At 72.2% G+C, this 56,897-nt stretch carries 51 protein-coding genes (2 of these 51 only partly in view); 21 read left to right on the top strand and 30 right to left on the bottom strand.

What is annotated here, in order from left to right; genetic code table 11:
- Both ACFYT4_RS09360 and zapE read right to left on the bottom strand, forming a co-directional pair.
- Positions 1 to 398, bottom strand: the 5' portion of a protein-coding gene (locus tag ACFYT4_RS09360; RefSeq protein WP_389266905.1) for an OsmC family protein. The gene continues 28 nt to the left of window position 1, outside the view; the window shows 398 of its 426 coding nt (coding positions 1-398); the start codon lies at positions 396 to 398; its stop codon lies off the left edge, out of view.
- A 42-nt stretch (positions 399 to 440) separates the two neighbouring features.
- Positions 441 to 1,559 (bottom strand): cell division protein ZapE, encoded by a 1,119-nt coding sequence (gene zapE, locus ACFYT4_RS09365; RefSeq protein WP_389266907.1) that lies wholly within the window; start codon positions 1,557 to 1,559, stop codon positions 441 to 443.
- On the opposite strand from zapE, the gene ACFYT4_RS09370 reads away from it, so the two are divergent.
- The 7 genes from ACFYT4_RS09370 to ACFYT4_RS09400 all read left to right on the top strand — a co-directional run bounded on the left by ACFYT4_RS09370 (position 1,558) and on the right by ACFYT4_RS09400 (position 8,446).
- Entirely contained in the window at positions 1,558 to 2,442 is an 885-nt protein-coding gene (locus ACFYT4_RS09370; protein WP_389266909.1) for a pyrimidine reductase family protein, read from the top strand. The two genes, zapE and ACFYT4_RS09370, sit on opposite strands and share 2 nt — an antisense overlap.
- Positions 2,443 to 2,548: 106 nt before the next feature.
- Positions 2,549 to 3,019, top strand: coding sequence for an indole-3-glycerol phosphate synthase (locus ACFYT4_RS09375; RefSeq protein WP_389266911.1), 471 nt, complete (start codon positions 2,549 to 2,551; stop codon positions 3,017 to 3,019).
- Positions 3,020 to 3,161: 142 nt separating this feature from the next.
- Entirely contained in the window at positions 3,162 to 4,649 is a 1,488-nt protein-coding gene (murC, locus tag ACFYT4_RS09380; protein ID WP_389266913.1) for a UDP-N-acetylmuramate--L-alanine ligase, read from the top strand.
- 13 nt (positions 4,650 to 4,662) lie between these two features.
- Positions 4,663 to 5,070, top strand: a complete 408-nt coding sequence (gene msrB / locus ACFYT4_RS09385) for a peptide-methionine (R)-S-oxide reductase MsrB (RefSeq protein ID WP_389266915.1) — start codon at positions 4,663 to 4,665, stop codon at positions 5,068 to 5,070.
- 458 nt (positions 5,071 to 5,528) lie between these two features.
- Positions 5,529 to 6,170: a nucleoside/nucleotide kinase family protein gene (locus ACFYT4_RS09390; protein ID WP_389266917.1), complete on the top strand. Its 642-nt coding sequence runs from the start codon at positions 5,529 to 5,531 to the stop codon at positions 6,168 to 6,170.
- An 80-nt stretch (positions 6,171 to 6,250) separates the two neighbouring features.
- Positions 6,251 to 7,222, top strand: a complete 972-nt coding sequence (locus ACFYT4_RS09395; RefSeq protein WP_389266919.1) for a hypothetical protein — start codon at positions 6,251 to 6,253, stop codon at positions 7,220 to 7,222.
- A 99-nt stretch (positions 7,223 to 7,321) separates the two neighbouring features.
- Entirely contained in the window at positions 7,322 to 8,446 is a 1,125-nt protein-coding gene (locus ACFYT4_RS09400) for an aminopeptidase P family protein (RefSeq protein WP_389266921.1), read from the top strand.
- A 139-nt stretch (positions 8,447 to 8,585) separates the two neighbouring features.
- Here ACFYT4_RS09400 and ACFYT4_RS09405 read toward each other — a convergent pair whose 3' ends face one another.
- The 3 genes from ACFYT4_RS09405 to ACFYT4_RS09415 form a co-directional block, all read right to left on the bottom strand.
- On the bottom strand, positions 8,586 to 9,578 hold the full coding sequence (locus tag ACFYT4_RS09405) for an aldo/keto reductase (protein WP_389266923.1): 993 nt from the start codon (positions 9,576 to 9,578) through the stop codon (positions 8,586 to 8,588).
- Positions 9,579 to 9,633: 55 nt separating this feature from the next.
- Positions 9,634 to 11,394, bottom strand: coding sequence for a malto-oligosyltrehalose trehalohydrolase (gene treZ, locus ACFYT4_RS09410; RefSeq protein ID WP_389266925.1), 1,761 nt, complete (start codon positions 11,392 to 11,394; stop codon positions 9,634 to 9,636).
- 471 nt (positions 11,395 to 11,865) lie between these two features.
- On the bottom strand, positions 11,866 to 13,320 hold the full coding sequence (locus ACFYT4_RS09415) for a serine hydrolase domain-containing protein (RefSeq protein WP_389266927.1): 1,455 nt from the start codon (positions 13,318 to 13,320) through the stop codon (positions 11,866 to 11,868).
- A 138-nt stretch (positions 13,321 to 13,458) separates the two neighbouring features.
- On the opposite strand from ACFYT4_RS09415, the gene ACFYT4_RS09420 reads away from it, so the two are divergent.
- Positions 13,459 to 14,184 carry a TetR/AcrR family transcriptional regulator gene (locus ACFYT4_RS09420; protein WP_389266928.1) on the top strand — a complete coding sequence of 242 codons (726 nt, stop codon included), beginning with the start codon at positions 13,459 to 13,461 and terminating at the stop codon, positions 14,182 to 14,184.
- Between the two features lie 187 nt (positions 14,185 to 14,371).
- On the opposite strand, the gene ACFYT4_RS09425 is transcribed toward ACFYT4_RS09420, so the two are convergent.
- From ACFYT4_RS09425 to ACFYT4_RS09435, 3 genes are all read right to left on the bottom strand, one after another.
- A complete protein-coding gene (locus tag ACFYT4_RS09425) occupies positions 14,372 to 15,664 on the bottom strand; it encodes a GNAT family N-acetyltransferase (protein WP_389266929.1) in 1,293 nt (430 codons plus the stop codon).
- Positions 15,661 to 16,752 carry a ribosome small subunit-dependent GTPase A gene (gene rsgA, locus ACFYT4_RS09430; protein ID WP_389266930.1) on the bottom strand — a complete coding sequence of 364 codons (1,092 nt, stop codon included), beginning with the start codon at positions 16,750 to 16,752 and terminating at the stop codon, positions 15,661 to 15,663. The genes ACFYT4_RS09425 and rsgA overlap by 4 nt, the downstream gene beginning before the upstream one ends.
- A 358-nt stretch (positions 16,753 to 17,110) precedes the next feature.
- Positions 17,111 to 17,665 (bottom strand): hypothetical protein, encoded by a 555-nt coding sequence (locus ACFYT4_RS09435; RefSeq protein WP_389266931.1) that lies wholly within the window; start codon positions 17,663 to 17,665, stop codon positions 17,111 to 17,113.
- A gap of 404 nt (positions 17,666 to 18,069) precedes the next feature.
- On the opposite strand from ACFYT4_RS09435, the gene ACFYT4_RS09440 reads away from it, so the two are divergent.
- Positions 18,070 to 18,624, top strand: a complete 555-nt coding sequence (locus ACFYT4_RS09440; protein ID WP_389266932.1) for a DUF1707 and FHA domain-containing protein — start codon at positions 18,070 to 18,072, stop codon at positions 18,622 to 18,624.
- Positions 18,625 to 18,880: 256 nt separating this feature from the next.
- On the opposite strand, the gene treY is transcribed toward ACFYT4_RS09440, so the two are convergent.
- Both treY and glgX read right to left on the bottom strand, forming a co-directional pair.
- Complete coding sequence (treY, locus tag ACFYT4_RS09445) at positions 18,881 to 21,223, bottom strand: malto-oligosyltrehalose synthase (RefSeq protein ID WP_389266933.1); 2,343 nt, start codon at positions 21,221 to 21,223, stop codon at positions 18,881 to 18,883.
- A gap of 323 nt (positions 21,224 to 21,546) precedes the next feature.
- Positions 21,547 to 23,688 carry a glycogen debranching protein GlgX gene (glgX, locus tag ACFYT4_RS09450; protein ID WP_389266934.1) on the bottom strand — a complete coding sequence of 714 codons (2,142 nt, stop codon included), beginning with the start codon at positions 23,686 to 23,688 and terminating at the stop codon, positions 21,547 to 21,549.
- A 356-nt stretch (positions 23,689 to 24,044) separates the two neighbouring features.
- Between glgX and ACFYT4_RS09455 the strand changes: the two genes are divergently transcribed.
- Positions 24,045 to 25,277 (top strand): SAV2148 family HEPN domain-containing protein, encoded by a 1,233-nt coding sequence (locus tag ACFYT4_RS09455; RefSeq protein WP_389266935.1) that lies wholly within the window; start codon positions 24,045 to 24,047, stop codon positions 25,275 to 25,277.
- A gap of 61 nt (positions 25,278 to 25,338) precedes the next feature.
- Positions 25,339 to 26,085: a 3'-5' exonuclease gene (locus ACFYT4_RS09460; RefSeq protein ID WP_389266936.1), complete on the top strand. Its 747-nt coding sequence runs from the start codon at positions 25,339 to 25,341 to the stop codon at positions 26,083 to 26,085.
- A 115-nt stretch (positions 26,086 to 26,200) separates the two neighbouring features.
- Here ACFYT4_RS09460 and ACFYT4_RS09465 read toward each other — a convergent pair whose 3' ends face one another.
- A complete protein-coding gene (locus ACFYT4_RS09465; protein WP_389266937.1) occupies positions 26,201 to 27,052 on the bottom strand; it encodes a TetR/AcrR family transcriptional regulator in 852 nt (283 codons plus the stop codon).
- A 226-nt stretch (positions 27,053 to 27,278) separates the two neighbouring features.
- On the opposite strand from ACFYT4_RS09465, the gene ACFYT4_RS09470 reads away from it, so the two are divergent.
- Both ACFYT4_RS09470 and ACFYT4_RS09475 read left to right on the top strand, forming a co-directional pair.
- Positions 27,279 to 28,889 carry an MFS transporter gene (locus ACFYT4_RS09470; protein WP_389266938.1) on the top strand — a complete coding sequence of 537 codons (1,611 nt, stop codon included), beginning with the start codon at positions 27,279 to 27,281 and terminating at the stop codon, positions 28,887 to 28,889.
- Between the two features lie 388 nt (positions 28,890 to 29,277).
- The gene (locus tag ACFYT4_RS09475) at positions 29,278 to 30,132 is read left to right on the top strand and encodes a phosphotransferase enzyme family protein (protein ID WP_389266940.1); all 855 of its coding nucleotides are present in this window, start codon (positions 29,278 to 29,280) and stop codon (positions 30,130 to 30,132) included.
- 159 nt (positions 30,133 to 30,291) lie between these two features.
- Here the strand turns inward: ACFYT4_RS09475 and ACFYT4_RS09480 are convergent, their stop codons facing one another.
- Positions 30,292 to 32,565 (bottom strand): MMPL family transporter, encoded by a 2,274-nt coding sequence (locus tag ACFYT4_RS09480; protein ID WP_389266941.1) that lies wholly within the window; start codon positions 32,563 to 32,565, stop codon positions 30,292 to 30,294.
- A 216-nt stretch (positions 32,566 to 32,781) separates the two neighbouring features.
- Here ACFYT4_RS09480 and ACFYT4_RS09485 point away from each other — a divergent pair, with 216 nt between their 5' ends.
- Entirely contained in the window at positions 32,782 to 33,330 is a 549-nt protein-coding gene (locus ACFYT4_RS09485) for a DUF1697 domain-containing protein (protein WP_389266942.1), read from the top strand.
- 70 nt (positions 33,331 to 33,400) lie between these two features.
- On the opposite strand, the gene ACFYT4_RS09490 is transcribed toward ACFYT4_RS09485, so the two are convergent.
- The 15 genes from ACFYT4_RS09490 to ACFYT4_RS09560 form a co-directional block, all read right to left on the bottom strand.
- Positions 33,401 to 33,595 carry a DUF4236 domain-containing protein gene (locus ACFYT4_RS09490; protein ID WP_389266943.1) on the bottom strand — a complete coding sequence of 65 codons (195 nt, stop codon included), beginning with the start codon at positions 33,593 to 33,595 and terminating at the stop codon, positions 33,401 to 33,403.
- A gap of 184 nt (positions 33,596 to 33,779) precedes the next feature.
- Positions 33,780 to 34,331 (bottom strand): hypothetical protein, encoded by a 552-nt coding sequence (locus tag ACFYT4_RS09495; protein WP_389266944.1) that lies wholly within the window; start codon positions 34,329 to 34,331, stop codon positions 33,780 to 33,782.
- 238 nt (positions 34,332 to 34,569) lie between these two features.
- Positions 34,570 to 35,421, bottom strand: a complete 852-nt coding sequence (locus ACFYT4_RS09500; RefSeq protein WP_389266945.1) for a sirohydrochlorin chelatase — start codon at positions 35,419 to 35,421, stop codon at positions 34,570 to 34,572.
- Between the two features lie 8 nt (positions 35,422 to 35,429).
- Entirely contained in the window at positions 35,430 to 36,371 is a 942-nt protein-coding gene (locus ACFYT4_RS09505; protein ID WP_389266946.1) for an ABC transporter permease, read from the bottom strand.
- Positions 36,358 to 37,152, bottom strand: a complete 795-nt coding sequence (locus tag ACFYT4_RS09510; RefSeq protein ID WP_389266947.1) for an ABC transporter ATP-binding protein — start codon at positions 37,150 to 37,152, stop codon at positions 36,358 to 36,360. Before ACFYT4_RS09510 ends, ACFYT4_RS09505 begins: the two co-directional genes overlap by 14 nt.
- A 45-nt stretch (positions 37,153 to 37,197) precedes the next feature.
- Entirely contained in the window at positions 37,198 to 38,307 is a 1,110-nt protein-coding gene (locus ACFYT4_RS09515) for an aliphatic sulfonate ABC transporter substrate-binding protein (protein ID WP_389266948.1), read from the bottom strand.
- Between the two features lie 201 nt (positions 38,308 to 38,508).
- Positions 38,509 to 39,864 carry a sulfate adenylyltransferase subunit 1 gene (locus ACFYT4_RS09520; RefSeq protein WP_389266949.1) on the bottom strand — a complete coding sequence of 452 codons (1,356 nt, stop codon included), beginning with the start codon at positions 39,862 to 39,864 and terminating at the stop codon, positions 38,509 to 38,511.
- A gap of 2 nt (positions 39,865 to 39,866) precedes the next feature.
- Entirely contained in the window at positions 39,867 to 40,823 is a 957-nt protein-coding gene (cysD, locus tag ACFYT4_RS09525; protein ID WP_389266950.1) for a sulfate adenylyltransferase subunit CysD, read from the bottom strand.
- Positions 40,820 to 41,404: an adenylyl-sulfate kinase gene (gene cysC / locus ACFYT4_RS09530; RefSeq protein WP_389266951.1), complete on the bottom strand. Its 585-nt coding sequence runs from the start codon at positions 41,402 to 41,404 to the stop codon at positions 40,820 to 40,822. Before cysC ends, cysD begins: the two co-directional genes overlap by 4 nt.
- On the bottom strand, positions 41,386 to 42,084 hold the full coding sequence (locus tag ACFYT4_RS09535) for a phosphoadenylyl-sulfate reductase (RefSeq protein ID WP_389266952.1): 699 nt from the start codon (positions 42,082 to 42,084) through the stop codon (positions 41,386 to 41,388). Before ACFYT4_RS09535 ends, cysC begins: the two co-directional genes overlap by 19 nt.
- Positions 42,081 to 42,272 (bottom strand): hypothetical protein, encoded by a 192-nt coding sequence (locus ACFYT4_RS09540; RefSeq protein ID WP_389266953.1) that lies wholly within the window; start codon positions 42,270 to 42,272, stop codon positions 42,081 to 42,083. Before ACFYT4_RS09540 ends, ACFYT4_RS09535 begins: the two co-directional genes overlap by 4 nt.
- Positions 42,269 to 43,969, bottom strand: a complete 1,701-nt coding sequence (locus tag ACFYT4_RS09545; RefSeq protein WP_389266954.1) for a nitrite/sulfite reductase — start codon at positions 43,967 to 43,969, stop codon at positions 42,269 to 42,271. Before ACFYT4_RS09545 ends, ACFYT4_RS09540 begins: the two co-directional genes overlap by 4 nt.
- Before the next feature lie 436 nt (positions 43,970 to 44,405).
- Positions 44,406 to 44,972 carry a GNAT family N-acetyltransferase gene (locus ACFYT4_RS09550; protein ID WP_389266955.1) on the bottom strand — a complete coding sequence of 189 codons (567 nt, stop codon included), beginning with the start codon at positions 44,970 to 44,972 and terminating at the stop codon, positions 44,406 to 44,408.
- Between the two features lie 437 nt (positions 44,973 to 45,409).
- Complete coding sequence (locus tag ACFYT4_RS09555) at positions 45,410 to 46,669, bottom strand: GAF domain-containing protein (RefSeq protein ID WP_389266956.1); 1,260 nt, start codon at positions 46,667 to 46,669, stop codon at positions 45,410 to 45,412.
- A gap of 214 nt (positions 46,670 to 46,883) precedes the next feature.
- Positions 46,884 to 48,521, bottom strand: a complete 1,638-nt coding sequence (locus tag ACFYT4_RS09560; protein WP_389266957.1) for an acyl-CoA dehydrogenase family protein — start codon at positions 48,519 to 48,521, stop codon at positions 46,884 to 46,886.
- A gap of 17 nt (positions 48,522 to 48,538) precedes the next feature.
- Here ACFYT4_RS09560 and ACFYT4_RS09565 point away from each other — a divergent pair, with 17 nt between their 5' ends.
- Both ACFYT4_RS09565 and ACFYT4_RS09570 read left to right on the top strand, forming a co-directional pair.
- Positions 48,539 to 49,756: a YihY/virulence factor BrkB family protein gene (locus tag ACFYT4_RS09565; protein ID WP_389266958.1), complete on the top strand. Its 1,218-nt coding sequence runs from the start codon at positions 48,539 to 48,541 to the stop codon at positions 49,754 to 49,756.
- Positions 49,757 to 49,849: 93 nt separating this feature from the next.
- The gene (locus tag ACFYT4_RS09570) at positions 49,850 to 50,584 is read left to right on the top strand and encodes a DUF6597 domain-containing transcriptional factor (RefSeq protein ID WP_389266959.1); all 735 of its coding nucleotides are present in this window, start codon (positions 49,850 to 49,852) and stop codon (positions 50,582 to 50,584) included.
- Here ACFYT4_RS09570 and ACFYT4_RS09575 read toward each other — a convergent pair.
- From ACFYT4_RS09575 to ACFYT4_RS09585, 3 genes are all read right to left on the bottom strand, one after another.
- Entirely contained in the window at positions 50,524 to 50,916 is a 393-nt protein-coding gene (locus ACFYT4_RS09575; protein ID WP_389266960.1) for a VOC family protein, read from the bottom strand. The genes ACFYT4_RS09570 and ACFYT4_RS09575 overlap by 61 nt on opposite strands.
- Positions 50,917 to 51,311: 395 nt before the next feature.
- The gene (locus ACFYT4_RS09580) at positions 51,312 to 52,076 is read right to left on the bottom strand and encodes a CbtA family protein (RefSeq protein ID WP_389266961.1); all 765 of its coding nucleotides are present in this window, start codon (positions 52,074 to 52,076) and stop codon (positions 51,312 to 51,314) included.
- A gap of 179 nt (positions 52,077 to 52,255) precedes the next feature.
- A complete protein-coding gene (locus ACFYT4_RS09585) occupies positions 52,256 to 52,474 on the bottom strand; it encodes a CbtB-domain containing protein (RefSeq protein WP_389266962.1) in 219 nt (72 codons plus the stop codon).
- A 271-nt stretch (positions 52,475 to 52,745) separates the two neighbouring features.
- On the opposite strand from ACFYT4_RS09585, the gene ACFYT4_RS09590 reads away from it, so the two are divergent.
- The 5 genes from ACFYT4_RS09590 to ACFYT4_RS09610 form a co-directional block, all read left to right on the top strand.
- Entirely contained in the window at positions 52,746 to 53,312 is a 567-nt protein-coding gene (locus tag ACFYT4_RS09590) for a histidine phosphatase family protein (RefSeq protein ID WP_389266963.1), read from the top strand.
- Between the two features lie 243 nt (positions 53,313 to 53,555).
- Positions 53,556 to 54,158, top strand: coding sequence for a SigE family RNA polymerase sigma factor (locus tag ACFYT4_RS09595; RefSeq protein WP_389266964.1), 603 nt, complete (start codon positions 53,556 to 53,558; stop codon positions 54,156 to 54,158).
- Between the two features lie 128 nt (positions 54,159 to 54,286).
- A complete protein-coding gene (locus ACFYT4_RS09600; protein ID WP_389266965.1) occupies positions 54,287 to 54,514 on the top strand; it encodes a hypothetical protein in 228 nt (75 codons plus the stop codon).
- Positions 54,515 to 54,956: 442 nt separating this feature from the next.
- Positions 54,957 to 56,036, top strand: a complete 1,080-nt coding sequence (locus ACFYT4_RS09605) for a hypothetical protein (RefSeq protein WP_389266966.1) — start codon at positions 54,957 to 54,959, stop codon at positions 56,034 to 56,036.
- Between the two features lie 222 nt (positions 56,037 to 56,258).
- On the top strand, positions 56,259 to 56,897 hold the 5' portion of the coding sequence (locus ACFYT4_RS09610) for a hypothetical protein (protein WP_389266967.1). The gene runs 39 nt beyond the window's last position; the window shows 639 of its 678 coding nt (coding positions 1-639); its start codon is at positions 56,259 to 56,261; its stop codon lies beyond the right edge, outside the window.

Consider the following 56,897-nt stretch of genomic DNA (forward strand, 5'->3'; position numbering starts at 1 on the left):
GTCGTCCCCGTGAGCGCCTGGCTCACCGGGCAGTTCTTCTTGGCGTCCTCGGCGGCCGACTGGAAGCCTTCGGCGTCGAGGCCGGGAACCTCGCCGCGCACGGTGAGATGGATACCGGTGATGCCCTCGCCGGGCTGGAAGGTGACATCGGCCTTGGTCTCCAGCCGGGTCGGGGGGTTGCCCGCGCCCGTCAGGCCGTGCGAGAGGGCCATCGAGAAGCAGCTGGAGTGCGCGGCCGCGATCAGCTCCTCCGGGCTGGTCTTGCCATTGGCCTTCTCGGCGCGGGACGGCCAGGAAACCGGCTGGGAACCGATGCCGGACGAGTCGAACGTGACCGTGCCCGATCCCTTGAGCAGCTCGCCTTCCCAGACCGTGTGTGCCGTGCGCGTGGTGGCCATGGTGTGAATCCCTTCTGACGAACGGTGGTTACGCCCCCGAACCTACTGCCCCGCCACGGCCTTCGCGTCCCGGGCCAGCGCCGTGAGACGCGAGATCGCCCGGAAGTACTTCTTCCGGTAGCCGCCGTTCAGCATCTCGTCACTGAACAGCCGGTCGAAGGGGAGCCCGGAGGCGAGCACCGGCACCTCCCGGTCGTACAGCCGGTCGGCGAGCACCACCAGCCGCAGCGCGGTCGACTGGTCCGGCACCGCCCCCACATCGGTGAGACACACCGCCCGGATGCCGTCGGTGAGCGCGCCGTACCGGCTCGGGTGCACCTTCGCCAGATGCTCCAGCAGCCCCGGGAAGCCGTCGAGGGACGCGCCCTCGGTGGCGTACGCGGCCTTCGCGACCACCTCGTCGGAGTACGGGGGAGGGGCCTCGGGCAGCCCCCGGTGGCGGTAGTCCTCGCCGTCGATGCGCAGGGGGCGGAAGTGTGCGGAGAGCCCCTGGATCTCGCGCAGGAAGTCGGCGGCGGCGAACCGGCCCTCGCCGAGCTTTCCCGGCAGGGTGTTGGAGGTCGCGGCCAGCGCGACGCCCGCCTCCACCAGCTTGCCGAGCAGGGAGGAGACGAGGACGGTGTCGCCCGGGTCGTCCAGTTCGAACTCGTCGATGCACAGCAGCCGGTGCCCGCTCAGGGTCCGTACGGTCTGCTGGAAGCCCAGCGCGCCGACGAGATTCGTCAGCTCCACGAAGGTGCCGAACGCCTTGAGGGAGGGCTCGGCCGGGGTGGCGTGCCACAGGGACGCCAGCAGATGGGTCTTGCCGACGCCGTAGCCGCCGTCGAGATACACACCGCGCGGCCCGGCGGGGACGGCGGGCCTGCGGGCGAACCAGCGCCGTCGGCCCGCGCCGCTCGCGTGCGCACCGCCGAGGCCCGCCGCGAACGAGCCGAGGACGGAGACCGCCTCGCGCTGACTGGGCTGGTCCGGGTCGGGTACGTACGTGTCGAAGCGCACCGCGTCGAAGCGCGGCGGAGGCACCATCTCCGCGACGAGCCGGTCGGCGGGGACACGCGGTTCGCGGGCGCACAGGGAGAGCGGGCCCGCTTCGGCTATGGCACTGGTGGCAGGGGTCGGCACAGTTCCCCACTGTAAGCGCCGTGCCAGACTGCACGTCATGCGACGCCTGCTCCCTGTGACCGACCAGACACCGATCGAGGACCGCGAGTGGTCCCTGGACGAGCTGGCCGACGCCTACGCGTATCCGGACGTGATCCCCGGATCCGCCGGGCACCCCGCGACGGCGCCCGAAGACCCGACGACGCCCGCAACCGGGACCGGGACGACGCCCGGAACCGCGGGTGCGACCGGCGGTGGGACCGGGGGCCGCGTTGCGACCGGGGCCTGGCTGCGGGCGAACATGGTCTCGTCGCTCGACGGCGCGGCCCAGCACGAGGGGCGCTCGCAGCCGCTGTCCAGCGACGCCGACATGCGGATCTTCGGGGTGCTCAGGGGGCTCGCGGACGCGGTGGTGGTGGGCGCGGAAACGGTCCGTCAGGAGGGGTACCGGCCCGCGCGCGCCCGCGACGCCTTCGCCGCCCGCCGGGCCGCCGCCGGCCAGGGGCCCGCCCCCGCGATCGCCGTGGTCAGCGCCTCGCTCGACCTGGACTTCTCCCTGCCGCTCTTCGCCCGGCCGCTGGTGCCGACCCTGGTGCTGACGGGGGCCGCGGCGCCCCCGGACCGGATCCGGGCGGCGGAGAAGGCGGGCGCGGAGGTGGTGGTCGCCGGTGACGGGTCCGGCGCCGAGCCGGCGCGGGCGGTACGGGCGCTGGCCCGGCGCGGGCTGACCCGGCTGCTCACCGAGGGCGGGCCGCGGCTGCTGGGTCAGTTCGTGGCCTCCGGCACGCTGGACGAGTTCTGTCTGACCCTCGCGCCGGTGCTGACGGCGGGCGACGCCCAGCGGATCGCCGGGGGGCCCGGCCCCGCCGTGCCGGACCGGTTCGCACTGGTGTCCGTACTGGAGGAGGCGGGCTTCCTCTTCACCCGATACCGTCGCATCTGACAATCTGCGGAATTCGCCGTTCCGGTTAGCTCCGGCTGGGCACACTTACTCTCGCAGACCCCGTGCGGGCACGGGGAAGGATGGTTTCCGCAGAAGGGGTCCTGACGTGTTCACAAGCGTACTGATGATCGAGAAGCCCCTGACCTCGGACGATGTGGATTTTGTCACCACTCTCCATGGGGACGAGGGTGCCTCCTTCGTCGTGCTGATGCAGCCCCGCGGCGATCAGGCCGACGTCCTGCTGCGCGCCATCGACGATGTGGCGCTCGGCGAGCTGAGGGACGCCGTCCGCGAGGGCGATGTGCCCGAGGGGGCCGCGGCCCAGGCCCCCGCCCGGCTGGCTCTGGAGCACTCGCTCGCCTCCCTGCGCGCGGCCGGCTGCCAGGCGTCGGGCCAGGTCGTCGAGGACCATCCGCTCGACAGGCTCAAGGCCGTCGTCGACGAGTCGGGCGCGGACGAGGTGATCGTGCTGACGGCGCCGCACTACGTGGAGGAGTTCTTCCACCGGGACTGGGCGTCCCGGGCGCGGCACAAGGTCGGCGTCCCGGTGCTCAAACTCTTCGCGCACAGCGAATAGGCTGGGGGCTTCCCGTCCGCGTGGAACGTTTGCGCCGCGCGCGGGGGAGAACGCGCAGGAACCACCCATCGGAAGACCCCCGGACGCCTCGCGCGCACCGGGCGGCGACCGGCCCCGTACGCACCACCTGGGAGACACACGCATGGCATCCGCCGTCCCTGACGCCATGGAACGCCCGCACTTCATCGGCATCGGCGGCGCCGGGATGTCGGGCATCGCGAAGATCCTCGCCCGGCGCGGCGCCGAGGTCGCGGGCAGTGACGCCAGGGAGTCGTCCACGGCGGACGCCCTGCGCGCCCTCGGCGCCACCGTCCACATCGGCCACGAGGCCGGTCATCTCGCCGATGACGCGACCTGTGTCGTCGTCTCCAGCGCGATCCGCCCCGACAACCCGGAGCTGGTGCGCGCCGCCGAGCTGGCCGTCCCGGTCGTCCACCGCTCCGACGCGCTGGCCTCCCTGATGACCGGGCTGCGCTCGATCGCGGTCGCGGGCACCCATGGCAAGACCACCACCACCTCCATGCTGGCGGTGGCGCTCACCGGCCTCGGTCTCGACCCCTCGTACGCCATCGGCGGCGATCTGGAGGGCCCCGGCACCAACGCCCGCCACGGCGACGGCGACATCTTCGTCGCGGAGGCGGACGAGAGCGACCGCAGCTTCCAGAAGTACGAACCCCAGGTCGCGATCGTCCTCAACGTCGAGCTGGACCACCACGCCAACTACGCCTCGATGGACGAGATCTACGAGTCCTTCGAGATCTTCACGCAGAAGATCGTCCCCGGCGGCACCCTGGTGATCTCCGCGGACCAGCCGGGCGCGGTGGAGCTGACCGCGCGCGTCCGGGACGGCGCCGCCCCGGCCACGGCGGAGGACGGCCGGGAGATCCCCGAAGGGGACCGGGCCACGGCGGAGGACGTCCGGAGCGCGCGGGATCTGAAGATCGTCACCTACGGCGAGTCCGCGTCGGCGGACGTCCGGGTCCACCGGATCACCCCGCGCGGCCTGACCAGTGAGGTCACCGTCGTCCTCGACGGCCGCTTCCTCACCTTCACCGTCGCCGTCCCCGGCCGCCACTACGCCCTCAACGCCGTCGCCGCGCTCGCCGCGGGCGTCGCCCTCGGCATCCCCGCGCACAATCTCGCCTCGTCGATCGGCACGTACACCGGCGTCAAGCGCCGCCTCCAGCTCAAGGGCGAGGCGGCGGGCGTCCAGGTCGTCGACTCCTACGCCCACCACCCGACCGAGATGACCGCCGACCTCGAAGCCATGCGGGGCGCGGCGGCGGACTCCCGGCTGCTGGTGGTCTTCCAGCCGCATCTGTTCTCCCGCACCCGCGAACTGGGCAAGGAGATGGGCGACGCCCTCGCGCTGGCCGACGCGTCCGTGGTCCTCGACATCTACCCGGCGCGCGAGGACCCGATCCCCGGTATCACCAGTGAGGTGATCATCGCCGCGGCCCGCGCGGCGGGCGCCGATGTGACCGCCGTCCACGACAGGGAGTCGGTGCCCGACGCGATCGCGGGAATGGCCAAGCCCGGCGATCTCGTTCTCACCATGGGCGCGGGCGATGTCACGGACCTCGGTCCGCTGATCCTGGCCCGCCTGTCGAGCTCCCGCCCGCCGAGCTGAGGAAGCGAGTCCCATGGCGTACGACATCGAGAAGCCCGAAGAGCAGTGGCGTGCCGAGCTGAGCCCCGCGGAGTACCAGGTCCTGCGGAAGGCCGGCACGGAACCCGCGTTCACCGGGGAGTACACCGACACCAAGACGCCGGGCGTGTACTCGTGCCGGGCGTGCGGGGCCGAGCTGTTCCGCTCGGACGCCAAGTTCGCGTCGCACTGCGGCTGGCCGTCCTTCTACGACCCGAAGGACACCGACGCGGTCGAGCTGATCGAGGACCGCTCCCACGGCATGGTCCGCACCGAGGTCAGGTGCGCGCGCTGCGGATCGCACCTCGGGCATGTCTTCGAGGGCGAGGGCTATCCCACCCCGACCGACCAGCGGTACTGCATCAACAGCATCTCGCTGCGGCTGGCCCCGGACGAGACCTGACGACGACCGCCCCCGCCGCCGCGGGCACAGGGCGGGTGCGAGGCCCGGCCCGGGGCGCTCGGGCCCCGGCCCGCGACGCTTCCCGGGCTCCCGGGCCCGGCGGTGGGCGGGTGCGAGGGCGTCACCCGGGCTCGCCGTCCGGGCGACGGTCGACCTCCGCCTCCGGCCCATCGCCCCCTGGTCCGGCCTCGCGGTCCTCGCGGCGTACGCGACGGGGGCGCTGCTCGTCGGCTGCACAAGCCTGGTGCCGCGCGACGCGTGAGGACGGGGGCGCGGGGGTGGGGCCCTGTGCGGGCCCTCGCGGGGCTCCGGGCCCCTGACCCCGCGCCTCCATCGCCGGCGGGGCTGAATGTGCGGGTCTCCATGTCCGGCGTCCTGGTCGACCGGGTCCCCGGGCTTCGCCCGGAGCGGGATCCGGCCACCGGATTCCCCGTGGCCGCCGGTGCGAGAATGCGCGTATGCCCGCCCAACCGCCGCCACAGGCACCGCCGCCCCACCTGCTGGCCCGTGCCCGGGAGCTCGCCCGGCCCGGACGGCGGCGTGTCCTCGGCATCGCCGGCGCCCCGGGGGCGGGCAAGTCCACGCTCGCCGGGCAGATCGTCGCCGCGCTGGACGGACTCGCCGTCCTCGTGCCCCTGGACGGCTTCCATCTCGCCCGCGGGGAACTGGACCGTCTCGGCCGCGCCCACCGCAAGGGCGCGCCCGACACCTTCGACCCGGACGGATACGCCGCCCTGCTCACCCGGCTGCGCACGCCCGAACCCGGCACCACCGTGTACGCGCCCGGCTTCGACCGGACCCTGGAGGAACCGGTCGCCGGCAGTATTCCCGTGCCGCCGGAGGTTCCGCTGGTCGTCACCGAGGGAAACTATCTCCTCCATGACACCGGCCCCTGGGCGCGTATCCGCCCGCTTCTCGACGAGATCTGGTTCCTCGAACTCGAACCGGGAGTCCGCGTACGCCGTCTTGTGGACCGCCATGTGCGCTTCGGCAAGGAGAGGGCGTACGCCGAGCGCTGGGTGCACGACTCCGACGAGGCCAACGCGCGCCTGGTCGCCCGGGGCCGGGACCGGGCCGACCTCGTCGTTCCGATGTCGTAAACCTCCCTTTCGCCTGGCGGAGCCGCCGGGGTGGGTACGCTCGAAGTCGGGGCAGGGCAAGCGAGTGAAAGGCGGATGACGTGGGGTTGTTCCGGCGAGGGCCGAAGCGCGACGGACGCGATACACCCCGGGACCCCGAGTTCTCCTACTTCTCGGCCGACGAGGGCGCGCGTTTCCGCGGCCTCGTGCGGGAGGCATTCGCCGAGCACGGCCTGGAGGTGACCGTCTACGCGGATGTGGTGTCCGACAGCGCCGGCCGGCAGTTCGGGCTGGCCAACCTCGCGGCGGTCCTCCACAACGACGACCGGGGGCCGCGCGGCTGGCCCGAGCTGGTGCGCCGGCACGTGGGGATGGTGCTGCGCACCATGGACGCGCCCTCCGCGCTGGACACCCTGCCGACCGAGCAGATCCGGGCCCAGCTCTACCCCCGGGTCCTCGGCGCCGAGGGCTTCGACCCCGAGAACTTCGGCTATGCGCGCCCCCTCGCGCCCGGACTGTACGAGATCATCGCCCTCGATCTCCCGGAGAGTGTCATGATGCTCACCGACGAGGCGCTGGAGCCCCTCGGTGATCTCCAGTACCTGCGTGACCAGGCGCTCTACAATCTGCGCGGTCTGCCGATCGAGGGCCATGAGAGCGTCAAGGGCGACGACGGGATGCGCTTCGAGGTGATCCTCGGCGACTCCTTCTACACCGCGAGCCGGGTCCTCGCGCTGGAGAGCGTCGTACGCGAGGCGACGGGGGAGCAGCTCACCCCCGACGGCGCGCTGGTGGCGATGCCGTTCCGGCATCAGCTCGCCTTCCACGTCATCCGCGATGTCGGCCTCATTCCCGCGCTCAACGGCATGACCGCCTTCGCGGCCTCCGGCTACGCCGACACGCCCGGTGCGATCAGCCCGTACGTCTACTGGTGGCGCGACGGCACCCTCACCCAGCTCAGCGATCGCGACGAGGACGGCGAGGGGCTGCGGATCGTGGTCGGAGAGGAGTTCCAGGACCTGCTGGAACGCCTGGTCACCGAGGACCGGCGCCGCAGGTCCGACGACGACTGAGACGAACCCCCGGGACCGGCCCCGCGGCCGTGCCCGGGGAACGGGTCCCATGGCGGCGGCGGGGTCGCGTCGGTGCGCGGGCGCGGGCAGGATGGGCGCATGGCCAACCCACCCGTGCCCTTCACCGCAGAGGACTACCGCGCCCGGATGAGCCGCGCCGCACGGGCGGCCGACGAGGCCGGACTCGCGGGCGTGCTGGTCGCGCCCGGGCCCGACCTGGTGCATCTCACCGGGTACCGCCCGCCCGCCGCCACCGAACGCCTCACGCTGCTCGTGCTCGTGGCCGGCCGGGACCCGGTTCTGGTCGTGCCGGCCCTGGAGGCGCCGGACGCCGCGAAGGCGGTCGGCGCGCCTGTGCTGACCCTGCGGGACTGGACCGACGGCAGGGATCCGTACGCGCTCACCGCACCGCTGCTCGGCGCGTCCGGCCGGTTCGCCGTCAGCGACAACACCTGGGCCATGCATCTGCTGGGCCTGCAGAGGGCGCTGCCGTCGTCGTCGTACGTCGCGCTGACCGACGCGCTGCCGATGCTGCGCGCGGTGAAGGACGCGCACGAACTGGAGCGGCTGGCCGCGGCGGGAGCCGCCGCCGACGCCACGTACGAGGAGATCGTGAAACTCCGGTTCGCCGGGCGGAAGGAGACGGAGGTCGCCCGCGATCTCGCCTCCCTGCTGCGGCAGTTCGGCCACTCGCAGGTGGACTTCACGGTCGTCGGCTCCGGTCCCAACGGGGCGAACCCGCACCACGAGGCCGGTGACCGGACCATCGGGCACGGCGACATGGTCGTCCTGGACTTCGGCGGCCTGATGGAGGGATACGGCTCCGACACCACCCGTACGGTCCATGTGGGCGAGCCCGCCCCCGCCGAGCAGCACATCCACGATGTCGTACGGGAGGCCCAGGAGGCCGGGGTCGCGTCGGTGCGGCCCGGCGTCGCCTGCCAGGAGGTGGACCGGGCCGCCCGCGCGATCATCGAGGAGGCCGGGTACGGCGATCTGTTCATCCACCGCACCGGCCACGGCATCGGCGTCACGACCCATGAGCCGCCGTACATGATCGAGGGCGAGGAGCAGCCGCTCGTGCCGGGGATGTGCTTCTCGGTCGAGCCGGGGATCTATCTGCCGGGCCGGTTCGGCGTCCGGATCGAGGACATCGTGACGGTGACCGAGGACGGCGGCCGCCGCCTGAACAACACACGCCGTGAGATGGCGCTCGTGGAGTAGACCCGCCCCGGCCACCGGTCCCGTGCCGCGCCGTCACCCGTCCCCGCTCCCGGTCGGCAGGGGCACCTCGCGGTCCGGTCCCGCGCCCTACCGCCCCGGAACCCGGGGCCGGCCGCCTGCCCTCCCGGCCGGTCTCCCGCTACCCGCTCAGCCTGCTCAGCATCTCGTACGGATACGGCAGCGGCTTCTCGCTCGCCGCCGCCAGCCGCGCCGACTGCTCCGGCGTCAGCTCCCACCCCACCGCGCCGAGATTGTCCACGAGCTGCTCATGGGTGCGCGGGCCGATGATCGGCGCGGTGACCCCCGGCTGCTCCTGAACCCACCGGAGCGCCACCTGGGACGGCGTCCGCCCGGTCTCCCCGGCCACCTCCAGCACCGCGTCCATGACCCGCCAGGTCTCCTCGGTGGCCTTGGCCCGCCAGCCCTCCTCGCCCGACTGCTCCTGCCAGTACGCCTCGCGCGAGCCGGCCGGGACGGACTCCATCCCGCGGCGGTACTTGCCGGTCAGCCAGCCGCCCGCGAGCGGGCCCCACGGGATGACGCCGACGCCCCGCTCCGCACAGAGCGGCAGCAGCTCCCACTCCGTCTCCCGGCACAGCAGGTTGTAGCGCGGCTGGAGGCACACATACGGCTCCCAGCCCCGGTGCTCCGCCAGGTCGAGGGCGCGCTGGAGCTGGGACGCCGTCACATTGCTCGCGCCGATGTGGCGGACCTTGCCCGAGGTCACCAGGGTGTCGAGCGTCGCCAGGGTCTCCTCAAGGGGGGTCGTGGAGTCCCAGATGTGTGTCTGGTAGAGATCGATGTAGTCGGTGCCGAGCCGCCGCAGGCTCGCCTCCACCGCCGCGAGGATGTGCTTGCGGCCGAGTCCGCGGTCGTTGGCCGCGTCACCCATCCGCCCCCAGACCTTCGTCGCGATGACAAGATCGTCCCGCCGCCGGTTCCTGAGCCAGCGGCCGAGGATCTCCTCCGACTCGCCCTGTCCGTACATGTCGGCGGTGTCGATGAAACAGCCGCCCGCCTCGGTGAAGCCGTCGAGGACACGGTGTCCGGACGCGTCGTCGGCGAACGCCATGGTGCCCAGGCACAGTTCGCTGACCCGCAGTCCCGTCCTGCCGAGATTCGTGAGTTCCATGACAGACGACCCTAAGGCTGTCCCGCAGGAGGCGGAGCGCACGCGAAGGGAGGCGTCACTCGTCGGCCAGCACGACGCACGACTCCGGCCCCAGCCGCAGCACTCCGTCCGGGCCGGGCGGCTCCACGGGCTCCCACGCCGCCAGCACCCGCGCGCTCCCGCCGCCCGCGCCCCCGCCGAGGGGGATGGCGGCGGCCGTACCGGACAGATTGACCGCGATCCTCAGATCACCACGCCGGACGGCGAGCCAGCGTGCCTCCTCGTCGTACGCCACCTTCACCGTGGCCAGATCGGGATCGGTCAGATCGGACTGCGTACGGCGCAGGGCGATCAGCTCCCGGTGCCACGCGAGCAGCCGGGCGTGGGGCTCGTGCTCCTGTTCCGAGCGGTCGAGCCGGGAGCGTTCGAAGGTGGCGGGGTCCTGCGGGTCCGGGACCTCGGCGGCCGCCCAGCCGTGGGACGCGAACTCCCGCCGCCGCCCCCGGCTCACCGCCTTCGCGAGATCCGGGTCCGTGTGGTCGGTGAAGTACTGCCAGGGCGTACGGGCCCCCCACTCCTCGCCCATGAACAGCATCGGGGTGAACGGACCCGTCAGCACCAGCGCCGCCGCGCAGGCCAGCAGACCGGGGGAGAGCGTCGCCGAGAGCCGGTCTCCCAGGGCGCGGTTGCCGATCTGGTCGTGGGTCTGGGCGTATCCCAGGAAGCGGTGGGCCGGTGTGGCCACCAGATCCACCCGCCGGCCGTGGGTGCGGCCCCGGAAGGCGGAGTACGTGCCGTCGTGGAAGAAGACCCGGGTGAGCGTCCGGGCGAGCGCGGCGAGGGGGGCCGCGGCGAAGTCGGCGTAGTAGCCCTGTGACTCGCCGGTCAGGGCGGTGTGCAGGGCATGGTGGAAGTCGTCGTTCCACTGGGCGGCGAGCCCGAGGCCGCCCGCTTCCCGGGGGGTGGTCGTCGCCGGATCGTTCCGGTCGGACTCGGCGATCAGGAACAGCGGCCGGCCGAGATCGGCGGAGAGGGCTTCCACGGCGGCCGCCAGCTCCTCCAGGAACGTCAGCGCGCGGGTGTCGGCGAGCGCGTGGACCGCGTCCAGCCGCAGCCCGTCGAGCCGGTAGTCCCGCAGCCAGGCCAGCGCGCTGCCCCGCAGAAAGGCGCGCACCTCGTCCGAGCCGGGCGCGTCCAGGTTGACCGCCGGGCCCCAGGGCGTGTGATGGGTGCCGGTGAAGTACGGGCCGAAGGCGGGCAGATGGTTCCCCGAGGGGCCGAGGTGGTTGTGGACCACGTCCAGCACCACCCCGAGGCCGTGCCGGTGCGCGGTGTCGACGAAGCGCTTCAGCGCGGGGGGACCGCCGTAGGGCTCGTGCACCGCCCACGGGGACACACCGTCGTACCCCCAGCCGCGCGTGCCGGGGAAGGGGCAGAGCGGCATCAGCTCCACATGGGTGACGCCGAGCGCGGCCAGTTCGCCGAGCCGCCCGGCCGCCGCGTCGAGGGTGCCCTCGGGGGTGTACGTCCCGATGTGCAGCTCGTACAGGACCGCGTCCCGCAGCCCGCGCCCCGGCCAGTCGTGCCGCCAGACGTGGGTGTCGGGCAGGACGACGGCGCTCGGGCCGTCGGGGCCGTCGGGCTGGCGGCGCGACCGCGGATCGGGCCGCACCGGGCCGCCGTCCAGCGCGAAGCCGTACCGGGTGCCGTCGGACGCGTCGGCCTCCGCGCTCCACCAGCCCGGACGGCCCACGACCCGCTCCATGGGCCGGTCCGCGCCCTCCAGCCACAGCGCGACGCGCTCCTCGGCCTGCGGCGCCCACACCTCGAACAGCACTGGCGGTCCCCTTGTCGTCGACGGCCCCGGTCCGGGGTTCCCATCCTGGCAAGCCCGGGGTCCGGCAGGGGTGTCGTTACTCCCATTGAGGTCATGGCGGTCGCGGACGCGGGAGCCCCGGCGCCCGGACCCGCCGTCCGACCATGCGCCGGACCTTGCGCCGGGCCTTGGGCCTTCCGCCGGGCCTTGTGCCGGGCACGCCCTCCGCGCGGACAGGGCTCCCCGTCGGGCCCGGGAGATCAGTCGCCGGACGCGATCGCGCCGCCCTTAGTGTCGTCCCCTGTGACCGAACTCCCCTCGCACCTGGCTGAAACGGCGGACGCCTACGACGCCGTCGCCGTTCACTACTCCGAACCCTGATCACCGCACCCGGCGAGGGACGCTCCCTGGACATCGGCCCGGGGATCGGAGGCGCGCGTCGCTCACCGCGGTGCGCCCCGGGCACGGCGCCCGCCCCGCCGCGCGGCCGTGCTACGCGACCTTCGGGCCGCAGCGCATGCCGATGTACACGCACCCCGTGCCGTCCGGCAGCGTGGAGAAGACGACGGGCATGTAGTCCTCGCTGAACGCCGCGCCCACCCCCGTACCGGCGAAGACCGTCTCCGTCACCGGCACCAGGTCGATCTCCAGGGGCTCGGAGAAGTCCTTCATGCCGTCGACGAACTCGTACACCGCGTGCCCCGCGCCGTCCCGCTCGGTCACGGTGATGATCACGCCCTCGCGCCGGTACGTGCCGACGAGGGGCGCGAAGTCGACCACGGGCGGCCGGGCCGGCGGGGCGAAGGGCGGCGGCATCGTCACCCCGGCCACGTCGGCGAGCAGTTCCCGGTAGAGCGCCGCGTACAGCTCACGCGCACCGCCGCCGTTGGTGAGCAGCGCGACCGCCACCCCCGCCGACGGCACCACGCGCAGATAGCCGTACTGCCCGATCGAGGCGCCGTCGTGCCCGTAGCCCCGGACGCCGCCCCAGTCGTACAGGGTCCAGCCCAGCCCCCAGCCGTCCGCGCTGACCGTCCACTTGTCCGGGGAGTCGACCACGCGCCGCTGCATCAGCGTGACGGTCTCCTCGGAGAGCACCCGCGTGCCGTCCTGCGCCACACCGCCGTTGAGGTGCATCCGCGCGAGCCGCGCGAGGTCCCCGGCCGTCGCGATGACCCTGCCGTACGGGCCCGCCGAGCGCGGCATCATGTCCCAGGACGGCGCCGGGTCCGGGTCCCGGCCCGGCTCGCCGAGGTGTCCCATCGCCGCGCGGAACCGCAGTGCCTCCTCGGGCAGCGTCATCGTGTGCGTGACGCCGAGCGGGGTGAGGAGCAGGTCCCTCAGCGCCTCGTCCCAGACCTTGCCGGTCACCACCTCGACGATCCGGCCGAGCACGTTGTACCCGACGCTGCTGTACGAGATCGCGGTGCCGGGCGGGCAGTCGAGCGCCACGTCCTTCGCGGCCTCGACATACTGGGCGAGGCAGTCGTCACCGCGCCCGCTGTCGTGGGTGAAGTCGCAGGTGAGGCCGCTCGTATGGCTGAGCAGCCGGCGTGTGGTGATCGCCCTGGTCACCTCGGGGCCGGCGACGGAGAACTCCGGCAGTACGTCCACGACCGGCGCGTCCAGGTCCAGTTCACCGGATTCGGCGAGCCGCATGATCAGGGTGGCGGTGTAGATCTTCGCGATCGAGCCCATCTGGAAGACCGAGTCGGTCGTCGCCTCCACGCCCGTGCCGCGGTGCAGTACACCACTGGCCAGCTCGTGGACGGTCCCGTCGACGAGGACCGCCAGCGACGCGCCCGGGACGCGGTGCCGGGCGCGCAGCTCGTCGAGGCGGGCCTGCCAGTGGGCGAGGTCCAGCCTCCGGCCCGCCGGGTCGCGGGTCCCCCGCTCGCCCCCGGCGTCCCGGTTGCCCTGCTCGTCCCGCTTCACGTTCTGCGACATGCCTGCTCCCATCCGGTGCGTACAGCGTTCCCTCGATGCGAACACTGTACGCACGACGGAACAGTGTTCGCAAGATGCGTACAGCGTGCGCTACCGTGGGGGAGAACCAGCGGGAACGAGCAGGGACGAGGGCGCCGTATGCCAGCCGACAGGAAGCCGACCGCATCGGTGTGGACCCGGCCGCGCCCCCGGCAGCGGGAGCAGCTGACCCGCGAGCAGATCGTGGCCGCGGCGATCGAGCTGCTGGACGCCGAGGGCATCGAGGCGCTCAGCATGCGCAGGCTCGGCACCCGCCTGGGCGCCGCGGCCACGTCCCTCTACCGGCATGTGGCCAACAAGGACGAGCTGATCGAGCTGGTCGTGGACCACGTCTACGGCGAGCTGGAGGTATTTGACGGCGCCGACGGCACCGGGTGGCGGGCGGCCGTCACCCGCACCGCCGCCGATCTGCGGGCGATGACGCTGCGCCACCCCTGGATCGCCCCCGAGCTCGGCCAGGTCGGCCTCGTCCACATCGGCCCGAACGCCCTGCGGATGTCGTCGGGACTGCTCGCGCAGTTCGAGGCGGCGGGCTTCCCCGCGGACGAGAGGGACCAGGCCACGGGGACGCTCACGGCGTATGTCATCGGGATCGCGACCGCCGAGGCCGCGTACCTCTCGCTGATCGCCCGCAGCGGCAGGACCGAGCAGGAGTGGGTGGCGGGCCTGCGCCCGGCCTTCGACGCGGCCTCGCGGGAACACCCGCGGCTGCGGGAGGGAAGCTCAGCCCGGCAGGACGTGCACCCGCGGCAGATCCGCGACGACGACTTCCGCTACGGGCTCGACCGGGTCCTCGACGGCCTGACGGCCCGGCTCGGCACCTGAGCCGACGAGCCCGCGGCGGCTTCGGGAGCCATCGGGAGCACCGGGACGCGGCGACAGGTGACGCCGGGGCCCGACGTCACCCGATCCTGCGGTCCTGACGGGCTCGGCACCCGCCGGGAGAGCCGGATCGTCATACGGCTCGCCGTGCGAAGGGGCACGACGACCCCTTCGCACGGCGAGCAGCGGGTCAGATTCCGAAGGGAGCCGCGTAGCGCACGGTCCCGCTCGGCAGCGGATGCGCCTCATCGAGAGCCATGGCCATCATGGCGTCGTCGGGCACGTCGATGGTCAGGCCGATGCCGTGGGCGGAGGCGCGGGTGAAGCCGAACCGCGGGTAGTACGCCGGGTGCCCGAGGACCGTGACATAGCGCTCGTCCCTGTCCTTCGCCGCCCGGAGCGCGGCACGGATGGCGGCGGAGCCGGCGCCGGTCTTCTGGTACTCGGGGAGTACGGCGACGGGTCCCAGGCACAGGGCCGGGGTGTCGCCGATGTGGCAGCGGGTCAGCAGTGCGTGGGCGACGACTTTCCCGTCCGCGCCGGTGGCGACGAGGGACAGGCCGTCGATCCACGAGGAGTCGGCGCGCAGGGCGTCGACGAGGTCGGCCTCCCCGGGGGTCTCGAACGCGGCGAGGTCGATGTCGCGGATGGCGGCGGCGTCGGCGGAGGTCTCGGGGCGGGTGGCCCAGTCAGCCATGGTGGTTGTCCCGTTCGTGTGTGCGTGGGTGGGGTCGTGGGGGCGGAGGATGTACGCGGCGTAGCGGTACTCGCCGCCGTGCTCGCGCCGCAGGAAGATCTCTTCCCGCAGCGCGGCGAGCGCGTCGCTCATGCCGGGGAGCGACGGGTCCGCGCGGGCGATCCGCTCGGTGAGCGGGGTGTAGTACTCGTCCCACCAGTCGCTTTCCGGCAGCGGCCAGTGGGCGTCGGTCCGGTAGCCGGCCGCTCCGGCGGCCTCGGTGTTCGCCACACCCGTGCGCAGCGGGTAGACCGCGTCCCAGTACGCGCGCGTCGTGGCGGAGGGGCTGGTGGTGCTCCATTCGATTTCGGTGAGGACGAGGACTCCGCCGGGGGCGAGCAGCCGGTGCCAGGCGCGCAGGGCGGTGTCGAAGCCGACGGTGTAGACCGCGCCCTCGGCCCAGATCACGTCGAAGCCGTGGTCGGGAAAGGGCAGTCGGTCCATCGAGCAGTTCACCGTCGTGATCCGCTCGCCCAGCCCCAGGCGGGCCGCTTCGGCGGTCAGATGGTCCAGGAAGGGCTGGTGCAGGTCCACGGCGGTCACCTGGGCGCCCGCTTCTTCGGCCAGCAGCAGCGCGGAGCGGCCGCAGCCCGCCTCCAGGACCCGGGGCCGCTCGGGCAGGGGTCCGGCGGCCTCCAGTAGACGCCGGGTGGTGGTGTCCGAGCCCGGGCCCTGTCGGGGTACGCCGTCGTACAGGGTGAAGAACGCCCGCGTCACCGGATCGGGGGTGTCGGCCGTGTCGTTCACTGCTGACGCTCCCGGAAGGTGTAGGTGGCGCGCAGGTGCTGCGTGATCGACTTCTTGACGGCCTCGCGGTCCGCGCGCAGGCGCGCGTCGGTACGGGAGGCCGCGTAGGCGTTCTCGCGCATCAGCCGGTGGTAGCTGTCCAGACGGCGCCGCGGAATGTCACCGGCCTCGACGGCGGCCAGCACCGCGCAGCCCGGCTCCACGTCATGGGCGCAGTCGGCGAACCGGCAGTCGGCGGCGAGACCTTCGATCTCCGCGAAGGTCTGCTCCAGCCCGTCCCGGGCCTCGTGCAGGCCGACGGCGCGCAGGCCGGGGGTGTCCAGCAGGACCCCTCCCGCGGGCAGCGGGAGCATCTCGCGCCACGCGGTGGTGTGTCGGCCCTTGCCGTCCGCTTCGCGGACGGCGCCGGTGGCCAGCCGGTCCTCGCCCAGCAGCCGGTTGCCCAGGGTGGACTTGCCCGCGCCCGAGGGACCCAGCAGCACGATGGTGCCGTCCAGGACGGCCGCCAGGGTGTCCATGCCCTCGCCCGTCACGGCGCTCGTGACGAGCACGTCCACGCCCGGTGCCACCCCGGACACCTCGGTGACGGCTGCCTGCGCGTCGGCGTGGGCGTCGGCCTTGGTGAGCACCACGACGGGCCGGGCGCCGCTCTCCCAGGCCAGGGCGAGCATGCGCTCGATCCGCCCGTGCTTGAGCGGGTCGGCCAGCGACACCGTCACCACGACGGTGTCGACGTTCGCGGCGAGGATCTGGCCGCGCGAGGTGCGCGACGCGGTGGAGCGCACCAGCGCGGACCGCCGTTCCAGCACGGCGGCCACCACCGGCGCACGGCCCGGTGCGGCCGGGCGCAGCGCCACCCAGTCACCGGTGCACGGCGCGGCCGTCGGGTCGTCCGGGTCGGCGGGCGGCAGTTCGGCGCGGACGGGACCGGTGTCGGTGACGGTCTCGCACAGGCCGCGCTCGGCCCGGACGACCCGCGCCGGGATCAGCCCGGCGTCCAGGTGGGGGGTGAAGGCGTGTTCGCACGCTTCGTCCCAGCCGAAGTCCGCGAGAGAATACGGAAAGGGAGTGAAGGAAGGTTGAGACAACGTAGAGACCCTTGAACGGGGACCCCGACAGACACGATGCGCTCGCCTCCCACCGGCCGACCGGCTCGGGCGGGGGCGTGAACGTCAGCTCAGACCGGGGCCCGGGACGTGAGGATGGTCCGGGCACTGCACACGGCAGCGGCCTCTGCGGCAGTCATCAACTCACCTCCCACTTCTGGTCACACAGCAGACCCGGTTGTCTCTGCGGCACGCAGGTTAACACGGCGCTCGCCCGCCGGCCCCTCCGCGGGCCGGAGTCGGGCCCGCGGAGGGGCCGGCGGGCGGGTCGGAACCGGGTCGGAACCGGGAGTCGGGCGGGGCGGTGTTCGGGAACACTTCCGGGGTGCGGCGACCGTGGTCACGTGCCCTCGTCGTCGAGCGCCCGGTTCGAGGCGTCCGTGAAGGCGCGGAAGGCCGTGTGGAATCCCGCCTCGATCGACGCGTAGTCCGCGAAGCCGAGCGCCTGCCGTGAGACACCGGCGATCCGCAGGCGCATCTCCATCCAGATGGTGACGCGGTCGCAGACGGCCTCGACCGCCGCGGCGACGTAGGCGGGGCCTTCGATCGCCACGACCGAACGCGCGCGCAGCAGCTGGGAATGCGCGGCGGCGGCCTCGTCCTGGAACAGGGCGAGCGCCGCCCGCGTGTCACCCGTCTCCGCGGTCTCATGGGTTCGCCTGACGATGTCGCTGAAGGTGTAGAAGCACTCGGCGAATGCCGCGTAGGCGCCCCGGCGACTGTCGCGGCGGACCCGTACGTGATCGGCGGCGCCCTGTTTTTCGAACTGCTCCTGCTGCTGCCGGAGCTGGGCCAGCAGTCCTCGTACGCTGAATCGCACCGTGACGAGGGCTGCCACAGCGGCCCCCGCAGCGCCGATGACCGCGCCGATCAGTGCGGCGACCCCCTGGTCCATGGGGGCAGTCTGTCCCACCGGGTGCGCCTCCCGCCAGCGGCTCGGGCCCGTCTCCGCCGGACGCACACCTCCCCGAGGAAGCCGGCACGGCACCACGGCCGACCGTGCCGATGCCCGGAGCGCGGCCGAGGGGCCGGACCCGTCTTCGGACCGTCACCGCCGTCGGCGCGGCCGGACCCGCCGGGCGGGGGATGCCCGAAGCCCGCGGCCCCGATCGCGGGCCGCAGGGGTCACATGGGACGGCCCACCGGGAGCCCGGCCGGGGAGCCGACGGCCCATTGTCACCGGCGCGGTTGCGCGTCTGTGACAGAACCGTCGCTTCCGTGCAGGTCAGAAGCCGTCCGCCGGATACGGGCCCTGCGGTTTCCTGGACACTCCGGGCCGGTCGGGCCGACAATTGGCCTGTGACGTCGCCCTCCGAGTTCCACACTCATGCCGTTCCCGCGCGGCCGTCGGACGCCGAGCGGGACCGTGCCGTCAGTGTGCTCAGGGAGGGCGCGGCCCAGGGCAGGCTGTCGCACGACACCTTTCTGCGCCGGATGGAACTGGCCCTGGCCGCCCGCAATCCGGCGGAACTCCAGGCCCTCACCGCCGATCTGCGCACCGACGACGGTGTTTCCCGGCGCGTGGTGCGGGCGGTGGGCGGGGTGTCCGCGTTCTTCGAACGGCTCCGCAGAGCCTGGGCCGCCGAGAAGCTGCCGCCGCTGCTGCTGCCCGAGCCCGGTCCGTACCCGCTGCGGATCGGCCGTGACCCCGCCAACGGACTGCGGCTCAGCCATGAGAGCGTCTCCCGGCTGCACGCCGAACTGAGCCTCCAGAACAGCGTCTGGATCCTGCGCGACCTCGGCTCCACCAACGGCACCACCGTCAACGGCCGGCGCGTCACCGGTTCGGTGCCGGTGCAGGACGGTGACATGGTGGCCTTCGGCCGGATCGGCTTCCGGCTCACCGCGCGCTGACCCGCGTCGGCCGAAGCCCCGGCGGCGGGCGCTCGCGCCCCGGACCGCCCCCGACCCCGTGGCCCCTGACCCCGGACCGCGTCCCCGAGGGCGCCGACACGGTCGCCGCGCGACGCCCCGGACACCTCCGTCCGCCGCCCGCGCGGGCCTGCCGGCGACCCCGCCGAAGTCCCGCCCGCCGTCCCGGCCCAGCACCGCCATCCCGCCCGCCGTCCCGGCTGGGCACCCGCCCGGCGGCACCTACGCACTCCCGCACCTACGCACTCCGGCGTTCCAGCAGCGCCACCGGCCACTCGCCGAACAGCTCCGCCACCCGCACCGGGCCGCCGCCGAAGGTCCGGCCACCCAGCAGATCGGCCCACTGCCCCGGCGGAATCAGCACCTCCGTGTCTCCCCAGCCGCCCGACCGTTCCAGCCGCAGCGACAGCCGGGTGACGGCCGCGACGACCTCGCCCGTACGGCAGTAGGCCAGCGCGTGCCCGGCCGCGGGACCGGTCACCTCCAGCGGCACGTACGTCCCCGAAGCGCCGAAGACCTCCGGCCGCTCACCGCGCAGCCGCAGCGCCACCTGGGTCAGCGCGGTCTTCTCGTTCGCCGGGCCCTCCGCGAACGGCGCGCGGTTGTCCGGGTCCACCAGCGCCAGATACTCCCGCTCCGTGCCCTGGTAGAGATCCGGCACCCCCGGCATCGTCAGATGCAGCAGCGCGGCCCCCAGCGCGTTGGCCCGCGCGTAGGGGTCCAGTTCCCGCGAGAACAGCGCCACCGAGTACAGCGGCGGCCCCGCGGGCCCGGCGCTCACGAAGTCGGTGAGCGCCTTCTCGTAACTCTCGTCCGGCTCCGTCCAGCCGGTGTGCAGACCCGCCTCCCGCGCGCCCTTCAGCAGCGCCGACTGCAACCGCTCCTCGTACGGGAAGCCGAAGCCGAGAGCCGTCTGCCAGGCCACCCACGCCAGCTGGGGATCGGGTGCCCGCCCGCCCTCCAGCCGGCCCGCCTCCTCGCCGACCCGGCGGACGAAGGCGTCCCACCGGTCCGGGCACTCGGACAGCACCGCGATCCGGGTCCGTACATCCGCGCTGCGTTTGGTGTCGTGCGTGGTCAGCACGGTCCCGGTGGTGGGCCAGTCGCGCGCCAGCCGTTCGCAGTACGCGTGGAACTCCCCCGGGGAGACCGCGGGCCGCCCCGGATCGCCGCCGACCTCGTTCGCCGAGAGCAGCGGTGTATAGCGGTAGAGCGCCGTGTCCTCGACCGACTTGGCGCGCAGCGCGGACGCCGTCTGGGCGAACCGGGCCCGGAAGGCTTCGTGGTCCGGCCCGTCACCGAGCCGGCCCAGCGCCAGATCCCGTACGACGTCCACGGCCATGCTCTCCTCGGGGACCGTGAACGCCGCCTTCGCGCTCGCCGCCGCCCGGAGCGTGAGGACGTCCTCGCCGCCGGTGCGGTAGGGGCGGTAGACCGGCACCCGTACGAGCAGTTCGCGCACCGCCGTCCGCAGCGCCCAGGGCGCGTGGTCGCGCAGAGCGGGGTCCGCCGAGCAGATCCGGCCGGCGAGCCGGGTCAACGCGTCCGTCTCGGCGGCCAGTTCACGGGTGACGACCCGGTACGCGGCCCGGCGGACCGTCGCCTCCCAGTAGCCGCCCCGGTCCCCGGGGGGACCGGCGAACTCCCGGAAGAGGGTGACGAGTTCCCCGGCGCCCTCGGGGTCGGTGAGCAGCCCGTCGATCCGCCGCAGCGCGTCGTACCCCGTCGTCCCCGCGACCGGCCAGCCCGGCTGAAGATGCTCGTCCCCGGTGAGGATCTTCTCCACGACGGTCCAGCACGTGCCGCCGGTGGCCTCGTCCAGCCGCCGCAGATACGCCTCCGGGTCGGCGAGCCCGTCCGGGTGGTCGATCCGCAGCCCCTCCACGACTTCGTCCCGGACGAGTTCGAGGATCTTGGCATGGGTGACGTCGAAGACCGCGGGGTCCTCCACGCGCACGCCGATCAGCTCGGAGACGGTGAAGAAGCGCCGGTAGTTCAGCTCGGTCCGGGCCAGCCGCCACCAGCCGAGCCGGTACCACTGCCGGTCCAGCAGCTCCGGCAGCTCCGCGGGGCCCACCTCGTCGGGGACCGGTCCGCGCAGGGGGAAGCGGTGCTCCCCGTAGTGCAGGACGTCCCCCTCGACCCGCATCGCCGCCAGTTCGTCCCCGAACCGGCCGCCGAGCACCGGCAGCAGCACCTTCCCGCCGCCCGCCTCCCAGTCGATGTCGAACCAGCGGGCGTACGGCGACGAGGGCCCCTCCCGCAGCACCTCCCAGAGCGCGGGACTGTGCCGGGGCACCGCGGCCATATGGTTCGGCACGATGTCCACGACGAGCCCGAGCCCGTGCGCCCGCGCCGCGTCGGCCAGCGCTCTCAGCCCCGCCTCACCGCCCAGCTCCGCCCGTACGCGGGTGGGATCGGTGACGTCGTAGCCGTGCGCGGACCCCGGGACGGCCTCCAGCACGGGCGACAGATGCAGATGCGAGACGCCGAGCCCCGCGATGTACGGCACGACCGCGGCGGCTGCGGAGAACGGGAAGGCGGGCTGGAGCTGGAGACGGTAGGTGGAGGTGGGCGTCATGGTGGCGTACGTACCCGCCCCGAGGGGATCTGTGTCATTTCCCCGGCCCGGGTGCGGCCCGATCGGGTGATCCGCGCCCCCGCGCATCCCGCTCCGGAGGCGGGCACGGACCGACCGCGCCCGGCCGGAGGACCCGCCGGGCGCCCGGACAGGGACCGGACAGGGGCCGGACAGGGACCGGCCCGGAGAACCCCGCCGAGCGCCCGGAGAAGGCCCGTGGGGGCCGGGCGGAGGGGCGCCCCGCCCCGGTGAAAGGGTCCGGCACACGCCCCGGGAGTCCACCCGACTGGGGGAGGAGCCCGCCCGTACCGCCCGTACGGCGGCTACGCGGGCCGGCGCAGCACCGTCAGGCTCCGCCCCGCCAGCCGCAGTCGCTCCCCGGCCGCCACCCTCGGGCCCCCGCCCGGCGGAACGCCCTCCTTGCGGGCGGTGTCCACCACCACCTGCCACTGCCGGCCGTGACGTACCGGAACGGAGAAGTCCATTTCGTCCGAGCTCGCGTTGAACATCAGCAGAAACGAGTCGTCGCAGATCCGCTCCCCGCGCGGCCCCGGCTCCGAGATCGCGTTCCCGTTCAGGAACACCGACAGCGCCTTCGCGTGCGCGGCCTGCCAGTCCCGCTGGATCATCTCCTCACCCTCGGGGGTGAACCACGCGATGTCCGTCAGATCGTCGTGCGTGCCCTCCACCGGCCGTCCGTGGAAGAAGCGCCGCCGCCGGAAGACCGGATGATCCCGCCGCAGCCACACCATCGCCCGGGTGAACTCCAGCAGCGTCTGCTCGCCGTCGTCGCCCTCGTCCTCCCCGTCGGCGGCCGGCTCGGGCCACTTCACCCAGGAGACCTCGTTGTCCTGGCAGTACGCGTTGTTGTTGCCCCCCTGCGTACGGGCGAACTCGTCACCGTGGCTCAGCATCGGCACCCCCTGGGAGAGCATCAGGGTCGCGATGAAGTTCCGCATCTGACGGGCGCGCAGCTCCAGCACCGCGGGGTCGTCGCTCTCGCCCTCGGCGCCGCAGTTCCACGACCGGTTGTGGCTCTCGCCGTCGCGGTTGCCCTCGCCGTTGGCCTCGTTGTGCTTCTCGTTGTACGAGACCAGGTCGTGCAGCGTGAATCCGTCATGGCAGGTGGCGAAGTTGATCGACGCCAGCGGCCGGCGGCCGTCGTCCTGGTACAGATCGGAGGAACCGGTCAGCCGGGAGGCGAACTCGGCGAGCGTGCGGGGCTCGCCGCGCCACAGGTCCCGTACCGTGTCGCGGTACTTCCCGTTCCACTCGGTCCACAGCGGCGGGAAGTTCCCCACCTGATAGCCGCCCTCGCCCACGTCCCACGGCTCGGCGATCAGCTTCACCTGGCTGACCACCGGGTCCTGCTGCACCAGATCGAAGAACGACGAGAGCCGGTCCACCTCGTGGAACTGACGGGCCAGCGTCGCCGCGAGATCGAACCGGAAGCCGTCGACGTGCATCTCGGTGACCCAGTACCGCAGCGAGTCCATGATCAGCTGGAGGACGTGGGGACTGCGCATCAGCAGCGAGTTCCCGGTCCCCGTCGTGTCCGTGTAGTGGCGGCGGTCCTCCGAGAGCCGGTAGTACGAGGCGTTGTCCAGACCCCGGAAGGAGAGCGTCGGGCCCAGATGACTGCCCTCGGCGGTGTGGTTGTAGACGACATCGAGGATGACCTCGATCCCCGCCTGGTGCAGTGCCCGTACGGCGTGCTTGAACTCCAGCACCTGCTCGCCCCGGTCGCCCCAGGAGGCGTAGGCGTTGTGCGGGGCGAAGAAGCCGATCGTGTTGTAGCCCCAGTAGTTGCTCAGACCGGCGTCCACCAGCCGGTGGTCGTGGACGAACTGGTGCACCGGCATCAGTTCGAGCGTGGTCACCCCCAGCTCCGTCAGATGGGAGACGACGGCCGGATGGGCGAGCCCCGCATAGGTCCCGCGCAGCTCCGGCGGCAGCTCCGGGTGGAGCATGGTCAGGCCCTTCACATGGGCCTCGTAGATCACCGTCCGGTGGTAGTCCGTCCGGGGCGAGCGGTCGTCGCCCCAGTCGAAGTACGGATTGACCACCACCGAGGTCATGGTGTGCGGCGCCGAGTCCAGGTCGTTGCGGGAGTCGGGCCGCCCGAAGTGGTAGCCGTACACCGGCTCGCCCCAGTCGACGCTCCCGCTCATCGCACGCGCGTACGGATCGAGGAGGAGCTTGGCGGAGTTGCACCGCTGCCCGCCCTCCGGCGTGTACGGGCCGTGCACCCGGAATCCGTACCGCTGACCCGGCATCACCCCCGGCAGATACGCGTGCCGCACAAACGCGTCCGTCTCGCGCAGCTCCACCGCCGTCTCCGAGCCGTCGTCGTGCAGCAGACACAGCTCGATCCGGCGTGCCGCCTCGGAGAAGACCGCGAAATTCGTGCCGGCGCCGTCGTACGTGGCACCGAGGGGATACGCCTGTCCCGGCCAGACCTGCATGGATGAACTCTTCCCCTTCTGATCCGGGTGGGTGGGGGACACAGGGCTCCGGGTGGGTGGGGGCAACAGGGCCCGGATCCCTCCCGAAAGTACCGTGACGGCACTCCGCTCGCCGTGGGCGACGCGGGTCAACGTCCGGTTCGTTCCGTCACCTGGGAGGGGCACGGAGACGGGGCGGAGCGCGGAGCGGGGGGCGTACCACTATGAATCAGCTCACTCCGCCCGATCTCGCCGACCGGAACGTCCTGGTGACGAGGGGTAGTTGGGAAAGGACACCGCCGTTCCGGCTGCACCGCGTCCCGCTGGCGGAGTAGTCTTCCTTGATCGCTGGGTGGGGGATGGGAAGGGGTACGCGTGTGAGCTCGGGAGGGCTGGAGCTACCCCCCGGTGACGGTGGTCACGAGGGGGACTCCGCCGACGTCCCGCCGGGTGCCGTCTCCCTCGCCAGACCGATGGAGATCGGGGCGGAACTGGACTGGGACGCGGACGCCTGGAGCGAGGTGCGCACGCGCGCCCAGCGGGCCGGACGCGCCTATATCTGGCTGAACCTGGTGGAGCAGCGGCTGCGCGCGGTGGTGGCCGCGGTGCTCCGGCCCGTCTACGAGCCGGTCCACGGCGACGACTGGGTCGTGGCCGCGGCGGGCCCGGTCGGCCAGGAGTGGGTGCAGCGGGCGGTCGCCGTACGGGAGGTCTCCCGCCGCAAGGGCTACCTCCTCGACCCCGCGGACGACAATGTCCTGTCCTTCCTCACCCTGCCCCAGCTGCGCGAGCTGATGGTGCAGCACTGGCCCTGCTTCGAGCCGTACTTCGACGACCGGCGCGATGTGGAGCTGGCGCTCGACGAGCTGGAGGTCGCGCGGAACGTGGTCTCCCGCAACCGCGCGCTGAACGAGGCCGTCCTCGCCCAGGCCGAACGGGCCTCCTCGCGGCTGCTGGAGATACTCGGCAGCGGGGCCGGCGTCCCGTCCTCCGACCGCCTGCCCGTCGACGCCGTCGAGGAACTCGTCGGTGACCGGTACGCGGATGTGGTCTCCGTCCATCCCGACCGGGTCAGACTCCAGCGCCAGATCCCGGCCGAGGACCTCTTCGGCGGCGCACGCCGTCTCGACGCCATCGGCATCGGCCTCAACCTCCTCGTCCAGAACTTCTCCGGCCGAAGACTCATCCGCCTCGCCGAGTCGGGAGCGCGGGTCCGGCTCCTCTTCCTCAATCCGGCGAGCAGCGCGGTCAAGCGGCGCGAACGCGAACTCGGCATAAAAAAGGGCGAGCTGAGCCGCACGGTGGAGATGAACATCCTCCATATGCGCCGGGTCAGGTCCCGGCTCAGGGACCCCGGCGCCTTCGAGATCCACGTCTTCGACGAGACGCCCCGTTTCACGGCCTATCTCGTCGACGGCGACGGCCCCGACGGGCTCGCCGTCGTCCAGTCCTATCTGCGCAGGGCCCGTGGTATGGAGGCGCCCGTCCTGGTGCTGCGGGGCGGCGGCCGGGCGGTGGTCCGGGCGGGGGACGACCCCGAGCACGGCCTCTTCCAGACCTACCGCGAGGAGTTCGAGTCGGTCTGGGCCGACTCCCGCCCGGTCTCCTGAGTTGTCAGTGCCGCGTGGGAGGGTGAGTGAGCAACGGGGACATGAGGAGGGGTGGTCCACGATGACCTGGCATCAGGAACCGCTGGTCGGCTTCGATCTGGAGACGACGGGCACCGAGCCGCTGGAGGCCCGGATCGTCACCGCGGCGGTCGTCCGCGTGGGGGTCGGCGAGCCGCCCGTCCGCCGCGTCTGGCTCGCGGATCCCGGGATCCGCATCCCCGCGCAGGCGTCCGCGATCCACGGCATCAGCAGCGAGCGCGCCGCCTCGGAGGGCCGCCCGGCGCGGGAGGTCGCCGACGAGGTCGCGACCGCGCTGTGCGACGAGTGGTCGCGAGGCGTACCGGTCGTCGCGTACAACGCGGCCTTCGACCTGACCCTGCTCTCCGCGGAGCTGGACCGGTACCGCCTGCCCTCCCTGACCGACCGTCTCGGCGGCCGTGAGCCCGGGCCGGTGATCGACCCTTACACCATCGACCGCGCGGTCGACCGCTACCGCAAGGGCAAGCGCACCCTCGAAGCGGTGTGCGAGGAGTACGGCGTGCCGCTGGCCTCGGCCCACGACGCCACCGCGGACGCCGTCGCGGCGGTGGCGGTGGCCCGCGCGGTGGCCGTCCGCCACCCGTCCGTGGCCGCGCTCACCCCGCGCGAGCTGCACGACCGCCAGATCCGCTGGTACGCGGAGTGGGCCCGCGACTTCCAGTCCTTCCTCCGCCGCAAGGGCAACCCCTCGGCCACCATCCCCCCTTCCTGGCCCCTCCATCCCCTCCCCGCGCCCTCCACCTCCCCCGGAGCGTCACGACGCCCGTGAGCGCGACACCCGGCGCTGCCCACTGTCATGGACGGGGTCGTAGGACGGGTCTGCCGGTGGTGACGGACCGAAGTCGGGTGTCGAGACGCGAGCCCTCGGTGCGCGCTGTCGTCCGCTACCCGATGCCGCGCCGTGCGAGGTCGGCGGCGATGCCGTCCAGGACGCCGGCCAGCCCCGAGGCGAAGAGGGCATCGAGGTCCCAGGGGTCGGCGCCCGCGCGCATCGCGGGGCCGAGCCGTGGGTACGCGCCGGGCTCGAAGAGCGAACTGCCTGCTTGTCCCGCGCTGTTCGCCGCGCGACGGCCGGAATTCCGAGCCTGCCGTTCAGCCTCCACGTCGCTGACATAGGTCAGGGCCACCCCCTGCACGTAGGAGGCGAACATGAACATGTAGCGGAAGGCGTCGGCGGGTTCGAGGCCGAGTCCGTCGAAGGCGGAGAAGGCGCTCTCGCTGTCCGCGGCGAGTGCCCGGCTGGAGTGCGTGCGAGTCGTCACGAGGACCTTCGACAGGATCCATGGATGACGGTGGTACAGCTCCCAGTCGCGGTGGGCGGCCCGTTCGAGACCGTGTCGCCAGTTCCGCGCCGGGGTGTCGGGCAGCAGGACTTCGGTCAGCGCGGCCTCCACCATCAGGGCCACGAGGTCGTCCTTGGACGCGACGTGCCGGTACAGGGCCATGACGCTTGAGCCGAGCTCGGTGGCGACCCGCCGCATGGAGAGTGCGTCGAGCCCCTCCGCGTCCGCGATGGCGATCCCGGCCCGCGTGATGCGTCCGGCGGTCAGCTGAGCTGTGCCGACCTCGTCCTTCGGGGCACGGTTCGCCGTGCTGCTCGCCTGTGCGGGCTCCGCCGTCTTTCGTGCGCGGTAGGCGCGCGCCCGGCAGGCAGGGGAACAGAAGCGCCGCGGCCGCCCGCGTTTCGCGGCTTCCAGCCCCTTCCCGCAGATGGTGCAGATCATCTGCTCCGGCATGACCCACTCCTTTTTGTCACACACTCCCATGCGTGACGAAATCCTAGCCCACCGGCGAGCCGTACGGCTTCATCACACGTGGTTGAGGGCTCCAGAACCGACTTGTCGCCGAAGGTATCCCTGTGCGTATGCTGTACATCCCGACGCGTACTAAGTACGCCAGTGTGACGTAATTAATCCGGCCGATCCGCCTCAGCCGTCGGCCAAGGGAGCACGAGTGAAGGACATGACCGAAGCAAGCAAGAAAGCCGACACCCGGCAATGGATCGGACTCGCTGTCCTGGTGCTGCCGTGCGTGCTGGCCTCCATGGACATGTCCATCATGTTCGTCACCCTCCCGTCTCTGACGGCCGACCTTCAGCCCAGCGGTTCACAACTGCTGTGGATCATGGATTCGTACGGGTTCCTGCTGGCCGGCCTGCTCATCACGATGGGCACCCTCGGAGACCGGATCGGGCGGCGGCGAGTACTGCTGACCGGCGCCGCGGCCTTCGGGCTCGCCTCGGTCCTGGCGGCCTACTCGACCGGCCCCGGGATGCTCATCGCCACCCGCGCCCTCATGGGTATCGCGGGAGCCTCGCTGGCCCCCTCCACCCTCTCCCTGATCCGGAACATGTTCCATGACGAACGCCAGCGGGCCACCGCCGTCGGCGTGTGGACGGCCGGTTTCGCCGGCGGAGCCATCATCGGCCCGATCATCGGCGGTCTGCTCCTTGAGCACTTCTGGTGGGGCTCGGTCTTTCTGATCAACGTCCCCGTGATGATGCTGCTGCTGGTCCTCGGACCACTGGTGCTGCCCGAGTACCGCGCCACCGAGCCGGGACGCTTCGACCTGCCCGGTGCCCTGCTGTCCCTGACAGCAGTCCTTGCCTTGATCTACGGCATCAAGACGACGGCGGAACACGGCTTCGACTGGACCGGGGTCGGGTGCGCGGCCGCCGGACTGGGTGCGGGAGCCCTGTTCGTCCGCCGACAGCGCGCGGCCACCCATCCGATGATCGACCTCGCGCTGTTCCGCACCCGCCACTTCAACGTGCCGCTGCTCATCGACGCCCTGGCGACCTTCGCCTTGGTCGGATTCTCCCTGTTCAACTGGCAGTTCATGCAGTTCGTCCTGGGCATGGGCCCGTTGGAGTCGGCCCTGTGGTCCGTGCCCACCTTTCTCGTGATGCCCGTGGGCATCGGGCTGGCCACCGCGATGGCGCCGCGGTTCGGCAAGCCGAATGTGATGGCCGCCGGGCTGACAGTGGCTGTCGCCGGCTACCTCGCCCTGGCACTGATCCAGGCCGACTCGGGCATCGTCCACCTGGTGAGTGCCCTGTCCGTGGTCTCCATCGGGATCGCGGGCGTGGCCGCTGTGGTCACCGAAGTGATCCTGTCCGCCGCGCCGCCGGAGCGGGCCGGAGCGGCCTCGGCCTTGGCTGAGACCTCCGCCGAGTTCGGCGGTGCGCTCGGCATCGCGGTCCTGGGCAGCATCGGCACCGCCGTCTACAGCGCGCGGATGGGATCACAGGCCCCCGCCGGCCTCACTCCCGAGCAGCAGGCAGCGGCAGCGGAAACCCTCGGCGGCGCGGTCGACACCGCCACGACCCTGCCGCACCGGACCGGGGAGGCTCTGCGTGAGGTGGCCTTCGAAGCCTTCAGCCACGAGATGAGGATCGCCGCCGTCGCCAGCGTCGTCGTCACGGCCGGCGGAGCCCTTCTCATCGCCTCCCTGCGCCGCACCGCCAAACGGCCCGGTGCCCTGGTCGCCCCGGCATCGGGTGCGGAGCGCACGACGGGACACGGTGGCCTGGACGAGGTCGGCGAACTCCCCGCCGGGACGCCCACGTCATGACAACGTCATCGTTCAGGGCGATGATGAAGCTCCCGTGCCGCTGCCGGACGGCATCACCCGGAAAGAGTCGACGCTGTTCGGTCGGCCCGGAGAGCCGGTCCGGATCAGGCGCCCTTTACCGGAAGGCTGCAGGGCGGGGGGAACCCCGCCCTGCGAAACACGAAGACCGAGCCCGGGCCCGTGCGGACGCTCGCCTGGGAGGCAGCGCCGCCGAAGACATGCAGGGCGGCGAATGCGAAGTCTCCCCACCCCTCCACGAGGCACCCGCACTGTCGTCAAGGGAAGTCCCCGTCCGGCGCCTGAGGACGGACCCGAGGGACGGGCGCACCGCCCCAGGATGGGAGAATGCCCCCATTCGTACTGGTGAAGGCAGGAGCACGCGCGGCACATGGACCCATCACGCGCCCTCGACGTACTGACCGCGGCCCGGCTGCACGCCCCCGGCGCCACCCTCCTCGCCCTCGGCGAGAACGCGGTGTTCGCGGCCGGCGACCTCGTCGTCAAGATCGGCCGCTCCGACGAGCTCCTGCCCCGCGCCGAGCGCGAACTCGCCATCGGAGCGTGGCTCGCGGACCAGGACGTCCCCGCCGTCCGCCCCGCCGAACCGGCCGCGCGGCTCGTCGACGGCCACCCCGTGACCGTCTGGCACCGCCTCCCGGACGCCGTCCGCCCCGCGGAACCCGCCGACCTCGCCCTGCTGCTGCGGCAGGTGCACGCCCTGCCCGAGCCCGGCTTCCCGCTGCCGCGGCGAGAGCTGCTCGGCGGCGTGGAGCGCTGGCTCCGGCTCGCCCAGGACGCGATCGACCCCGCCGACGCGGCGTATCTGCGGGCCCGCCGCGACGGTTTCGCCGAGGCGTCGGCCGCGCTGACCCCCCATCTGCCGCCCGGCCCGATCCATGGCGACGCCCTGCCCCGCAATGTGCACATCGGCCCCGGCGGACCGGTCCTCGTGGACCTGGAGACCTTCTCGTCCGACCTCCGCGAACACGACCTCGTGGTCATGGCGCTCTCCCGTGACCGGTACGGTCTCGCCCCGGAGGCGTACGACTCCTTCACCCGGACCTACGGCTGGGACGTGCGCGAGTGGGAGGGCTGCGCGGTCCTGCGGGGCGCGCGGGAGACCGCGAGCTGCGCCTGGGTGGCTCAGCACGCGGTCACCAACCCGAAGGCGCGCGAGGAGTTCGTACGCCGGGTGAACTCACTGCGCGACGACGAGCCCGAAGTCCGCTGGCACCCGTTCTGACCGGATCCGCCCTCACGGCCCGGATACACGCCGGACCGAACGCACGTGCCGGCCACCGGACGCCGACGGCCGGGCGCTCCGGACGCCGGGGCGGGCCGGGCCCGACGCACGTAACGGAGTGCGGGACCCCGGAAGGCCCCGCACCCCGTTACGTCCGCCCTAGACGCTCACCCGGGCGCGGTGGTCGTCGTCGTCATGGCCCTCCGGCTCGTGGAGCGCGTCCCGTGGCGACGGCTCGTCGTGGGTCAGGTCGGGCAGCCAGTTGAGCCACTTCGGGAAGTACCAGTTCTTGTCCCCGAGCAGGGCCATGATCGCCGGGAGGAGGACACCGCGGATGATCGTGGCGTCGATGAGCACCGCCGCCGCGAGGCCGACGCCCATCTGCTTCATGGACTGCATGGAGAGCGTGCCGAAGATCGCGAAGACGGCGACCATGATGACCGCCGCGCTGGTCACGACACCCGCCGTGGTGACGACACCGTGGGTGATCGCGTCGCGGGTGGTCCGGCCCTGGGTCTTCGCCTCACGGATCCGGGACACCACGAACACGTGGTAGTCCATCGAGAGCCCGAACAGGATCACGAACAGGAAGAGCGGCAGCCAGGCGACGATGGCCCCGACGCCCTCCGCGCCCACCAGCGAGGCGCCCCAGCCGTGCTGGAAGACCGCCGTGAGGATGCCGTACGCCGCGCCGACCGACAGGAGGTTGAGCACGATCGAGGTGACCGCGATGGTCAGCGAGCGGAAGGAGAGCAGCATCAGGACGAAGGCGAAGACGACCACGAAGGCGAAGACGGGCGCCACGGACCCGGAGAGCTGGTCGTTGAAGTCCTTCGAGCCGGCTACCTGGCCGGTGATGGGCGCCTCCACGCCGTCCGCCTTGCCGAGGGTCGCGGGCCGTACCTCCTCGCGGAGGATCCGCAGGCTCTTCTCCGCCTCGTCCTGGTCCGAGCCGCCGATCAACGGGACGGAGATGAAGGCCACGTTCTGCTCGTCGTGTGTGACGACCTCCACGGGACCCTGCGACGCGCCGGAGCTGACCGCCCGCTTCCGGAAGTCGGCGACCGCCTGCTTGACGGACGGGGCGTTGATGTCGTCCGCCCTGACGACGACCTGCGCCGGGTCCGCGCCACCGGGAAAGGCTTCGTTGAGCCGCTGGTACGTCGCCACGATCGGCACCGAGTCGCCGAACTCCTGGTCCAGCGTGAGTTCCTGGGTCTTCATGCCGATGGCGGGCAGCGCCACCGCCGCCAGCGCGCCCGCGGCGACGACCAGGGAGACCACGGGCCGCTTCAGCACCCCGCCGAGGACCTTGCTCCAGAACCGGCTCCCGGAGCCGTCCGAGCCCTGGGCACCCCGCTTCAGACGGTTGAGGAACGGGACCCGCCCCTTCTCCACCCGGTCACCGAGCAGGGAGAGCAGCGCGGGAAGCACCGTCACGGAACCCACCATCGCCACCGCGACCACGATCAGCGACGCCAGACCCATCGACTCGAACTCGCCGATCCCGGTGAAGAGCATGCCGGCCATGGCGACGCACACGGTCACCCCGGAGACGACGATGGCCCGGCCACTGGTCGCCGCCGCGATCTGCATCGCCGTATGGGCGTCCCGCCCTGCGGCCCGCTCCTCGCGCTCGCGCCGGAGGTAGAAGAGGCAGTAGTCGACGCCGACGGCCAGACCGACCAGCAGCATCACCGAGTTCGCGGTGTCGCTCATCGGCATCCAGTGGCTGACGACTCCCACCAGCCCCATGGTCGCGATGATCGCCGTGATCGCCAGGAGCACCGGCACCAGGGCGGCCACCAGCGCGCCGAACGCGATCAGCAGAATCCCGAACGCGACCGGCACCGCCGAGAACTCCGCCTGCTGGAAGTCCTTCCCGAACGCCTCGTCGAACGTCTTGTTCATGCTGGCGTCACCGATCTCCTCGATGCGCAGCTCCTGGTGCCGGTCCTGCACTCCGGAGACCGCCTTCAGGACCGGGTCGATCCGTTTCGCGGCCGTATCGGCGTCCCCGCGCACATCGAACTGGACGAGCGCGCTGCGCCCGTCCTTGGAGATGGTCCCGGTGGTGTACGGGGAGGTCACCTCCGTCACCTCACCGGTGGCGTCCACCGCCTTCATCACCTCGTCGACGGCGGACCGGAACTGCGGATCCGTCGCCTTGAGGGTGCCTCCCCGCGCCTGGATCAGCACGCTCTCACCGGCGGCTCCCTCGATACCCGCGGCCTCGATGATCTTCGCCGCCTGGGTGGTCTCCCCCTTGAGCTGGTCGCTGTCCTTGATGTCCACACGACCAGCGGCCGAACCGGCCACCGTCGCCAGCAGGACGAACAGCACCCAGATGCCCACGGCGGCCCATCGGTGCCGTGCGCTCCAGCCTCCGGCACGCGCGGCCAGCCCGCGCGGTCCGCTCCCGGTCTTCCCCATGACAGCGTCTGCCTCTCGTGGCGTCGAACCGGCGCGACGCCGGCGTCTCAGCAATGACGCTAGAGGCAGCCGCTGATCCATTCGTCCTGCTCACCGGTGACTCCGGGGACGGTGATCTCCTCCGCTGGGACGGCCGGATCCCCGACAACAAAAGTGAAGGCCCCTTACATGCATCTGGGTGCCCGTCAGAAGGGGCCGTCGGCCTAGGGTGTGACCATGAGTACGAGATACGCGGCCCTGCTCAGGGGTATCAACGTCGGCGGTCACCGAAAAGTGCCCATGGCCGCGCTCCGCGAGGTGCTGGAGGACGTGGGTTTCAGTGGTGTCGCCACCTATCTCCAGAGCGGAAACGCCGTCTTCACCAGCGACTCCGCCGACGAGCGCGCGCTGGCGCGGACCCTGGAGCAGGGGATCGAGAAGCGGTTCGGCTTCACCGTCGACTGTCTGGTTCGTGACGCCGCCTATCTTCGGGCGATCGCCGACGACTGCCCTTTTCCGGCCGCCGAGCTGGAGGCCAGGCAGTTGCACGTCACCTATTTCTCCGAAGGGGTCGACCCCGAGAGATTCGCCGCGATCGACCGGGCCGCGTTCGCACCGGAGGAGTTCCGGCTCGGCGAGCGCTCCCTCTATCTGTACGCTCCGGACGGCCTGGGCCGCTCCAAGCTCGCCGACGTCCTCGCGAGGCCGGGTCTCACCAGGGGGATCGTTGCCACCAGCCGCAACTGGAACACCGTCGTCAAACTGGTGGAGCTGACCGCGGACTGAGACGCCCGCCCACCGGCCGGAACACGGCCTCCCCTCGGGACCGCGCCGGACGCCCGGAGGCGTACGCGCGTCAGCGGCGGCGGCGCGAGTCCCTGCGCCAGGTGAAGCCGCCGGGCAGCCGGACCGCGGCGCTGCGGCGGCCGTGGCTGTCGCGCGTGATGTGCGCGCGGCGTCCGCCGAACGACCAGGACCAGCCGTGCGAGCTGATGTTGAGGTGCAGCACCCTGGGGATCAGCGTGATCCGCTTGTGGTAGTAGAACGACATGTCGGCCTCCTTGTCTCGATGGTGCGCCAACCGCGACCCGCGGCCGTCACCGCACCGCTACGAATGTGTCACCGAGCCCGCGGAGGGTCGGTCGCGACCGCGGTGAACCCCGTGATCGCGCCCCTGGTGGACCTGCTGCCCGCCCCCGGCCGCTCACGGCCCGCCGGCGGCACCTCCGCCGGGTTCAGGACCCCGGCGCGGAGGGGGTGACCGGCGGCAGCTGCGGTGCCGCCGCGATCGGCGGCGGGGACGCGGGCGGCGGGAGCTCGGTCAGGACGAGGGCGCTCGACGGGATGGCCGCCCGGATGTCGAGCAGAGTGACCAGAGCCGCGTGGAGCTGCTCGACCCCCTCGTACGCCTGGTGCGCCAGGACCAGTCGGGCCTGGGTCTCCAGATGCTGCCACGCGTAGCGTCTGCGCAGATTCGCCACCTGCCGGGCATCGGCGCGGAAGAAGGTCGACCCGGCCGAGAACCCCGCCGACAGAAGCGCCAGCACCGCCGCCGGAACGCGCGCTCCCGGGGCGGCCAGTCCGGCGGCCCCGGAGATCCCCGCCAGCACGGCGGCGGGGAAGCCGAGGCAGATGTACGTCGCGTTCCACAGCTTGCTGCGCCGTTGGGCGCGTCTGGCTCCGATACGGGCCTCTTCGACGACCAGGCCCACCTCGGTACGCAGATGAAGCAGCCGCGCGTCGGCGTGGTCGCCGGGCGCGGCCGGATCGGGAGTGCTGTCCGCCACGGTTCCCCCTGTCCGCCCGTGGACACGGAAGCCTACCGGGCGCCGGGGGAGCGTTTCCCCGCCCGGGACGCGGTCGATCCCTCGCCGGGGGACCGGAGCGTACGGGACGGGTGCGGCCGACCCGTACCGCCGGAGTGAGACCGCCGCCCCTGACGCGTACCGCCGGGGGACGGACCGCCGGGCCGTCCGTCGGCGTGCGCCCCGCCGGCGCGCACTCGGCCCCGCCCGCACCGGCGCGTCAGGCAGGGACCCCGAGCCGCAGGGAACGCTCAGGTGACAGCTCCGGGGCGAGCGCCTGCTCGTAGCGCTCCAGCAGCAGCCGGGCCAGCTCGGGCGAGGGACCGAGGACATCCGCGAGGACATCGGCGTCCCGCGCGCCCGCGGCGATCCGGTCGGGGAGGCGGCCGGGGGCGATGACGTAAGGGGCCACCGCCACCCGCGCGCAGCCGTCGGCCCGCAGGGAACGCACGGCGTCCTCGGTGCGGGGGAAGCCCCCGGGTGAGACAGCGGAGGCGAACGCAGGCCGCACGGCACACCAACCGGTGTGCCTCAGCTCCCGCGCCATGTCTGCGATCACTGCGATCGCCTCCGGGTCCGTGGAGCCCGCCGAGGCCAGGACGAGCCCGGTCGAGCGTGTGCCGGCCGGGCCGAGCCCGGCCTCGTACAGCCGCCGCTCCAGCGCCGCGAGCAGCAGGGGCGAGGGGCCGAGCACCTCCGCCTGCCGGATGCGCAGCCTCGGCAGGCGGACCGACGCCTCGTGCAGGACGGCGGGGATGTCGGACTTGGCGTGGAAGGCGCGCGTCAGCAGCAGCGGCAGCGCCACCACCTCCGTCACCTCACCGGCCGTTCCGCCGCCCGGTCGCCCGCCGCCCGCCCGTCCCCGGCCGGTAGCGCTCCCCGCCGCCTCGGCGTCGGCGGCGAGCCGCTCCAGCACCCTCGGCACGGACGGCGCGTTGAAGTCCAGGAAACCGGTCTCCACCCGCAGCCCCGGGCGCAGCGACCGGACCCGGCGCACCAGGGCGTGGACGGTCGCCGCGTGCCGCGGGTCGCGGCTGCCGTGGGCGACGACGAGAAGGACGGGAGGGCGCATGGGCGGGCTCAGTTCTTGACCAGGAGACCGCGGCCCCGCAGAACCGCGCGCTCCAGCGGACTGAAGATCAGCAGATCGATGGCGATACCGACGGTCAGGATCAGCAGGATCGCCAGGAACACCCCGGGCATGTCCGAGTTGTTGCGGCCGTTCTCCAGCAACTGGCCGAGCCCCAGCCCCAGATCGGGCGACGACGCGATGATCTCCGCCGCCATCAGGGACCGCCAGGAGAACGCCCAGCCCTGCTTGAGACCCGCCACATAGCCGGGCAGCGCGGCCGGCATCACGATGTGCCAGGTGCCCTTGAGCCCGGTGGCGCCCATCGTGCGTCCCGCGCGCAGGAAGAGCGGCGGGACCTGGTCGACGCCGGAGACCAGACCGTTGGCGATCGAGGGCACCGCGCCCAGCAGGATCACCGCGTACATCATCTGGTTGTTGAGGCCGAGCCAGATCACCGCCGGCGGCACCCAAGCGACCGACGGCAGCGACTGGAGACCCGACAGGATCGGCCCGATCGCGGCCCGGACGAACGTCACCCGGGCGACCAGCAGTCCGAGCGGCGTACCGATCGCGAGCGCGAGCAGGAAGCCGAGGAGGCCGCGCGAGATGCTGGTCCACACGATCTCCAGCAGGGTGCCCTGGAGCCACAGGTCGGACACGCTGTCCCACACCGCGGACGGCGCGGGCAGGCTGCCCTCGTCGGTGACCTCCGCCCACACCAGTACCTGCCAGACGACCAGCACCAGCGCCACCGCCACCACCGGCGGCAGCACCTTCTTCAGCAGCACCTGGCGCAACGGTGTCCGCTGGGCCTGGACGGTGTCCAGCGCGTCGAGGCCCGCCTCCAGCCCCGCGAGGTCGTGCGCGGAGCCAGCCGTAGACGCAGACCCGGACCGGGGATCGGGTTCCTGGGGCTGCGCGTCCTTGGCCGAGGTGTCAGTGCTGGCCATGTCGGCGGATCTCCCCACGCAGTTCTTCGGTGATCTCGATGGACAGCTCCGCCACCGCGGCGTCCTCGATACGGCGCGGCTGCTCGATGCCGACCGTCCACTCCCGGGCGATACGGCCCGGCCGGGACGACAGCAGGATCACCCGCTCGGCCAGCCGCACGGCCTCGCGGACGTTGTGCGTCACGAACAGCACCGACAGCCGCGTCTCCCGCCAGATCCGGGTCAGCTCGTCGTGCAGCACATCCCGGGTGATGGCGTCCAGCGCCGCGAACGGCTCGTCCATCAGCAGCAGCTGGCTGTCCTGCGCCAGCGCGCGGGCCAGCGCCACCCGCTGACGCATACCGCCGGACAGCTCGTGCACCCGCTTGCGGTACGCGCCACCGAGCCGTACGAGTTCGAGCAGCCGCTCGGCCTCGGTGCGCCGCTCGGCCTTGGCGACCCCGCGCAGCCGCAGCGCGAGTTCGATGTTCTTGCCCGCGGTCAGCCACGGGAACAGCGCGTGCTCCTGGAACATCAGCGCGGGCCGCCCCCCGGGGGTCTCGATGGACCCCGCGGAGGGCGCGTCCAGACCCGCGACCAGATTGAGCAGGGTGGACTTTCCGCAGCCCGAGGCGCCCAGGAGGGTGACGAACTCGCCGGGGGCGACATCGAGGGTGATGTCGTCCAGGACGAGCTGCCGCCCCGCGGGGCCCGCGAAGGACTTCGAGACATGCTCGATACGGGCGGCGTGCCCGGCCGTCGTACGGGCCTCGGCCGGGTCCTTGGTGAGGGTGCTGGCCATGGTCGTCACCTCCTGGGTCAGTGGCTGCGAGGGGTCGTTCGGCGTCTACCGGGCGCCGAGACCGGCGTCGGAGGCCGCGGGCTTGCCGTCGGCCTTCAGGACCTTGTTCAGCGCCGTCAGGTCGTAGATGCCCTTGAGGTCGGGCTGCTCCAGCAGACCGGCCTTCACCGCGTGGTCCGCCTGCGCCTGGAGCGTCGAGGCCAGCGGGTCGTCCAGGAACCGGATCGACGCCCACGCCGGGTCGAGGATCTGTGCCGGCAGCTCCTTGCCGGTGAGCGCCTTCAGCTTGGCGTTGGCGGACGCCTTGGCCCGGTCCGGGTTGGCGGTGATCCAGGCGTTCGTCTTCACCGAGCCGCGCACCACGGCCTCCACGACGTCCGGGTGCTCCTTGAGGAACTTCTGCGACACGATGATGTGGGTGATCACGAACTTCTTGTCCGGCCAGATCGTCGCCTCGTCGAGCAGCACCTTCGCACCCTGGGCGACCAGCCTGGACGCGGTCGGCTCCGGCACCCAGGCGCCGTCGACGGAGCCGGACTTGTAGGCGTCCGGGGTGATCTTGTTGTCCGTACGGACCACGGAGACATCGCCCTTGCCGCTCTGGGCGTCCGTCTTCCAGCCCTTCTCGGCGATCCAGTTGAGGAACGCGACGTCCTGTGTGTTGCCGAGCTGGGGTGTGGCGATCTTCTTGCCCTTGAGATCGTCCAGGGTCTTGATCTTCTCGGGGTTGACCACCAGCTTGACCCCGCCGGACGCGGACCCGGCGACGATCCGCAGATTCCTGCCCTTGGACTTGGTGAAGCCGTTGATGGCCGGCGAGGGGCCGATGAAGCCGATGTCGATCGCGCCCGCGTTCAGCGCCTCGATCTCCGAGGGGCCCGCGTTGAAGGTGGTCGACTTGATCTGGGTGCCGCCCAGTTCCTTCTGGAGGATGCCCTCCTGCTCACCGACGAGAGCGGTGGCGTGCGTCAGGTTCGGGAAGTAGCCGAGCTTCACGGTGTCGGACGAGAGCTTCTCGCCCTTGGCGGCCGGGGCGGTCTTGTCGTCCTTCTTCGCGTCGGAGCCGTAACCGCACGAGGCGAGCGCGCCGATCAGCAGCGGGAGTGCGGCGGCGACGGCGATACCGCGGCGCAGGGTGGTACGGGTGGCAGGCACGGGAGGGTTTCCTCTCGGAGGCCCCGGCGGTCACGCTCGTGGTGCGTGGCCGGGAAGTCGGCGGTTAACGGTCTTCGTCGGTGGCGCGGGTCGTACGCAGGGGTCATCGCGCACATCGCGTGACACCCCCCGAGCCGGCGCCGAGGGTGCCGCTGCCCACCCGGCCGCCCTCCTTCGCGAACGTCGCGAACACATCGGTCATCAGAAGTTCCATTCGCTGTCGTCTGCGGAGGAGCCGTCGGCCGGTACGGACTTCGCGGCGGTCGCGAACGAGTCGCCCGCCATGCCGGCCGCCAGCGTGGTGCCGTCGGCCGGGTCGATCAGGAGGAAGGAGCCGGTGCGGCGGGAGTCGGCGTACGAGTCCAGCGCCAGCGGTTCGGCCGTACGCACCCGCACCAGGCCGATGTCATTGGCCACCAGCCGCCCCGGGTCGGGGTGCTGGGACAGATCGTCGAGGGTGAGCCGCGACGGGATCTCCTTGACGATCGCCTTGACCGTACGGGTGGTGTGCTTCAGCAGCACCCGCTGGCCCACCGTCAGCGGCTGGTCGGCGACATGGCACACCGTCGCCTCCACGTCCTGCGTGGTCGCGGGCGCGTCACCGCTCGGCACGATCAGATCGCCCCGCGAGATGTCGATGTCGTCCTCCAGCAGGAGGGTCACGGACTGCGGCGTCCAGGCGATGTCCACGGCCTCGCCGAGCAGATCGATCCCGGAGATCTTCGAGACGCGGCCCGACGGCAGTACGGTCACGCTCTCGCCGACCCGGAACGTGCCCGCGGCGATCTGGCCCGCGTAACCCCGGTAGTCCGGGTGCTCGGCCGTCTGCGGACGGATCACGTACTGCACCGGCAGCCGGGCGTGGCAGGCCGTCAGATCGTGGCTGGAGGGCACGGTCTCCAGATGCTCCAGCACCGTGGGACCGCCGTACCAGTCCATGTTCGCCGACGCCTCCACCACATTGTCACCGGCGAGCGCCGAGATCGGGATGGCCGTGATCTCCGGTACGCCGAGCTCGCTCGCGTACGCGGTGAACTCCTCGGCGATGGCCGCGAACACGGACTCCTCGTACCCGACCAGGTCCATCTTGTTGACCGCCAGTACCACATGCGGCACCCGCAGCAGCGCGGCGACCGCGGCATGGCGGCGGGTCTGCTCGACGACGCCGTTGCGCGCGTCGACCAGGACGACCGCCAGTTCGGCCGTGGAGGCGCCCGTCACCATGTTCCGGGTGTACTGCACATGGCCCGGGGTGTCGGCGAGGATGAACCGCCGGCGCGCGGTGGCGAAGTAGCGGTACGCCACATCGATGGTGATGCCCTGCTCCCGCTCGGCGCGCAGCCCGTCGGTGAGCAGCGCCAGGTCCGGCGCGTCCTGGCCGCGCGAGCGGGAGGCGTGCTCGACGGCCTCCAGCTGATCGGTCAGCACCGACTTGGAGTCGTGCAGCAGCCGCCCCACCAGGGTGGACTTGCCGTCGTCGACGGAGCCGGCGGTCGCGAAGCGCAGCAGGGTCGTCGCGGACAACTGCTCCGTCAGCTGCTCGGTGGAGTTGCTCATGGCTAGAAGTACCCTTCGCGCTTGCGGTCTTCCATCGCGGCCTCGGACAGCTTGTCGTCGGCGCGGGTCGCGCCCCGCTCGGTGAGCCGGGAGGCGGCGATCTCGGCGATCACCGCGTCCAGGGTGGTGGCGTCGGAGTCGACCGCGCCCGTGCAGGACATGTCGCCGACCGTGCGGTAGCGGATGAGCCGCGTCTGGACCTGCTCCGACTCCTTCGGGCCGCCCCAGTCACCGGCCGTCAGCCACATCCCGGAGCGCTGGAAGACCTCCCGCTCATGGGCGAAGTAGATCTGCGGCAGCTCGATCTTCTCCCGCGCGATGTACTGCCAGACGTCCAGCTCGGTCCAGTTCGACAGCGGGAAAACCCGCACATGCTCACCGGGCGCGTGACGGCCGTTGTACAGCTGCCACAGCTCGGGGCGCTGGCGGCGCGGGTCCCACTGCGAGAACTCGTCCCGCAGCGAGAACACCCGCTCCTTGGCGCGGGCCTTCTCCTCGTCCCTGCGTCCGCCGCCGAAGACGGCGTCGAACCGGTCGGACTGGATCTTCTCCGTCAGCGGCACGGTCTGCAGCGGATTGCGGGTCCCGTCGGGCCGCTCCCGCAGCTTCCCGGCGTCGATGTACTCCTGTACGGAGGCGACGTGCAGCCGCAGCCCGTGGTGCTTCACCGTACGGTCGCGGTACTCGATGACCTCGGGGAAGTTGTGCCCGGTGTCGACGTGCAGCAGCGAGAACGGGACGGGGGCGGGCGCGAACGCCTTCAGCGCGAGATGCAGCATGACGATGGAGTCCTTGCCGCCGGAGAAGAGGATCACCGGCCGCTCGAACTCACCCGCCACCTCGCGGAAGATGTGCACCGCCTCGGACTCCAGGGCGTCGAGGTGGGAGAGGGCGTACGGACTGCCGGTGCCCTGGACACCGGCGACGGCCGTCCCGGCGTGTCCCTTCGCGTGGCTCACAGCAGACCCTTCTCGGTGAGCAGCGCGAGCAGCGCCGCCGCGGACTCCTGGACACTCTGGTGCTGCGACTCGATCCGCAGATCCGGGGAGACGGGCTCCTCGTACGGGTCGTCCACCCCGGTCAGCCCGCTGATCTCGCCCGCCGCCTGCTTGGCGTACAGCCCCTTCACATCGCGTACGGAGCACACCTCCACCGGTGTCGCCACATGGACCTCCACATAGGGCGTGCCCGCGGCCGCGTGCCGCCCCCGGACGGCCTCGCGGCTGTCCGCGTACGGGGCGATCACCGGCACGAGGACCGTGACGCCGTGGGACGCCAGCAGTTCCGCGACGAAGCCGATCCGCTGGACGTTCGTGTGGCGGTCCTCGCGGCTGAAGCCGAGTCCGGCGGAGAGGAACTCACGGATCTCGTCGCCGTCGAGGACCTCGGTCCGGCGGCCGCCCTCGCGCAGCCGCTCCGCCAGCGCCAGGGCGATGGTCGTCTTGCCGGCGCTCGGCAGCCCCGTGAGCCAGATGGTGGCCCCTGTCACGTCCTTGTCTCCCTGCTCTCCCGCAGTCGTCATCAGCCGTGCAGCCCGCATTCCGTCTTGCCGCGCCCGGCCCAGCGGCCGGCGCGCGCGTCCTCGCCCTCCAGCACCCTGCGGGTGCAGGGGGCGCAGCCGACGGAGGCGTAGCCGTCCATCAGCAGCGGGTTGGTCAGGACACCGTGCTCGGCTATGTACGCTTCCACGTCGTCCTGGGTCCAGCGGGCTATAGGGGAAACCTTGACCTTCCGGCGCTTCTCGTCCCAGCCGACGACCGGGGTGTTCGCCCGGGTGGGGGACTCGTCGCGGCGCAGCCCGGTCGCCCAGGCGTCGTACGCGGTCAGGCCCTCCTCCAGCGGCTTGACCTTCCGCAGCGCGCAGCACAGGTCGGGGTCGCGGTCGTGCAGCCTCGGCCCGTGCTCGGCGTCCTGCTCGGCGACCGACCGGCGGGGGGTCAGGGTGATCAGCGTGACGTCCATCACGGCCTCGACCGCGTCCCGGGTCCCGATCGTCTCGGGGAAGTGGTAGCCCGTGTCGAGGAAGACCACGTCCACGCCCGGGAAGGCGCGGGAGGCGAGATGGGCGACGACGGCGTCCTCCATGGAGGAGGTGACGCAGAAGCGGGGGCCGAACGTCTTGGCGGCCCAGGTGAGGACGTCCAGCGCGGACGCGTCCTCCAGGTCCCGCCCGGCCCGCTCGGCGAGGGCCTTGAGATCGGTGGCGTGAGTGACCGTCATATCCCGTTGCCTCCAAGGTCGTCGCGACCGGCGTCGCGTTGAAGCCCCCGGGTCAGCAGCCCGAGGAACGTCAACTGGAAGGCCCGATTGCATGCCGCGCATTCCCAGGCGCCGTGGCCCTGCTCGTTGGGACGCAGGTCCTCGTCGCCGCAGTAGGGGCAGTAGAAGGGGGCGGCGCGCTCGCTCATGACAGGGCCTCCTCGGAGGCGCGTGCCGCCCAGGTGGCGAAGCGCTCGCCGTCCTCGCGCTCGTCCTGGAAGCGGCGCAGGACGCGCTCGACGTAGTCGGGCAGCTCGGCGGAGGTGACCTTCAGGCCGCGGACCTTGCGGCCGAAGCCGGGCTCCAGGCCCAGCGCGCCGCCCAGGTGGACCTGGAAGCCCTCGACCTGGTTGCCGTCGTCGTCCAGGACCAGCTGCCCCTTGAGACCGATGTCCGCCACCTGGATACGGGCGCAGGCGTTCGGGCACCCGTTGATGTTGATGGTGATCGGCTGGTCGAACTCCGGGATCCGGCGCTCCAGTTCATCGATCAGGGAGGCGCCGCGCGCCTTGGTCTCGACGATCGCCAGCTTGCAGAACTCGATGCCGGTGCAGGCCATCGTCCCGCGCCGGAACGGTGACGGGGTCACCCGCAGATCCAGCGCCTCCAGTCCCGCGACCAGCGACTCGACCTGGTCCTCGGCCACGTCGAGCACGAGCATCTTCTGCTCGACGGTGGTGCGCACCCGCTGGGAGCCGTGCGCGGAGGCCAGTTCGGCGATCTTGGTGAGGACGGTGCCGTCGACCCGTCCGACGCGCGGTGCGAACCCGACGTAGAACCGCCCGTCCCGCTGCCGGTGCACGCCCACGTGGTCGCGCCACTGCTGTACGGGAACGGGGGGCGCGGGCCCGTCGGCCAGGGTCCGCAGCAGATACTCGTCCTCCAGGACCCGGCGGAACTTCTCCGGGCCCCAGTCGGCGACCAGGAACTTCAGCCGCGCCCGGGTGCGCAGGCGCCGGTAGCCGTGGTCCCGGAAGATCGAGATGACGCCCTCGTACACATCGGGGACGTCCTCCAGCGGGACCCACGCGCCGAGGCGTACACCGAGCTTGGGGTTGGTGGAGAGCCCGCCGCCGACCCAGAGGTCGAAGCCGGGGCCGTGCTCGGGGTGGTCGACCCCCACGAACGAGATGTCGTTGATCTCGTGCGCCACGTCCAGCAGGGGAGAGCCGGAGATCGCGGACTTGAACTTGCGGGGCAGATTCGAGAACGCCTTGTTGCCGATGATCCGGCGCTGGATCTCCTCGATCGCGGGTGTGCCGTCGATGATCTCGTCCTCGGCGATGCCCGCGACGGGCGAGCCGAGGATCACCCGGGGGGTGTCACCGCACGCCTCGGTCGTGGACAGCCCGACGCCTTCGAGCCGCCGCCAGATCTCCGGCATGTCCTCGATCCGGATCCAGTGGTACTGGATGTTCTGCCGGTCGGTGATGTCGGCCGTGCCGCGCGCGAACTCCTGGGAGATCTCGCCGATCACCCGGAGCTGCTCGGTGGTCAGCCGCCCGCCGTCGATACGGACGCGCAGCATGAAGTACTTGTCGTCCAGCTCCTCCGGCTCAAGGATCGCGGTCTTGCCGCCGTCGATCCCGGGCTTGCGCTGGGTGTAGAGGCCCCACCAGCGCATCCGGCCGCGCAGGTCCGCGCCGTCGATGGAGTCGAAACCGCGGTGGGCGTAGATCGTCTCAATGCGTGTCCGTACATTGAGACCGTCGTCGTCCTTCTTGGTCTGCTCGTTGGCATTGAGCGGCGTCATGTGGCCAACGGCCCACTGACCCTCGCCGCGGTGACGTCCCGTCTTGCGGCGGGACGCTGCGGCGGGAGCGGGCTTTTCCGGGGTGGCGGCCATGGCGATATGTCCTTCGAGACTGCAGGAGGGCGGCTCTGAGCTGCACACTCGCGTTGAGGCGCGACGGTGCGCCGGGGTGCGGTGCGTCAAGGGGAACGCGGGAGAAAGGCAGGAGGGGGGAATGCTCGACTGTGTGCGGCGGTGCTGGGCTGTCAGCAGGCGGGACAGATGGCGCTGGACATGCGGCCGTGGTCGACGTGGCGTCGACTCACCAAGGCAATTCCAGCTCGAGACATGACGGAAGCGTGTCACGGCGATCGGATGGCAGTCCACCATCATCCGTATGATGGACAACTCAGTCTCGAATCGCGAGACGCTGTGGTGTCGGTCACGTGTCCGGGCACAGGGCCCGCCGCCCGGCCGGTGACACGGTCGGCGCGGCGGTCAGGAGGTCTTTCCCCAGGGGGAGCGGAGTCGCTGCGGAGATGGTGCGGAATCAGGGGCGGGAGCCGGGCCAGGGGCCGGGCGTGACCGTCAGGGGCTCCTCCTCCACCGTGGTGTCGAACAGCGTGAACCCGCGCCGCAGATAGTTGTCCATGGCGTGCGGGCCGTCCTTGGAACAGGTGTGCAGCCAGACCCGCTTGGTGGGCGCGAGCCCCGGCCGGCGCTCGGCGAGGTCCCAGGCGCGGGCGACCGCGTACGAGAGCAGATGGCCGCCGATCCCGCGGCCCCGGAAGGCCGGGATCAGCCCGAAGTAGACGATCTCGACCGAGCCCTCGTCCTGCGCCTCGATCTCCGCGTATCCCGCGGGTGTCCCCTTCTCGTACGCGACCCAGGTCTCGGCGCCCGGCCGCGACAGGACCTCCTCCCACTCCGCGTACGTCATCCCGAGCCGGTCCGTCCACAGGACGTCCCCGCCCACGGCCGTGTACAGGAAACGGCTGAACTCGGGCGACGGTATCCCGGCCCGGGCGATGGTCACGTCCCCGCTCGCGGGGGCGGCGGGGCGGAGATCGGCGGGGGAGGTCTGCTCAAGGGACCACGTGGTGACACTGATGCGCATATCCCCAGATAATCATGCCACCTCCCCCCGGCCCAAGCACGCCCTGTCCATGCTCCCGGTCCTTGATCCCGGGCGGCCCGTGCTTGTCCGCACGGGTCCTGAGCCGGTCCGGTGTTCTGTCCTGTGCCTGTTCCATGCCGGTCCTGTGCCGGTCCGGGCCTCCGGAGCGGCTCCTGCGGCGGGACGGGCCGGAGACGCTCCCCGCCGGGTGCCCTCAGGCGCCGGGAGGCATACACAGTCCCACCGGCGTCCGAGGCGGGGGGGGCTCGGAGCGGAGCCCCGAGGGGTGGGCCGACCCTCGCGGAGCCCCGGCAGACGGCGGCCCCCGACGGCCGGGGTGCACCCCAGGCGGGCCACGCGTCTCCAGAGCCCCGTATCAAAGGCCCCGGGCCCCGGCCGCCCGGGTCACCACGAGACGCAGGCCCCGGGCGTCGCGGTCACCAGGAGGGCGCGCGGGGCGGGCCGACCCGGGGCTCGGGCGACCCCCCGTGGCGGACCTCCACCTCGACCCCGTCCGCGAACCGGTACGGCCGGCTCGCCAGCACATGCGCCAGATGCCGCCGCAGCCGCGACATCTCCGCCCGCACCGTCACCGTCCGCGTCGGATCCCCGAACAGCTCCTGCGCCAGCTGCGCCGCGCTCCGCCCCTCCCGGTGCACCGCCAGCGCGTGCAGCAGCTCCGCATGGCGGGGGCTCAGCTCCTGCACCCAGCTGCCCGCCTCCCCGGACACCGTCGCCGACGCCCGCCGCGGCCGGCTGAGATCCAGGACGATCCGCGCCGCGGGCGCGGGCGCGCCCGGCTCCGTCACCCGGATCAGCCAGCCGCCCGGCACCGGCTCGACCGCGCACATGCCGAGGGGCGGCAGCCAGAACCGCCCGCCGGTCAGCGACTTGGGCAGTTGCAGCCGCCCCGGCGGCGGCATGCCGATCACCGCCGCGGGCCATCCGCTCGCGTCGACGGCCAGCGCCCGCCCCGTCATCCGCCCGAGCAGCGGCGCCGCCGCCCCCCGCAGCCGGTCCAGCGCCGCGAAGTGCTGCTGGCGCAGCTCCGCCTCAGCCAGCCGGGTGACCGCGGTGACCAGGGGGAGTGTCGTCGGGTGCACCGAGGCCAGCGGCCCGCTGAGATTGACGACCCCGATCAGCCGGCCGTCCCGGGGATCGGTCACCGTCGCCCCGGCACAGGTCCACGAGTGGTGCGCCGCGACGAAGTGCTCGGCCGAGTGCACCTGGACCGGCCGCCGGACCACCAGCGAGGTGCCGATCCCGTTCGTACCGGCCACCCCCTCGCTCCAGTCCGAACCCACGACCACCCCGTGCACGTCCCCCTTGCGCAGCACGGACGCGGTGCCCTCGCGCCACAGCACCCGCCCCTCCGCGTCCGCGACGACCATGATGTGCTGCGCGGCGTCCGCGATGGAGACCAGCCCGTCCCGCAGCACGGGCAGCACCTCGCGCAGCGGTGACGCGCCACGGCGCCGCTCGGTCTCCTCCCGGGGAAGGAGACCGACCCGCCGCCCCCGGTCCGGATCCAGGCCGCTGCGCAGCAGCCGCTGCCAGGACTCGTCGATGTCCGCCCTCGGTCCGACAGGCGAACGGCGTCCGCTGAGGGTGGCTTCCCGCACTCCCTTCAGAAGTCTGGTGGCCTCCGCCAAGTCCATGGCGGCGAGTCTGGCCAGGTCGATCGGCGTGGTGTGCACGCGGGGGTCCTCCCGGACGGCGGTACGGCGCAATGGCTGCAACCCTCTGCAACCCTCGCGAATGGGTGCGCGTGTGTACGAAGGTGTACAGCGCGAGGGGTGGTGCCGTGTCGGCGCAGCACCACCCCGACCATGATCATCGCTCGCGCCGGGCCATCGCAATACACGTGTCAAGCATCGCCGATCATGGCAGCCCATCCGGCCCAACAGCCCCTTACGCCACGGCTCTTGCCCTCTCCACGACCGCGCCCGCCGACAGGCCGTACGGCAGCGTGCCGAAGGCCGCGCCCCAGTCCCCGCCGAGCCGCGACGCGCAGAACGCGTCCGCCACCTCCGACGGCGCCCAGCGCACCAGCAAAGAACCCTGGAGCACCAGCGCCATCCGCTCCACCACCCGCCGCGCCCGGGCCTCGATGCCGTCCAGATCGGCGAGTTCGGTCAGCAGATCCTTGATCGCCCCGTCCAGCCGGTGGTCCGCGCCGCGCGCCAGGCCGACCTCCCGGAGGAAGGCGTCCAGCGCCTCCGGCTCCCGCTGGAGCGCCCGCAGCACATCCAGCGCCTGCACATTGCCCGAGCCCTCCCAGATCGAGTTGAGCGGCGACTCGCGCAGCAGCCGGGGCATCCCCGACTCCTCCACATAGCCGTTGCCGCCCAGGCATTCGAGCGCCTCGGCCACCACCGGCGGGCACCGCTTGGTGATCCAGTACTTCGCCGCGGGCACCGCGAGCCGCAGCAGCGCCCGGTCCGCCGGGGTGCCGGAGTCGTACGCGGCGGCCAGCCGCAGCCCGAGCACCGTCGCCGCCTCCGACTCCAGCGCCAGATCGGCCAGGACGTTCCGCATCAGGGGCTTGTCGATGAGCGGCCCGCCGAACGCGGTGCGGTGCGCGCAGTGGTGGATCGCCTGCGCCACCGCCTGCCGCATCTGCGCGGCGGAGCCGATCGCGCAGTCCAGCCGGGTCGCCGCGACCATCTCGATGATGGTGCGCACCCCGCGGCCCTCCTCGCCGACCAGCCGGGCCCAGGTCCCGTCGAACTCGACCTCGCCCGAGGCGTTCGACCGGTTGCCGAGCTTGTCCTTCAGCCGCTGGATGCGGAACACGTTCCGGGTCCCGTCCGCCAGCACCCGCGGCACCAGGAAGCAGCTGAGCCCGCCGGGAGCCTGCGCCAGCACCAGGAAGCCGTCGGACATCGGGGCCGAGCAGAACCACTTGTGCCCGGTGAGGACGTACTCCCCGCCGCCGCCGTCGAGCGGCACGGCGGCCGTCGTGTTCGACCTGATGTCGCTCCCGCCCTGCTTTTCGGTCATGCCCATGCCGAACAGGGCGCCCGCCTTCAGCCCCGGCGCGAGCAGCTCCTCCGCGTAGACCGGGGAGGTCAGCCGGGGCTCCCACTCGGCCGCCAGCGCCGGGTCGGTCCGCAGGGCGGGCACGGCGGCGTGCGTCATCGACAGCGGACAGCCGTGCCCGGCCTCCGCCTGCGTCCAGACCAGGAAGGCGGCCGCCCGCCGTACGTGCCCGGCCGGCCGGCCCCAGGCGTTCGTCAGACCCGAGGTGACCGCGTGCCCGAGCAGCCGGTGCCAGGCCGGATGGAACTCGACCTCGTCGATCCGGTTCCCGTACCGGTCGTGAGTGCGCAGCCTCGGAGGGTGCTCATTGGCCAGCCGCCCCCACTCCTGCGCCTGGGCGGATCCGGCGGTCCGCCCCAGCGCCGTCAGCTCCTCCCGTACACCGTCGAGGAGCCCGGGCGCGACATGCCGTTCCACCGCCTCCGACAGGGCCCGGTCGGCGGTGAAGACGTCGTACCCCACCAGGGGCGGAGCCTGGTTGGTCACTGTGTGGGTGCTCGCTTCCATGCCGATACGGTAAGGAGGTGCAGGCAGCAAATGAAACACCCGAGCCGTCATCGGGCCGACTCCATCGAGCCAGGGTCCTCTACCGCAACGTCTCGAAGCGGAAGATGGCATGGCTGCTGCTGAAGGACACCGTCAAATCGTGCATCGAATACCGGATCCTCGGTCTCGCGGCCGAGGCGGCGTTCTTCACCCTGCTGTCCCTGCCGCCGCTGATGCTCGGCCTCCTCGGCCTGCTCGGCTACATCGACGACTGGACCGACACCACCACCGTCGCCTCGATCGAGGGGAACATCCTCAACGCCGCCGGAACGGTTCTGTCCGAGCGGGGCGTCAACGACATCGCGAGACCCCTGCTGGCGGACGTCACCCACGGCGGACGCCCCGACCTGATCTCCATCGGCTTCGCGATCGCCCTCTGGTCGGGCTCGCGCGCGGTCAACGTCTTCATCGACACGATCACCGTGATGTACGGGCTCGACGGCCAGCGCGGCATCGTCGCGACCCGGCTGCTGGCGTTCCTGCTCTATCTGGTGGCGCTGCTGATCGGCGCGGTCGTGCTGCCGCTCGCGGTGGTCGGGCCGGACCGGGTGGTGGAGCTGATGCCGTGGGGCACGGAAGTGGTCACGGTGCTGTACTGGCCGGTCGTCATCCTGCTCTCCATCGCCTTTCTGACGACCCTGTACCACGTCTCCGTCCCCGTACGCTCGCCGTGGATCGAGGACGTCCCGGGCGCGCTGGTGGCCCTCGCGATGTGGGTGCTCGGCAGCTTCCTCCTGCGGATCTATCTCACCAGCACGGTGGAGGGCCCCACGATCTACGGCTCCCTCGCCGCGCCCATCGCGGTCCTGCTGTGGATCGGCATCTCCGCGTTCGCGGTCCTCGTCGGCGCGGCGGTGAACGCGGCGATCGACCACGTCTGGCCGTCCGTCGCCACGGCCGCGGCCCGCGCGGCGAACGAGCGCGTGCGCGCCGCCCAGGCCGCCGAGGTCCTCGCCCGGGCGAAGGCGGCGCACATCTTCGAGGACGACGCCGACGACGAGGACGACGACGACCCCGTCGGCGGCGGTTCCGGGGACATGCCCTCCGAGTTCCCGGAACGCTGGTCCCGCTTCCTGCCCCCGGACGATGTGAAGTCCCGCCTCCACTCGCATCACAAGCCCGCGGGCGGCCACCACAGGCCTCCGGGCGACCGCGCCAACGGCTCCGACCGCTCGAACGGCTCCTCGGGGCAGTGAGCCGTCCGGGGGAACCGGCCGTGAACCGTCGTCCCCGGGAGCGGGCGGCACGGCGCGGACCGCACCCGCGGGACAGCCCTTAGCCTCGGGAGTATGTACGAGGAACGGCCCTCCCGGCTCGACGGGGCAGTCGTCTGGACGCGGACGCCCGGCGGGCGGGGCCCGCAGGCGGTCCTTCCCGACGGGTGCATGGACCTGCTGTGGACGCCCGGCCGGCTCGTCGTCGCGGGGCCCGACACCCGTGCGTACACCCCGGAGAACACCGGCCGCACCCCGTACGCGGGAGTGCGGTTCGCGCCCGGGACCGCGCCCGTCTTCCTGGGGGTCGCCGCGCACGAGCTGCGGGACCGTCGGGTGGACGCCGCCGACATCTGGGGCGACGGCGAGGCGCGCAGGCTCGCCGAGCGGATCGAGGACGCCCGGGATCCCGTCGCCGAGCTGGAGGCGATCGCGCTGGCGCGTGCGGCGGACGCGCCCGGCGACCCCGATCCGAGGCTGCGCGAGACCGTACGCCTCCTGGACGCGGGCGGCACCGTGGCCGCCGCGGCTGCCGCGGTCGGGCTCGGCCCGAGGCAGCTGCACCGCCGTTCCTTGGACGCCTTCGGCTACGGGCCGAAGACCCTCGCCCGGGTGCTGCGGCTCCAGCGGGCGCTGGCGCTCGTACGGGAAGGAGTGCCGTTCGCGGCGGCCGCGGCTGCCGCGGGCTGTGCCGACCAGGCGCATCTCGCGAGGGAGACGCGCGATCTGGCCGGGACGACCCTGAGCGCCTACGCGGCGTCGGCGAACAGGGAGACCCCACAGCCGTCGGGGTCCAGGACGACGGCGTAACGCTGCCCCCACACCGCGTCCCAGGGCGCGAGATGGCCCTTGTACCCGGCCGAGACGAGCTCGGCGTACACCGAGTCCACGTCGGCGGGGGAGTCGCACCGGAAGGCGAGCCCCATCCGGTCGCCGCCCTCGGGCCGGGACCAGGCGGGATCGAACGAGCGGATGACGTCCTCGGTGTCCCACAGCAGGCGCAGTCCGCCCGGCAGGGTCGTCTCCACATGCGGGGCGTCGCCGGCGTCGGCCGGGATGTCCAGGCCGAGGCGGCGGTAGAAGGCGAGGGATGCGGCCATGTCGGCGGTGACGATGCTGAGCGAGTCGAATCGTGGAGTCATGGGACCAACGTAGGCCGGGCACGGACGGAAGGTCTTGTACGAATCGGACGCCGCGCGGCCCGCCGTCCCGGTGCCGGTCCGCGTTCCCGTGTGTCGGTCCTCGTTCCCGGTCGCGGCCTGATTTCCCGGTCACGTTCCCGGTCGCGGGCGGGGTCGGGGAGCTGGTCGCGGGCCGGGCTCCGGGTGGCGGGGCCGCCGTCGCGGGCGGAGGGCCGCGTTGGAGCGACGGCCCCTCGCGTACGCGGATCACCGTCCCGTACGCGGGGGACACGGCGACCCGCGCCGGAACCCCCGCCCGGCCACGGCGGGGGTTCCGCGGGACCGGCGTCCACCCGGTGAGAACCGCCGGACCGGACCTGACCGGCCGACGGCCCCGGGCGGGCCCGGGGCCGGGTTCAGCGGGTGGCGGTCGTGGTCGCCGTCGGGGCTCCCGTGGACCCCGGGGCCGTCGCCGGGGCGAGCAGTCGCTCCGCGAGGTGTCCGAAGACCAGCCCGAAGACCGTCCACAGGGTGACCTGGATCGCGAGGGTCGCCAGCCGGAACTCCCAGACCACATCGGCCGGGAAGCCCTTCGGGACCTCGTCGAACGACGGCAGGAACACGAACGCGAGGCCCACGGCCACGACGAATCCGGCCGCCGCCGCGACGGTCGCGTTCCAGTTGCCGAGCCGGGGCGCCAGCCGCTTCCCGGTGATCACCGCGGCGACCGCGAGCAGTACACCGAGCACGATCATCAGGAAGTACAGCGTGGTGCGTTGGCCGATGGTGTCGGGGTCCCCGACGGCCGGCGGGTTCGGCGGATACTTCAGATACGGCACGACGTACACGGTCAGCAGGGCGCCGAGGGCCACCAGCGCGGCCGTCGCCCGTGGGCCGAACCGCCCGATACGGCCGAGGGCGACGCAGTACGCGAGCGCGGCGATCCCGCCGATCGCGACGCCGAAGACCAGGACGCCGGTGGCGAGCCCGGCGGTGGACTGCAGGGTGCGGCTGACGAGTTCCTCGCCGCCGTGTTCATGGCTGCCGGCCTCCTCGAAGGCGATGGCCGCGTCCACCGGGCCCTCGCCGATGAGGTACGCGACGGCCAGCGCGAACACACCGGCGACGAGGCCCGCGAGCATGCCGCGCACCAACAGGGCTCTGACGGATGTGGAAGGCATGGGTGAGGGTTCCCCTGTGTTTCGTAGGCTGCTCAAGCGGCTGTTCCGGAGAGAACGGCTCCGGGAAACGACCCGGGACACGGCCCTGGGAAACGGCCCCGGAGGGTTCCGGGCCGGGGGTGTTCCGGATCGGTGTGTTCCGGCGAGGTGCCCGGCCGGAGGACGTCCGGGCGCGGTCCTCAGTGGCAGGGGAAGCCGAGCAGATGACGCCCGTCGTGGACCCACTCGTGGACGGTCTCGCCGGAGAGGAGCGCGACCGCTCCCTGCTCCGCGCCGACGAAGTAGAGAAGGACCAGCATCAGGAGGCCGAAGAAGACGGCCCAGGGGGCGATCGCCCGGAGCGAGACGGGGGTGAGTGCCGGTGCGGCGGCGGTGACGGGCGCAGCGGACTGAGCCATGGCAGAACCTCCTGAGGGAACAACGCGTCCCGGTCGTGGTGCCTGGGACGAGGGCGCCGGGTCTGACTTCCCGCAGAGGTACGGGTACACAGTGGCGCGACCGTGCCGGATTCTCACCGGACTTCCGTCACACCCTCGTCATGTCCACGCGACCGTACCGCGTGCGGCCGGGGGCCGCCATGGCGCGTACGTGCGCGAACGCGGGAAAGGTCCGGTGTGAACTCCCGTGATGTGCTTGGGTCTTGGAGCACTCGACGGGAGGGAGTCGGAGATGACGGTACGGGTGACCTTGGTCTCACCCGCCATGACATCCGCGTTGCGGGAGGCACGTTTCGAGGGGGAGGTCTCCCTCGACGAGCAGGGTCTCACCGCCGCGCGGGCCGTGGCGGGCACCCTGTCGCGCGCCGGCCGGCCGCTCACCGGCCCCTCCCTGCGCTGCCGGGAGACGGCGGACGCCCTGGGGCTGGCGGCGGAACCGGTGGCGGCGCTCGCGGACTGGGACGTGGGCCGCTGGCGGGGACGGCGGCTCGCGGAGATCACCGGGACCGAGCCGGAGGCGGTGTCCGCGTGGCTCGCCGACCCCTCGGCCGCCCCGCACGGCGGCGAGTCGCTGACGGCGCTGTGCGAACGGGTGGCCCGCTGGCTGGCGTCCCTGCCGGGCGGGCAGGTACTGGCGGTCGTGGAGCCCGCCCTGATCAGGGTGGTGGTGGTGCACGCGCTCGCCCTGCCCCCGGAGACGTTCTGGCGGCTGGATGTGCCCCCGCTGGCCCTCACCGAGCTGACCGGCCGCTCGGAGCGCTGGAATCTGCGCTGCGGAAGCCCGCTGACGGCGGGCTGACGCGGGCACCCGGCCCGCTCGGCCGGAGCGGTGACGGGCGGGCCGGCCAGGGGTGGAGGGCGGTGCCCCGGCCGACCCACCACGCCGGAGAGGACGCGGCCGAGCCGGCCGCCGTCTTCGCGGCCGTGCTGCGCGGCCGCCCTCGGTGACCGCGGAGTGATCCGCATTTCAGCCGGTCAACCGGACCGGGCCCCTCCGGCGTACCGTCGATGCGTATCCGCACATCTGCAAGGAGCGCTGACGTTGACCGAGGAGGAGTTCACGGACTTCTACGCCACATCCGTGCACCGGCTCACCGGCCAGCTGTATGTGATGACCGGCGATTTCCACGAGGCCCAGGACGTCGTCCAGGAGGCGTTCGTACGGGCCTGGGGAGCCCGTCGCCGGCTGGAGCGTGAGCTGGGTCCCGAGGCATGGGTGCGAACGGTCGCGTGGCGGCTCGCGGTGAGCCGCTGGCGGCGGGTTGTGCGGAGCCGGAGCGCCTGGAAACGGCGGAACGACCCCCTGACGAGCGACGGGCCGGATCCGGGCACCGTCGATCTGGAGCGCGCGCTGCGCCGCATGCCCGCCCGGCAGCGCCAGTGCGCCGCCCTCTTCTACGTCTGCGATCTGCCGGTGGAGCGGATAGCGGCCGAGACCCGGCTCTCCGCCGGGACCGTCAAGACGCATCTGTCCCGGGCCCGGGCCAAGCTCGCCGACCACCTGGACCACCTCCACCTGGACCACCTCCACCTCGGCCCCGGAGGCCAGCCCCCGTGTGACCCCGTCCCGGACAGTGCCGCCGTCCCCGACCGTGCCGCCGCGCCCCGTGACGCGGTGACCGAGGAGCGGGGCCCGCGTCCGTGACCGGGACAGCACCCGGGCCGTTCACGGCCCGCCGTCGGTGTCCGTACAGCGGTCGTCGCGGTATCGGACTCCCGGGCCCGCCGGCCGCCGGTGTTGACCCCGCTGGGGCTCAGGGCAGAATCTCCGTCATGCCCCCAGCCACTGGTTTCAGCTATGAGCGGTACCCCGACGGCACCGTGGTCATCACCCACCACGGCCGAAGGGCCTCCACCCTGCGCGGCTCACGGGCCGACACGTTCCTGGCCCAGGTGGAGTCGGGGAACGCGCAACTGGTCATGGCGCGCTGGACCGGTGCCTACAAGTTCGGCAACGAGCGCACCGCCCGCAACCACCCGAGGAACCAGGGCCGCCGCTGACCGCGCCCGGTGCCCGCGGCACCTTCCGGTGAACGGGCCGCACCCGAGCCTCCCGGCCGTCCTCCCGGTATTCATGCCGGTATTCATGCGGAAAACGTGCACGACTACAGCGCCTTTCGGGCCCGCTCGCCCTCCTCGTCCCCGGACGCGGAGGAGCTCCCTCACGCCCCGGTGACCCCACCACCCGGCGGCCGTCCCCTCGTTACGGGCCGCCTGCCCCACGCACGTGATCCCCATCACGTGATGTCAACCAATAAACTACGTTCCTGCGTAAAGGCCAGCGAGAACCTGACCTTGCGAGGAACCGATGCCCCACCAGACCCAGAGTGACGTCCGCTGCCCGTCCGGCATACCAGTCACTCCCGCACGCATCCGCGGGCTGACGGCCTCGCCCGCGAGGGCGCGCGCGGGTGGCAGGCGCGTCACGGGGACGATTCTCGCGGTGCACACCGCCAGCACGGTTCTCCACCTGTGGATCCTCTCCGCGATGATTCCGCCGGGCGGACCCGGGATCAAGGACCGGCTGCTGGCATGGGACGCGCTCCTCTACCTCTCCATAGCCACCGACGGCTACCCCGACGGCTTCACCCGGACGGACAAGGGCGAGCTGGCGGGCAACAACCTCGCTTTCTTCCCGCTGTTCCCCCTGCTGACCAGAGGGCTGCACCACCTCACCGGCATGGACGCGGGCACGGCGGCCATCGTCCTCGCCCACCTCTCGCTGCTGGCCGCGCTCTTCGCCGTCCACGCGCTGGTGAGCAGGCTGTACGACACACGCACCGCGACCATCACGATCGTGCTGCTCGCGGGGGCGCAGCCCATGGCCCTGACCTTCCTCATGGGCTACAGCGAGTCCCTGTTCCTCGCGCTCGCCGCCGGCGCGCTGCTCGCCGCGCACCGGGGCGCCTGGCTGACGGCGGGCTCACTCGGACTCCTCGCCGGACTCACCCGCCCCGCCGCGTTCGCCCTCGCGCTGGGCCTCGCCGCGGCGGCCGTCCTCGTCATGCGGCGCGAACGCCGCCTCTCCGCCCGCCCGCTCCTCGGAGTGGCCCTCGCCTGCGCCGGAACCCCCGCATACCTCCTCTGGGTCGGCTGGCGCGCCGGCCGGCTCAACGCCTGGTTCCTCATCCAGGAGGCGGGCTGGGGCACCCACTGGGACAACGGCGCGTCCTTCCTCGTCTTCCTCCAGGAGACGCTGTCGCGCGGGGACGGCTGGGTGGCCGTGAGCACCGCGGTGCTCCTCGTCGGGGCGGTCTTCGCGACCGTCGCCGCCTGGCGCCGCGACGCGTGGCCGCCGCTGCTCGTCTACGGGACGACGATGCTCGTCCTCACCCTCGCGCAGAGCAACTTCTACCACTCGAAACTGCGGCTCCTCGTCCCCGCGCTGGTCTTCCTGCTCCCCTTCGCCCGCGCTCTGAGCCGGGCCCGTACGCGCTTCGCCGCCCTCGTCCTGACGGCCGCGACGCTCTTCGGATGCTGGTACGGCGCCCATATGCTCACCGGCTGGCGGTACGCGATCTGACCGGCCGCACCGAATCGCACGGTTGTCGCTCCGGGTGAGTGACCCGGTCGGCCCGTCGGTCGGCGTACCGCGTCGGCCGCTGTCCGGGATGTGCGGCCGGGCCTTTCCTTCTCTCGCGTGCGCCTGATTGCCGCGTGATCGGCCGATCACCTCCTGCCGGACCCGGCGATCGGCAAGGCTGCCGGTGACGAGTTCACCTGCAACTGCCCAGAGGAGCCGGGTGTGACAACGAAACTGGTCGGCGAGGAATTCCTGAATGCCGAGGCCATCGGTGCCGGACGGGTCGTCGAGGGGTACGAACTCGAACGATGCACCTTCGTCGGCTCCGCCCTGGTCCAGTGGGACGACCCGGAGCCGAGTCTCGTGGTGCGCGACATCACGGCGACCCGGTGCACGCTGGACAACTGCTCTGTGGTCGGAGCCCGCTTCGAGGATGTCACGATCAACCATCTGACGGTCAGGGGTGGGACCCTGTATCTGAACGGATGCGTGTTCTCCCGTGTCAAGCTCAGCGGCAGGATCGGTCCGCTGACGGCGGTCGGCCCCATGGCGGGTCTGGACAGGGAACTGAGCCCCCACGCCGATCAGGCGATGGTCGACGCCTACGCGTCGGTCGACTGGGCGCTCGACGTCTCCGAGGCGGAGTGCGCCGGTGTGGAACTCCCCTACGTGCCGGGAGACCTCGTCAGGCGCGACCCGGAGACCCAGTTCCTGCTGCGGCGCGAGAGCGTGGAAGCACTGGATCCCCGCGCACTGCCCAAAAACGCGGACCAGTTCCTCGACCGCTTGGCCTCCTCCCCGTTCGACACGATGGTCGCCATCGCCCCGAAGCGCTCCCGGTACTTCCGGAGCTTCCTGGAG

The organism is Streptomyces sp. NPDC004609 (assembly GCF_042873655.1).
GTDB lineage: Bacteria > Actinomycetota > Actinomycetes > Streptomycetales > Streptomycetaceae > Streptomyces.

Coding starts and splice junctions, on each gene's coding strand:
- zapE (WP_389266907.1), bottom strand. CDS start 1,559: ATGACGTGCAGTCTGGCACGGCGCTTACAGTGGGGAACTGTGCCGACC.
- msrB (WP_389266915.1), top strand. CDS start 4,663: ATGGCGTACGACATCGAGAAGCCCGAAGAGCAGTGGCGTGCCGAGCTG.
- ACFYT4_RS09540 (WP_389266953.1), bottom strand. CDS start 42,272: ATGAGCGAGCGCGCCGCCCCCTTCTACTGCCCCTACTGCGGCGACGAG.
- treY (WP_389266933.1), bottom strand. CDS start 21,223: ATGACGCCCACCTCCACCTACCGTCTCCAGCTCCAGCCCGCCTTCCCG.
- ACFYT4_RS09560 (WP_389266957.1), bottom strand. CDS start 48,521: ATGGAAGCGAGCACCCACACAGTGACCAACCAGGCTCCGCCCCTGGTG.
- ACFYT4_RS09400 (WP_389266921.1), top strand. CDS start 7,322: ATGGCCAACCCACCCGTGCCCTTCACCGCAGAGGACTACCGCGCCCGG.
- ACFYT4_RS09435 (WP_389266931.1), bottom strand. CDS start 17,665: ATGGACCAGGGGGTCGCCGCACTGATCGGCGCGGTCATCGGCGCTGCG.
- ACFYT4_RS09390 (WP_389266917.1), top strand. CDS start 5,529: ATGCCCGCCCAACCGCCGCCACAGGCACCGCCGCCCCACCTGCTGGCC.
- ACFYT4_RS09585 (WP_389266962.1), bottom strand. CDS start 52,474: ATGGCTCAGTCCGCTGCGCCCGTCACCGCCGCCGCACCGGCACTCACC.
- ACFYT4_RS09420 (WP_389266928.1), top strand. CDS start 13,459: ATGCCAGCCGACAGGAAGCCGACCGCATCGGTGTGGACCCGGCCGCGC.
- ACFYT4_RS09475 (WP_389266940.1), top strand. CDS start 29,278: ATGGACCCATCACGCGCCCTCGACGTACTGACCGCGGCCCGGCTGCAC.
- ACFYT4_RS09535 (WP_389266952.1), bottom strand. CDS start 42,084: ATGACGGTCACTCACGCCACCGATCTCAAGGCCCTCGCCGAGCGGGCC.
- ACFYT4_RS09405 (WP_389266923.1), bottom strand. CDS start 9,578: ATGGAACTCACGAATCTCGGCAGGACGGGACTGCGGGTCAGCGAACTG.
- ACFYT4_RS09370 (WP_389266909.1), top strand. CDS start 1,558: ATGCGACGCCTGCTCCCTGTGACCGACCAGACACCGATCGAGGACCGC.
- ACFYT4_RS09520 (WP_389266949.1), bottom strand. CDS start 39,864: ATGAGCAACTCCACCGAGCAGCTGACGGAGCAGTTGTCCGCGACGACC.
- ACFYT4_RS09600 (WP_389266965.1), top strand. CDS start 54,287: ATGCCCCCAGCCACTGGTTTCAGCTATGAGCGGTACCCCGACGGCACC.
- ACFYT4_RS09415 (WP_389266927.1), bottom strand. CDS start 13,320: ATGTCGCAGAACGTGAAGCGGGACGAGCAGGGCAACCGGGACGCCGGG.
- ACFYT4_RS09485 (WP_389266942.1), top strand. CDS start 32,782: ATGAGTACGAGATACGCGGCCCTGCTCAGGGGTATCAACGTCGGCGGT.
- ACFYT4_RS09465 (WP_389266937.1), bottom strand. CDS start 27,052: ATGCCGGAGCAGATGATCTGCACCATCTGCGGGAAGGGGCTGGAAGCC.
- ACFYT4_RS09460 (WP_389266936.1), top strand. CDS start 25,339: ATGACCTGGCATCAGGAACCGCTGGTCGGCTTCGATCTGGAGACGACG.
- cysC (WP_389266951.1), bottom strand. CDS start 41,404: ATGCGGGCTGCACGGCTGATGACGACTGCGGGAGAGCAGGGAGACAAG.
- ACFYT4_RS09470 (WP_389266938.1), top strand. CDS start 27,279: ATGACCGAAGCAAGCAAGAAAGCCGACACCCGGCAATGGATCGGACTC.
- ACFYT4_RS09500 (WP_389266945.1), bottom strand. CDS start 35,421: ATGCGCCCTCCCGTCCTTCTCGTCGTCGCCCACGGCAGCCGCGACCCG.
- ACFYT4_RS09505 (WP_389266946.1), bottom strand. CDS start 36,371: ATGGCCAGCACTGACACCTCGGCCAAGGACGCGCAGCCCCAGGAACCC.
- ACFYT4_RS09550 (WP_389266955.1), bottom strand. CDS start 44,972: ATGCGCATCAGTGTCACCACGTGGTCCCTTGAGCAGACCTCCCCCGCC.
- ACFYT4_RS09545 (WP_389266954.1), bottom strand. CDS start 43,969: ATGGCCGCCACCCCGGAAAAGCCCGCTCCCGCCGCAGCGTCCCGCCGC.
- ACFYT4_RS09570 (WP_389266959.1), top strand. CDS start 49,850: ATGTACGAGGAACGGCCCTCCCGGCTCGACGGGGCAGTCGTCTGGACG.
- ACFYT4_RS09580 (WP_389266961.1), bottom strand. CDS start 52,076: ATGCCTTCCACATCCGTCAGAGCCCTGTTGGTGCGCGGCATGCTCGCG.
- murC (WP_389266913.1), top strand. CDS start 3,162: ATGGCATCCGCCGTCCCTGACGCCATGGAACGCCCGCACTTCATCGGC.
- ACFYT4_RS09575 (WP_389266960.1), bottom strand. CDS start 50,916: ATGACTCCACGATTCGACTCGCTCAGCATCGTCACCGCCGACATGGCC.
- ACFYT4_RS09590 (WP_389266963.1), top strand. CDS start 52,746: ATGACGGTACGGGTGACCTTGGTCTCACCCGCCATGACATCCGCGTTG.
- glgX (WP_389266934.1), bottom strand. CDS start 23,688: ATGCAGGTCTGGCCGGGACAGGCGTATCCCCTCGGTGCCACGTACGAC.
- ACFYT4_RS09490 (WP_389266943.1), bottom strand. CDS start 33,595: ATGTCGTTCTACTACCACAAGCGGATCACGCTGATCCCCAGGGTGCTG.
- ACFYT4_RS09510 (WP_389266947.1), bottom strand. CDS start 37,152: ATGGCCAGCACCCTCACCAAGGACCCGGCCGAGGCCCGTACGACGGCC.
- ACFYT4_RS09480 (WP_389266941.1), bottom strand. CDS start 32,565: ATGGGGAAGACCGGGAGCGGACCGCGCGGGCTGGCCGCGCGTGCCGGA.